Annotated in this window: 50 protein-coding genes and 2 pseudogenes (2 of these 52 running past the window's edge); 24 read left to right on the top strand and 28 right to left on the bottom strand. The window is 74.1% G+C overall.

The genetic code is table 11. The features are described 5' to 3' along the window. From O2W53_RS01050 to O2W53_RS01030, 5 genes are all read right to left on the bottom strand, one after another. Window positions 1-331 carry the 5' portion of an acyltransferase gene (locus tag O2W53_RS01050; RefSeq protein WP_269161190.1) on the bottom strand. Its footprint begins 221 nt before the window's first position, so only the first 331 of its 552 coding nucleotides appear in the window; its start codon is at window positions 329-331; the stop codon falls past the left edge of the window. Further along, window positions 332-1,585 carry a polysaccharide pyruvyl transferase family protein gene (locus O2W53_RS01045; protein WP_269161189.1) on the bottom strand — a complete coding sequence of 418 codons (1,254 nt, stop codon included), beginning with the start codon at window positions 1,583-1,585 and terminating at the stop codon, window positions 332-334. It abuts the gene before it with no gap. Continuing rightward, the gene (locus tag O2W53_RS01040) at window positions 1,582-3,195 is read right to left on the bottom strand and encodes a lipopolysaccharide biosynthesis protein (RefSeq protein WP_269161188.1); all 1,614 of its coding nucleotides are present in this window, start codon (window positions 3,193-3,195) and stop codon (window positions 1,582-1,584) included. Before O2W53_RS01040 ends, O2W53_RS01045 begins: the two co-directional genes overlap by 4 nt. Then, complete coding sequence (locus O2W53_RS01035; protein ID WP_269161187.1) at window positions 3,192-4,241, bottom strand: glycosyltransferase; 1,050 nt, start codon at window positions 4,239-4,241, stop codon at window positions 3,192-3,194. The genes O2W53_RS01040 and O2W53_RS01035 overlap by 4 nt, the downstream gene beginning before the upstream one ends. Before the next feature lie 136 nt (window positions 4,242-4,377). Then, entirely contained in the window at window positions 4,378-5,298 is a 921-nt protein-coding gene (locus O2W53_RS01030; protein ID WP_269161186.1) for a hypothetical protein, read from the bottom strand. A gap of 308 nt (window positions 5,299-5,606) precedes the next feature. Between O2W53_RS01030 and O2W53_RS01025 the strand changes: the two genes are divergently transcribed. The 7 genes from O2W53_RS01025 (at window position 5,607) to O2W53_RS00995 (ending at window position 12,307) form a co-directional block, all read left to right on the top strand. Continuing rightward, window positions 5,607-6,758, top strand: a complete 1,152-nt coding sequence (locus tag O2W53_RS01025) for an Ig-like domain-containing protein (RefSeq protein WP_269161185.1) — start codon at window positions 5,607-5,609, stop codon at window positions 6,756-6,758. Beyond that, window positions 6,755-7,414 carry a CHAP domain-containing protein gene (locus O2W53_RS01020; RefSeq protein WP_269161184.1) on the top strand — a complete coding sequence of 220 codons (660 nt, stop codon included), beginning with the start codon at window positions 6,755-6,757 and terminating at the stop codon, window positions 7,412-7,414. Before O2W53_RS01025 ends, O2W53_RS01020 begins: the two co-directional genes overlap by 4 nt. Before the next feature lie 18 nt (window positions 7,415-7,432). Further along, window positions 7,433-8,404 carry a glycosyltransferase family 2 protein gene (locus tag O2W53_RS01015; protein WP_269161183.1) on the top strand — a complete coding sequence of 324 codons (972 nt, stop codon included), beginning with the start codon at window positions 7,433-7,435 and terminating at the stop codon, window positions 8,402-8,404. A gap of 154 nt (window positions 8,405-8,558) precedes the next feature. Further along, window positions 8,559-9,680, top strand: a complete 1,122-nt coding sequence (locus tag O2W53_RS01010; RefSeq protein WP_269161182.1) for a hypothetical protein — start codon at window positions 8,559-8,561, stop codon at window positions 9,678-9,680. A 5-nt stretch (window positions 9,681-9,685) separates the two neighbouring features. Further along, window positions 9,686-10,735 carry a glycosyltransferase family 4 protein gene (locus tag O2W53_RS01005; protein WP_269161181.1) on the top strand — a complete coding sequence of 350 codons (1,050 nt, stop codon included), beginning with the start codon at window positions 9,686-9,688 and terminating at the stop codon, window positions 10,733-10,735. A gap of 349 nt (window positions 10,736-11,084) precedes the next feature. After that, window positions 11,085-11,969, top strand: a complete 885-nt coding sequence (locus O2W53_RS01000; RefSeq protein ID WP_269161180.1) for a tyrosinase family protein — start codon at window positions 11,085-11,087, stop codon at window positions 11,967-11,969. A 14-nt stretch (window positions 11,970-11,983) separates the two neighbouring features. Next, a complete protein-coding gene (locus O2W53_RS00995; protein WP_269161179.1) occupies window positions 11,984-12,307 on the top strand; it encodes a hypothetical protein in 324 nt (107 codons plus the stop codon). A gap of 184 nt (window positions 12,308-12,491) precedes the next feature. Here the strand turns inward: O2W53_RS00995 and O2W53_RS00990 are convergent, their stop codons facing one another. Further along, window positions 12,492-14,030, bottom strand: a complete 1,539-nt coding sequence (locus O2W53_RS00990; RefSeq protein ID WP_269161178.1) for a sugar transferase — start codon at window positions 14,028-14,030, stop codon at window positions 12,492-12,494. A gap of 502 nt (window positions 14,031-14,532) precedes the next feature. Here O2W53_RS00990 and O2W53_RS00985 point away from each other — a divergent pair. Together O2W53_RS00985 and O2W53_RS00980 are read left to right on the top strand one after the other, a co-directional pair. Then, window positions 14,533-15,567, top strand: coding sequence for a hypothetical protein (locus O2W53_RS00985; RefSeq protein ID WP_269161177.1), 1,035 nt, complete (start codon window positions 14,533-14,535; stop codon window positions 15,565-15,567). 68 nt (window positions 15,568-15,635) lie between these two features. Then, complete coding sequence (locus O2W53_RS00980; RefSeq protein ID WP_269161176.1) at window positions 15,636-16,193, top strand: diguanylate cyclase domain-containing protein; 558 nt, start codon at window positions 15,636-15,638, stop codon at window positions 16,191-16,193. A gap of 1,902 nt (window positions 16,194-18,095) precedes the next feature. Here the strand turns inward: O2W53_RS00980 and nrfD are convergent. The 3 genes and pseudogenes from nrfD to fdh form a co-directional block, all read right to left on the bottom strand. Further along, the gene (gene nrfD / locus O2W53_RS00975; protein ID WP_269161175.1) at window positions 18,096-19,196 is read right to left on the bottom strand and encodes an NrfD/PsrC family molybdoenzyme membrane anchor subunit; all 1,101 of its coding nucleotides are present in this window, start codon (window positions 19,194-19,196) and stop codon (window positions 18,096-18,098) included. Then, entirely contained in the window at window positions 19,193-20,323 is a 1,131-nt protein-coding gene (locus tag O2W53_RS00970) for a 4Fe-4S dicluster domain-containing protein (RefSeq protein WP_269161174.1), read from the bottom strand. The genes nrfD and O2W53_RS00970 overlap by 4 nt, the downstream gene beginning before the upstream one ends. 31 nt (window positions 20,324-20,354) lie before the next feature. Beyond that, window positions 20,355-23,693: pseudogene (gene fdh, locus O2W53_RS00965) on the bottom strand (formate dehydrogenase). Between the two features lie 514 nt (window positions 23,694-24,207). Between fdh and O2W53_RS00960 the strand changes: the two are divergent. The 4 genes from O2W53_RS00960 to O2W53_RS00945 all read left to right on the top strand — a co-directional run bounded on the left by O2W53_RS00960 (window position 24,208) and on the right by O2W53_RS00945 (window position 31,503). Next, window positions 24,208-26,883 (top strand): putative bifunctional diguanylate cyclase/phosphodiesterase, encoded by a 2,676-nt coding sequence (locus O2W53_RS00960; RefSeq protein ID WP_269161173.1) that lies wholly within the window; start codon window positions 24,208-24,210, stop codon window positions 26,881-26,883. Beyond that, window positions 26,880-29,504: a diguanylate cyclase domain-containing protein gene (locus O2W53_RS00955; protein ID WP_269161172.1), complete on the top strand. Its 2,625-nt coding sequence runs from the start codon at window positions 26,880-26,882 to the stop codon at window positions 29,502-29,504. The genes O2W53_RS00960 and O2W53_RS00955 overlap by 4 nt, the downstream gene beginning before the upstream one ends. Window positions 29,505-29,538: 34 nt before the next feature. Beyond that, on the top strand, window positions 29,539-30,360 hold the full coding sequence (locus O2W53_RS00950; RefSeq protein ID WP_269161171.1) for an MBL fold metallo-hydrolase: 822 nt from the start codon (window positions 29,539-29,541) through the stop codon (window positions 30,358-30,360). 150 nt (window positions 30,361-30,510) lie between these two features. Then, window positions 30,511-31,503, top strand: coding sequence for a glucosyl-3-phosphoglycerate synthase (locus O2W53_RS00945; protein ID WP_269161170.1), 993 nt, complete (start codon window positions 30,511-30,513; stop codon window positions 31,501-31,503). Window positions 31,504-31,570: 67 nt separating this feature from the next. Here the strand turns inward: O2W53_RS00945 and O2W53_RS00940 are convergent, their stop codons facing one another. Together O2W53_RS00940 and O2W53_RS00935 are read right to left on the bottom strand one after the other, a co-directional pair. Next, the gene (locus tag O2W53_RS00940) at window positions 31,571-32,236 is read right to left on the bottom strand and encodes an HAD family hydrolase (protein WP_269161169.1); all 666 of its coding nucleotides are present in this window, start codon (window positions 32,234-32,236) and stop codon (window positions 31,571-31,573) included. 78 nt (window positions 32,237-32,314) lie between these two features. Then, entirely contained in the window at window positions 32,315-33,421 is a 1,107-nt protein-coding gene (locus O2W53_RS00935) for an NDMA-dependent alcohol dehydrogenase (RefSeq protein WP_269161168.1), read from the bottom strand. A gap of 132 nt (window positions 33,422-33,553) precedes the next feature. On the opposite strand from O2W53_RS00935, the gene O2W53_RS00930 reads away from it, so the two are divergent. After that, entirely contained in the window at window positions 33,554-34,075 is a 522-nt protein-coding gene (locus O2W53_RS00930) for a DUF5946 family protein (RefSeq protein WP_269161167.1), read from the top strand. 42 nt (window positions 34,076-34,117) lie between these two features. Further along, window positions 34,118-34,792, top strand: coding sequence for a TetR/AcrR family transcriptional regulator (locus tag O2W53_RS00925; protein ID WP_269161166.1), 675 nt, complete (start codon window positions 34,118-34,120; stop codon window positions 34,790-34,792). A 45-nt stretch (window positions 34,793-34,837) separates the two neighbouring features. On the opposite strand, the gene O2W53_RS00920 is transcribed toward O2W53_RS00925, so the two are convergent. The 3 genes from O2W53_RS00920 to O2W53_RS00910 form a co-directional block, all read right to left on the bottom strand. Then, entirely contained in the window at window positions 34,838-35,464 is a 627-nt protein-coding gene (locus O2W53_RS00920; protein WP_269161165.1) for a TetR-like C-terminal domain-containing protein, read from the bottom strand. 91 nt (window positions 35,465-35,555) lie between these two features. After that, entirely contained in the window at window positions 35,556-35,888 is a 333-nt protein-coding gene (locus O2W53_RS00915; RefSeq protein ID WP_269161164.1) for a hypothetical protein, read from the bottom strand. A 15-nt stretch (window positions 35,889-35,903) separates the two neighbouring features. After that, window positions 35,904-36,794 carry a 1,4-dihydroxy-2-naphthoyl-CoA synthase gene (locus O2W53_RS00910; RefSeq protein ID WP_269161163.1) on the bottom strand — a complete coding sequence of 297 codons (891 nt, stop codon included), beginning with the start codon at window positions 36,792-36,794 and terminating at the stop codon, window positions 35,904-35,906. 123 nt (window positions 36,795-36,917) lie between these two features. On the opposite strand from O2W53_RS00910, the gene O2W53_RS00905 reads away from it, so the two are divergent. Then, window positions 36,918-37,712, top strand: coding sequence for an endonuclease/exonuclease/phosphatase family protein (locus tag O2W53_RS00905; protein ID WP_269161162.1), 795 nt, complete (start codon window positions 36,918-36,920; stop codon window positions 37,710-37,712). Window positions 37,713-37,760: 48 nt separating this feature from the next. Here the strand turns inward: O2W53_RS00905 and O2W53_RS00900 are convergent, their stop codons facing one another. Both O2W53_RS00900 and O2W53_RS00895 read right to left on the bottom strand, forming a co-directional pair. Then, window positions 37,761-38,432 carry a Pr6Pr family membrane protein gene (locus O2W53_RS00900; RefSeq protein ID WP_269161161.1) on the bottom strand — a complete coding sequence of 224 codons (672 nt, stop codon included), beginning with the start codon at window positions 38,430-38,432 and terminating at the stop codon, window positions 37,761-37,763. Then, a complete protein-coding gene (locus tag O2W53_RS00895; RefSeq protein WP_269161160.1) occupies window positions 38,429-38,902 on the bottom strand; it encodes an NUDIX domain-containing protein in 474 nt (157 codons plus the stop codon). Before O2W53_RS00895 ends, O2W53_RS00900 begins: the two co-directional genes overlap by 4 nt. A gap of 82 nt (window positions 38,903-38,984) precedes the next feature. On the opposite strand from O2W53_RS00895, the gene O2W53_RS00890 reads away from it, so the two are divergent. Further along, on the top strand, window positions 38,985-39,332 hold the full coding sequence (locus O2W53_RS00890; protein ID WP_269161159.1) for a VOC family protein: 348 nt from the start codon (window positions 38,985-38,987) through the stop codon (window positions 39,330-39,332). Between the two features lie 29 nt (window positions 39,333-39,361). Then, window positions 39,362-39,658, top strand: a complete 297-nt coding sequence (locus tag O2W53_RS00885; protein ID WP_036335646.1) for a hypothetical protein — start codon at window positions 39,362-39,364, stop codon at window positions 39,656-39,658. A gap of 46 nt (window positions 39,659-39,704) precedes the next feature. Here O2W53_RS00885 and O2W53_RS00880 read toward each other — a convergent pair whose 3' ends face one another. From O2W53_RS00880 to O2W53_RS00845, 8 genes and pseudogenes are all read right to left on the bottom strand, one after another. After that, window positions 39,705-40,301 (bottom strand): hypothetical protein, encoded by a 597-nt coding sequence (locus tag O2W53_RS00880; protein ID WP_269161158.1) that lies wholly within the window; start codon window positions 40,299-40,301, stop codon window positions 39,705-39,707. Further along, the gene (locus O2W53_RS00875; RefSeq protein WP_269161157.1) at window positions 40,301-41,917 is read right to left on the bottom strand and encodes a PHP domain-containing protein; all 1,617 of its coding nucleotides are present in this window, start codon (window positions 41,915-41,917) and stop codon (window positions 40,301-40,303) included. The genes O2W53_RS00880 and O2W53_RS00875 overlap by 1 nt, the downstream gene beginning before the upstream one ends. A 197-nt stretch (window positions 41,918-42,114) precedes the next feature. Continuing rightward, entirely contained in the window at window positions 42,115-42,831 is a 717-nt protein-coding gene (locus O2W53_RS00870; RefSeq protein WP_269161156.1) for an IclR family transcriptional regulator, read from the bottom strand. A gap of 59 nt (window positions 42,832-42,890) precedes the next feature. Further along, window positions 42,891-43,934 (bottom strand): annotated as a pseudogene (locus O2W53_RS00865) (PDR/VanB family oxidoreductase); the annotation flags it as partial. Between the two features lie 41 nt (window positions 43,935-43,975). After that, window positions 43,976-44,299, bottom strand: a complete 324-nt coding sequence (locus tag O2W53_RS00860) for a hypothetical protein (protein WP_269161154.1) — start codon at window positions 44,297-44,299, stop codon at window positions 43,976-43,978. After that, window positions 44,296-45,396, bottom strand: coding sequence for an aromatic ring-hydroxylating dioxygenase subunit alpha (locus tag O2W53_RS00855; RefSeq protein WP_269161153.1), 1,101 nt, complete (start codon window positions 45,394-45,396; stop codon window positions 44,296-44,298). The genes O2W53_RS00860 and O2W53_RS00855 overlap by 4 nt, the downstream gene beginning before the upstream one ends. Window positions 45,397-45,510: 114 nt before the next feature. Then, window positions 45,511-46,488 (bottom strand): ABC transporter substrate-binding protein, encoded by a 978-nt coding sequence (locus O2W53_RS00850; protein ID WP_269161152.1) that lies wholly within the window; start codon window positions 46,486-46,488, stop codon window positions 45,511-45,513. 100 nt (window positions 46,489-46,588) lie between these two features. Further along, window positions 46,589-47,050: a MarR family winged helix-turn-helix transcriptional regulator gene (locus O2W53_RS00845; protein WP_269161151.1), complete on the bottom strand. Its 462-nt coding sequence runs from the start codon at window positions 47,048-47,050 to the stop codon at window positions 46,589-46,591. A 77-nt stretch (window positions 47,051-47,127) separates the two neighbouring features. Between O2W53_RS00845 and O2W53_RS00840 the strand changes: the two genes are divergently transcribed. From O2W53_RS00840 to O2W53_RS00815, 6 genes are all read left to right on the top strand, one after another. Continuing rightward, on the top strand, window positions 47,128-48,036 hold the full coding sequence (locus O2W53_RS00840; protein WP_269161150.1) for an SDR family NAD(P)-dependent oxidoreductase: 909 nt from the start codon (window positions 47,128-47,130) through the stop codon (window positions 48,034-48,036). Beyond that, window positions 48,033-48,905 carry an amidohydrolase family protein gene (locus O2W53_RS00835; protein WP_269161149.1) on the top strand — a complete coding sequence of 291 codons (873 nt, stop codon included), beginning with the start codon at window positions 48,033-48,035 and terminating at the stop codon, window positions 48,903-48,905. The genes O2W53_RS00840 and O2W53_RS00835 overlap by 4 nt, the downstream gene beginning before the upstream one ends. Next, window positions 48,902-50,446, top strand: coding sequence for an acyl-CoA synthetase (locus O2W53_RS00830; RefSeq protein ID WP_269161148.1), 1,545 nt, complete (start codon window positions 48,902-48,904; stop codon window positions 50,444-50,446). The genes O2W53_RS00835 and O2W53_RS00830 overlap by 4 nt, the downstream gene beginning before the upstream one ends. Next, on the top strand, window positions 50,443-50,901 hold the full coding sequence (locus O2W53_RS00825; protein ID WP_269161147.1) for a MaoC family dehydratase: 459 nt from the start codon (window positions 50,443-50,445) through the stop codon (window positions 50,899-50,901). The genes O2W53_RS00830 and O2W53_RS00825 overlap by 4 nt, the downstream gene beginning before the upstream one ends. An 88-nt stretch (window positions 50,902-50,989) precedes the next feature. After that, complete coding sequence (locus O2W53_RS00820; protein ID WP_269161146.1) at window positions 50,990-51,562, top strand: TIGR00730 family Rossman fold protein; 573 nt, start codon at window positions 50,990-50,992, stop codon at window positions 51,560-51,562. 10 nt (window positions 51,563-51,572) lie between these two features. Beyond that, window positions 51,573-52,688: an NAD(P)/FAD-dependent oxidoreductase gene (locus tag O2W53_RS00815; RefSeq protein WP_269161145.1), complete on the top strand. Its 1,116-nt coding sequence runs from the start codon at window positions 51,573-51,575 to the stop codon at window positions 52,686-52,688. Window positions 52,689-52,697: 9 nt separating this feature from the next. Here O2W53_RS00815 and O2W53_RS00810 read toward each other — a convergent pair whose 3' ends face one another. From O2W53_RS00810 to O2W53_RS00795, 4 genes are all read right to left on the bottom strand, one after another. Next, entirely contained in the window at window positions 52,698-53,456 is a 759-nt protein-coding gene (locus O2W53_RS00810; RefSeq protein ID WP_269161144.1) for a sulfite exporter TauE/SafE family protein, read from the bottom strand. Window positions 53,457-53,607: 151 nt separating this feature from the next. Then, on the bottom strand, window positions 53,608-54,570 hold the full coding sequence (locus O2W53_RS00805; protein WP_269161143.1) for a GGDEF domain-containing protein: 963 nt from the start codon (window positions 54,568-54,570) through the stop codon (window positions 53,608-53,610). A 277-nt stretch (window positions 54,571-54,847) separates the two neighbouring features. Further along, window positions 54,848-56,911 (bottom strand): bifunctional metallophosphatase/5'-nucleotidase, encoded by a 2,064-nt coding sequence (locus O2W53_RS00800; protein WP_269161142.1) that lies wholly within the window; start codon window positions 56,909-56,911, stop codon window positions 54,848-54,850. A gap of 178 nt (window positions 56,912-57,089) precedes the next feature. Beyond that, window positions 57,090-57,671, bottom strand: the 3' end of a protein-coding gene (locus O2W53_RS00795; RefSeq protein ID WP_269161141.1) for a glycoside hydrolase family 3 protein. 906 nt of this gene lie beyond the right edge of the window; only the last 582 of its 1,488 coding nucleotides appear in the window; its start codon lies off the right edge, out of view; the stop codon is at window positions 57,090-57,092.

Below are 57,671 nucleotides of genomic sequence, written 5' to 3'. Positions count from 1 at the left end.
TGATGGGTGCGCTGACCGGCGCCCCGGCGCGCTGCTCACGCGGCCCCACCTCGTGGGAGGTGGGCAGCAGGCTGACCCCGGGGCCGAGGTGGACCCGGTCGCCGATGACGATGCGGGCGTTGGCACCGATCGTCGCGTTGACGTTGACGAACGCACCCCGACCGATCTCCAGGTGGTCGACGCCGCCCACGAAGCGGATCCACGGGTAGACCCGGGCACTGCCGTGCACCCGGACACCCAGCGCCCGGAGCAGCCGCGCCCGGGTGCGGGGAGCCCAGACCGGGCTGCCGGCCACCGCGCTGGCCAGCGCGCCACGCATCCTGCCGGCCATCTAGGCCTGCCCGGTGTGGACGGAGGCCAGCAGGTCGGCCGTGTTCCGCTGCGCCATCGCCACGACGCCCGGGAGCGCCTGCCGGATGGCCTGGCGGGCTGCCGAGTCCGCGGCGAGGACCTGGTCGACCACGTCGACCACGACCGCCGAGAAGCCGGGGACCGCGTCGATGCGCAGCTCCGGCGTCCCGAACAGCTGCATGAGGCCCTCGACCTTGCCCTGGGACGCCAGGGTGAGCGCCGGGACGCCGTGCAGCAGCGACATCACCGCCAGGTGCATGCGACCGGTCACCGTGATGCTGGCCCGGGCTGTCAGCCCGCGGACCTGCGCCGGGGACAGGATCGAGGGCACGCTGCTCACGTCGGGGAGCTCGCCCACCCGCGCCAGCAGCGCGGCACAGGCCTCCATGTCACCGCTCTGCTCCCGGTCGACGTGCGGGATGACCAACACGTGCAGGCCACGGCTCCGCAGGCCCTCCACGATCCGGACGTACTCCTCGGTCTGGTCCAGCCGGCCGGCGAGCAGCCCGCTGACGTTGACCAGCGCGACCGGCCGGGTGACGTGCTGCAGCAGCTCGTCGGCCGCCGACGCGTCCACGCTCCGGGCGGCGAAGACGACGTCCGCGACCTCTTCGACCGGTGCGATCCCGTCCTTGCGGGCGCGCTCGGCGGAGATGGGGTCGCGCAGCAGGAGGCGCACCCCGTCCCGGGCCGCGGCAGCCAGCGACCGCCGGGCCGCGACCCGGGCACGGTCGCTCCAGCTGAACCCGATGACCCGGGTCTCGACCCCGGCGAGCGCGGCCGCCCGGGCGAGGTTCGACCGGCGCACCGACGCCGGCAACGAGTACCGGCCGTCCATCACGTCCGCGCCCAGGACGGACAGCTGGGCCGCACCCGCGAGAGCCCGGCCGAACGACGCCACCGATGCCCGGTGCTCGGCGCCGGTCCCGTAGACCAGGTGCGGGATCTCCAGCACCTCCACGCGCTGCCGGAACTCCTCGGGCAGCTCCACCGACGCGCGGTCGGGCACGACCAGGGTCACCCGGCCGGCGGTGTTCTCCAGCACCGCCTCGAGCATCGCCTGGTCCCCGACGTTGCCGCCGCCGGGCGCGGCGAGGAGCAGGTGCCTGCTCCGGTCGCGCGGCTCGGCGCGCGCGCGGGACCGGACGATCCGGCGGTCGACGCGGCTGGGCAGCCCCGATGCCACCACCGCCCGTCGCCGGATCCGGTGCGCGCGCTCGATGGCCTTGGTCATGCGTCCATACCCGCCTTCGGGGTCGTGATCGGGTCAGTGGCAGCCGCACCGGTGAGGCTGAGGGTGGTCGGGTCGGCGTCCCGGTCGGTGGGTGCGCCGTCGTCGTCCGCCGGCCGGGTGGCCGGACGACCGGAGCCGCGCCGGAGGGACCTGCGCATCCCCGCGATGCCGCGCAGGTCGCGCCGGAACGTCGGCCAGACGAGTGCGGTGAGGCCGGTCGCGCCGAGGACGGCGACGACCCCGACGACCAGGCGCAGCGCATGCGCGTCGTCCGGGAGCGCCACCGTGGCCAGGTAGGAGAGCGCCGACGCCGTGCCGAAGACCAGCCCGGTGCGGAGCCCGTTGCCGAACATTCGCCCGGCGGGGGCGTCGGAGACGCGCGCGATCCACAGCAGCGCCACCGGCCAGGACAGGGCCACCCCGATCGCGTAGCCCACCGCCACGCCCTGCAGCCCCCAGGCGGAGCCGACCACGATGACGACGGCCATCACGGGCCTGGTCACCAACGCGTAGACGAACTGAGAGCGCGTCAGCCCCTTGGCCAGGAAGACCCACGAGATGGCGTAGGTGGCGGCCTGGAAGAACCCGGCGACGAGCAGCACCCGGAAGATCGGCACCGCCTCCGTCCACTGGGACCCGAGCATCACGAACACCACGGACTCGGCCTGCGCGAACAGCACGGCGAACAGACCGCCGATCAGGGTGAGCAGCGCGACCTGACCGAAGCTGATGAACTCGGCGAACCGCTTCCGGTCGTCCTGCAGCCGGGAGAGGACCGGCAGGGCCACCCGGGTCGCCGGTGCCTGGACCTGCAGCAGCGGCATCATGACCAGCTGGAAGGCGCGGTTGTAGAGCCCGACGGGCGCCGCACCGAAGCGCGCACCCAGCACGAGGGTGTCCATGTTCCGGCCCAGGTAGTTGAGCAGGTGCGAGCCGAGCAGCGGCATGCCGTACCCGATGAAGGGCCGGACGGACGCGCTCCGGTCCACCCAGCCCGGCAGCCACCGGTTGGTGGCGACCAGGAACACCTGCGCGACCAGCCCCTGGGTGAGCTGCTGGGCGACCAGCGCCCAGTAGCCGGCCCCGAGGACGGCGAGCACGATGCCGACGACCACCCCGGCGACCTGCCCGCCGATCTCGGAGAGAGCCAGCTTGCCGAACCGCAGGTGCCGGGTGTGCATCGCCCGGTACTGGGTGGAGACCCCGTTCAGCAGGAAGGTGGCCGACATGACGACGGCGACGAGCGTGAGCCGGTCGTCGTCGAAGGCCAGCGCGATCAGCGGCGATGCGGCGCAGACGAGCACGGCCAGGACCGCGCCCATGCCGGTGTTGAGCCAGAACAGGTTGTCCCGCTGCCCGTCGGAGAGCGTCTTGGCCTGGACGGCGGCCGAGGAGAGCCCGAAGTCCCGGAACAGCTCACCGAAACCGACGATGAGGGCCACGATCGCGATGAGCCCGTAGTCCTCGGGGTCGAGCAGCCGTGCGAGGACGGCGATGCCCACGAGCTGGACGAGCACCCGGATCCCCTGGCCGCCCAGCGTGACGGCAGCACCCCGGGTGGCTCGTGTGCCGAGCCCCGGGCCCTCCCCCGCTCGTGACTCGGCGTTCACCCTCGCCCGCTGAGCACTCGGGCCCGGCGGTAGGCGTCGCGGTGGTGGAGCCCGATCCGCTCCCAGTCGCGGTCGTCGAGCCGCGGTTCGCCGTCCAGGCCGGTGGCCGTGGAGGTGATCGCCGCCTCGAGGACCTGCGGGGTCAGCTCACCGGCGTACTGCAGGATCCAGTCGGGACCCACCTCCTCGGACAACGCCGCGTTGGTCGGCGACTCCGGCACGAGGACCGGCCGACCGAGGGACAGCGCCGCGAAGAGGGACCCGGAGTTGTGCATGCTCCCGCGGTAGGGCAGGACCACCAGCTGCGATCGGCGGATCTCGTCGACCAGCTCCTGGTCGCTCACGAGCCGGAGCAGGGTGTCGATGCGCGGGTCGCCCGCGCACGCCTCCTGCACCAACTCGGCCTGGCCGGGGTGCGGGTTCCCCACGATCCGCAACCGGAGGTCGGCCCGGTCGATGCCCCGGAAGGCGTCGATGAGGACGTCGACGCCCTTGTAGGGCCGGATGATGCCGAAGTAGAGGACCCGGCCGGGCTCCGCCTCGGGCTGCGGGTACTGGGCGAAGGGCTGCCGGTAGTGGCCGTGCGGGATCGTCACCGTCTCGCGGCCGGCGGTGACCGGACTGGCCGGGTTGAGCCGGATCACCAGGTCGACGTGCCGGTAGAACCGGTCCAGCGACCGGTGGTCGGCTCGACTGCCCTGCTCGTGCGGGCTGAGGTTGTGCGCCGTCCACACCAGCGGGACCCGCCGCAGCCGCAGCCGCAGGAGCAACAGGTCCAGCAGCCGGCGCTTGACGAACCGCAGCCACGGCCGCCGGCTGTCGCGGATGAGCAGCTCGGGCCAGTGCACGTGCAGCACGTCGTACCGGCCGAACAGCCCCGTCTGCCAGTCGAAGAAGCGGATGTCGACGTCCGGGGCGGCGCCCTGGACCATCTGGTCGGCGTACTGCGTGGTGCCGTCCGGCTCGCGCAGGGAGTGCAGCACCACCAGGCGCCGTTCGGGGTTGGTCCCAGCGGCCGCCGGACGCAGGGGCCGGCGGCCGGTCACGGCCGGCAGAGCCCGTCGCCAGACACTCCAGCGTGCGGCCCGACGCACATCGCTCCTCGCGCGGTCATGGGTGTCGCCGCCCATCGGACAGCGGACGGGGGTTCGGTGGAACGGACATGGGGCAGTGGGCTCCCGCTCACAGCCAGGAGGAGAAGGTGGCGGCCATGTCGGAGTTCGTCCACCCCGGCACGGTGTGCCCCTGGTCGTGGTACTGGACCCGCACGTCGGCCGCGACCGGCTTCGCGAGACCTGCCAGCGCGAGGCCGTGCCGCTCCGGCGGCACGACCGGGTCCACGAGGGAGACCACGGTCTTCACCCGCTTGCCCGCCCACGCGCTCTGCGGCAGCCGGGCGGGGTTCGTCGCCGCGACGAGCGCCGGGTCGTTCCCGTAGACCGGACCGATCCGCCCAGGGTCCCGGGCGTAGAGGTCCTCCATGTCGTAGGTCGCATTGGCCAGGTAGATCCCGCGCATCCCGCGGACCATGTTCTTCGCGTAGGCGTAGGTCATCAGCGAGCCACCGCCGGAGTTCGCGCGGGCGAAGGCGACGCCGATGTTGAACACGCCGCTCATGTACTTGTCCCAGTTCACCTGGTGGGTGAGCGCTGCCTGCGTGGTCCAGGTGCTCCCGCCGAAGTTGGGGCAGACGCAGACCGCGCCACGGTCGACCAGCAGCTGGGAGCCGTACGCGTACGCGCCGTCGAGCGCGGTGTGGGTGCTGCCGTTCGAGTGGTACATCCAGGCCACCGAGCCGGGCTTCGGCGCCTTCGGCGGGGTCGCCCACGGCACGTAGAGCCGGGCCCGGTCCTTGCCCCAGACGACGTCGATGACCTCGAACTTCTTCTTCCCGACCCGGGTGGTCCGGGTGTCGGCGCGGGAGACCTCGCCCGGCAGCTTCGGGATGGGGGTGTAGACCGGGGCCGCCTGCGCGGGCCGAGCCGCGACGGCCACGCCGGCGAGCCCGGCCGCGGCACCCAGCAGGACGGTGCGTCGGCTGGCCAGGGGCGCGCGGACGGCGGACAGGTCGGACGCGGGGACGTCCGGGCGGACTCGGGACACGGGCTACGCCCTCCATGAGAACCGGGACGGGTGGTCGGCACCGAGCCGCAGGACCGCAACAGGTGTACCGGAAAACTAGCCTCCACCGAACGCAGAAGCCAGGGAAGACCTGTGGCCGATCCCGTCCGGGCGTCACCCGATCGGGGGTCGAACGCCGCGGCACCGCACGCTCCGTCGACCGTGTCCCCGCCCACCCGTGGCCGACAGAGGCAGGCGTGGCCGGGTCGGCACGTACCCTGGACAAGAGGCGACTTCCCTGGCCCAGGGCCCGCCGTGATGCCGTCGCACGCACCGTCTGGAGGAGGAGCATGGCCTCGATCGCCGTCCTGGCCCCTGCTCCGGGGGCCCGGGTGCGGGGCACGGTCGAGGTGCGGGTCGAGGTGCGCGGCGGCAGCAGGGTGGCCAGTGTCACGGTCGCCATCGGCGATCCGGAGTTCGGGACCCGGCCGGCCGAACGGGTCGGCGACCGGACGTACGCCGTCCGCTGGGACACCACGCGCAAACTGGTCGACCGCAAGGTCCCTGCACCGGCCGATGCACTGTTCTGGATCACCGCCTCGGCGGTCGTCGACGGCATCCGCGTCGAGGCGCCGCACATCGCCGTCGTCACCGCCAACGACCGGGACGCCGTGCGTGCGGAGTCCGCCGGCGGATGGCGGGAGGAGCTCGCCTGGGCCGCGGACTACAGCGGGTCGACCGAGCAGTGGCTGGCCAGCAACACCGCGGTCGTCGGGGCCGAGTACGCCTCCGTCGAACCCGACCCGGTGCTCGGGCCGGCGCGGCGGGCCGTCCGGGTCTCCGTGCCCGACAGCGCGCGGGGCGACCGCGACCAGCCGACGTCGTCCACCGTGCGGTTCCAGTCCTCGAGCAGGTCCAACATCCGCGAGGGGGACGAGTTCTGCGTCGGCTTCGCGTTCCTGCCCCCCGACGACTTCCCCTCCGTCCACCCCCGGGACGGCGTCCTCCGCCCCGGCGGCGAGGCGTCCGGGTACATCGCGGTCTTCCAGTTCTACGGGCCGCCGTACGAGCAGGGCTCCCCGTTCGTGCTGCACACCGAGCGCCGCACGCCCGACGACCCGATCGACGAGTTCAGCGTGCGGGGCAACGAGCTGAACCCCGGCGACCCGGTCCCCTTCCTCTCGTTGCCCTACCGCCGCGGGCAGTGGACCGACGTGGTGTTCCGGATCCGGGCGTCGTCGTCCATCGCGTCCGGCTGGGTGGAGTGCCACGTCAACCAGGGTGAGTCGACGGCGGTCCGTCCGATGCAGCTCGCCGACGGCCGGCTCCAGGTCCCCCGGGTGCTCCTCCGGCCGGACTCCGAGGCCCACCGGACCGACATGCAGCTCTACCGGGTGGCCGGCCGCTTCGACCGGGTGACCCTCTGGCACACCGGCCACAGGATCGCCCGCACGGTCGAGGAAGCAGACCCGGGCTCCTACCGGAACGGGGCGTTGGCGTGATCGACCCGCACGGCCCGTCCCTGCGCGGCGACCAGCCGACCGACCCCGACGGCCCGGACGCCCCGGCCCCCGGTCGGCGGCCGGTCAGCCGTCGCTCGTTCCTGCTCGCAGGCGGCGCCGTCCTCGCCGGTGGTGCGGCCGTCGTGGCGGGGCTGTCCCGGTCGGGGCAGCCCGAGGTCCCGCCGGTCGCGACGCCGCCCCCGGAGACGCCGGCGCCGTCCGAGCTGGTGCCCGGCTCCCTGGACGCGGTGCTGGCCGAGGCCGGACGGACCGCCGGGCGCCGGCTGCTCGGCAGTCCGTGGCGGGCCTGGTTCGGTGAGACGTCGGAGCCGTGGAGCGCCATCTACGTCACCTGGTTGCTGCGCGAGAACGGGGTGCAGCGGACGGCCGACCCGGTGACCCTCTACGCGGGGCTGCAGCGCGACGGCCGGGTGGGCTCGGACCCGGAGCCCGGGGCGCTGGTCTTCTACTCCCGGGGCGAGGTCAACCGGCCGCACCACGTGGGGCTGGTGACCTCGGTGACCCGCGGTGTGCCGCAGACGGTCGAGGGCGACCACCCCTTCTCGCTGCCCTACCCCGAGCGCTTCGTGCGCCGGTACGCCCGCCCCTGGGAGGAGCAGGCGCTGCTCAGCTACGGCTACCCTGCCTACGCCTGACCGCCGCCTGGAGGAAACGTGCTGATCAGCGTCGTGCTGCCCGTCTACAACGACGCCGCCCACCTCGCCGACGCGATCGACCGGGTGCTGGGCCAGGAGGGGGTCGACGTCGAGCTGGTGCTCGTCGACGACGGCTCCACCGACGGCTCGCGGGCGATCGCCCAGGCCGCGGCCGACCGGGACGACCGGATCCGGTTCGTCCCCCTGCCGGAGAACGGCGGGGTCGCGCGGGCCCGGGAGCGCGGGGTGCAGGAGGCGACCGCGGACTGGATCTGGTTCGTGGACTCCGACGACGGCTGGCTGCCCGACGCCGCCGCCCAGCTCCTGGCTGCCGCCGCGGCGTTCCCGGGCACGGACGTGGTCGTGGCCGGCGCCACCGCCACCTTCGAGTCCGGCAAGGCGCCCACCAGCAACGAGCCGCCGGCCGGCCCGCCCGTCCCGGGCCACGAGGCGTTCAGCCTCTTCCTGACCGGCCGGATCACCGGGCACCTGTGGAACAAGCTGTTCCGCCGGGAGCTGCTGGGCAGCATCGACTTCACCCCCGCCCGGGTGCAGTCCGACCTCGCCATGGTCGCCCAGGCGGTCGCCGGCGCCCGCTGGGTGGGCTTCCTGCCGGTGTCCGTCTACGAGTACCGCGTGCGCAGCGCCTCGATCATCACCACCCGGTCCCGGCGCGCGGAGTCCCTCGAGCTCATCGCCGCCGCGGTCGAGGGCGCCGCCCGGCGGGTGGACCCGACGGCCATCGGGACGGCCGAGTACCGCTACTTCGTGACCCGCTACCTCACCCTCTCCGGGCTCAAGGACGCCGTCCTCGGTTCCTACAGCCCCGCGGAGAGCGCCCAGCACGTGCGCCGGCTGCGCCGTCGGCTGGGGGTGCGGGAACTGGTGCTCCTGGCCCGGCGCCGGGACGCCAAGCGGCTGGCGCTGGCGCTCTCGGCGAAGGTGTCCCTCCCCGCCTACCGCCGGCTGCTGGCCGTCGCCGACCGGTGAGCAGCCCAGCCGGCGCGCACGGTGCGTTACCGTTCGACGGCTCCGTGGGCCACCGGACCTGCGCCCCCCAGGGTGCCGTCCAGGCCACCGCGGACCTGCGTGTCCTGAGGTGCCGACGACGCCACCGCCGCCACCGTCACCGAAAGGCACCCGCATGACGAAGGTCTTCGCGATCGGCCGCGGCCAGTACGAGAACGTGGGAGACATCATCCTGCGCCGGCAGCTCCTCGACTGGGTACGTCCGGTCGGCGAGCTGCACGTCTACGTGGGCGCCTCCCCTGCCGGCTACGACGAGGGCCTCGGGCTCCGGCCAGGCGACCGCGTCTACCGGTCGCTGCGGGCCTGGTACCGGGTCGCCCTGACCTCGGCGGTGCGGGGCCGGGCCGCCTACGTCTTCAAGCCCGGGGAGATCCAGCTGACCCTCGTGGGCATGAAGGAGCACCTCTCCCTGCTGCCTCTCCTGCTGGCGCTGAAGCTGCGGGGCGGCGCCGCCGTCCGGGCCGGGGTGGGCACGCGCAACTACGCAGCCGTGCCCCGGGCCCTGATGCGCCCGTCGATCGCCCTGTCGGACCGGACCCTGTGGCGCGACGACGCGACCGGCCGCTACATGGGCACCGGCGCGGTCATGCCGGACCTCGCCTTCGGCGAGGGGGCCGACGACGCCGCGGTCGCGCGGTTCGCCTCCCCCGCCCCCGAGCGGAACGCGCTCGTGGTGTCGATGCGCGGCGAGGACCCGGCCCGCCCCTACCCGAGTCAGGCCTGGCTGGACGGCGTCCGGGCGTACGCCGCGGCGCACGACCTGGAGATCTGGGCGGTCACCCAGGTGTGGACCGACGAGGAGCGCACCCGGCGACTGGCGGCGGACCTGGGCGGCCAGACGCTCGGCTGGGACGGCCCCACCGGCCACGACGAGCAGGAGCGCCGGCTGCGGGAGCTGTACGCCCGCACCGCGATCGTGCTGTCGGACCGGCTGCACGTGGTCATCGCCGCGTTCACCGAGGGCGCGGTGCCGGTTGGCTCACCGGTCGGGGACTCCGACAAGGTGGACCGGCACTTCACCACCATCGGCGTCCCGGGGGTGACCGTCTCGGCCGCCACCGACTCCGCCGACGAGCTGGTGGCCCGGCTGGAGGCCCTGGCCGGACGGCGGGCCGAGCTGTTCGGCGCCCTCCTGGAGGCGCGCCGGCGGCTGCGCGGGCACCGCGAGGACATCCAGCAGGTGCTGTCCGGGCGATCCCCGGCGGCTCCGGCCACCACCGAGCCGGTCGCGGGCTGACCGCGGTGACGACCCGGCCGACCGTGCACCACCTGGGCCGCGTGGGGGACATCCCCGGCGGGATGACGCAGGTCATGAACGGCTACCTGGCGTGGCCCTTCCCGCGGGTGGACGTCGCGGTGATCACCTCCCGGGGAGACCCGCACGACCTGCGGGCCGCCCTGGTGAAGGGCACCGGTGCGCTGGCCCGGGTGCTGCGGCTGCCCCGGCGGTCCTCGGTCGTGGTGGCGCACCTGTCCGAGCGCGGGTCCTTCGTCCGCGAGGGCGCGCTGATGCGGGTGGCGCACCGCCGCGGGATCGCCACGGTGGCGCACCTGCACGGCAGCTCGTTCGCCGCCTTCGCCGCCGCGCACCCGCGGCTGACCGGATGGGCCCTGCGCGGCGCCGACCGGGTGATCAGCCTGTCGGCCGAGTCCTCGGAGGTGGCGGCCCGCTTCGTGCCGGCCGAGCGGGTGGTGCTGATCCCGAACGCGATCCCCTCCAGCACGCCCGTGGCGAAGGAGGACCTGGTGGTCTTCGGCGGCGTCGTGTCGCACCGCAAGGGGATCGACGTGCTGCAGGAGGCGTGGGCCCGGATCGACGCCCCGGGCTGGGAGCTCGTCGTGGCCGGCCCCGTCCAGGACGCCGCGCTCGTGCGTGCGGACGTCGAGGGGCTCACGATGGCCGGTTCGCTGGCGCACGAGGAGCTCATGGCGCTGCTGGACCGGTCCCGGATCGCGGTGCTCCCGTCCCGGGACGAGGCGATGCCGATGTTCATCCTCGAGGCGATGGCCCGCGGCAACTGCGTGGTCTCCACCGACGTGGGGGGCATCGCCGCGGTCCTGGGGGACGAGCACGGCATCGTCGTCCCGCCCGGGGACGTGGAGGCCTTCCGGGCCGCCCTGCAGTCGGTCCTCAGCGACCCGGAGCGCCGGTCCCGGCTGGCCGAGTCGGCCCTGCAGGCCTTCGAGGAGCGCTTCAGCGCCGACGCGGTGTTCCCCCGGGTCGAGGACCTGTGGCTCGCCGCGCTCGCCGACCGCCGCCGCCCCACCTCCGGCGCCCCGCGGGCCGACTGAGCCTGCCGGTCACCAGACGGTCACCGTACGGATCGGGCTCGCTCCGAATTGCACGGAATGAGTCATCGAACGCACGCGGTGAGTCACATTGGGGAATGCTGTCGGTGACCCCGTGATCACGGGAAGAAGTGGCGAATCGCTCAGTCCATATCCGCGAGAGATGTGGCTATGGTGTCGACGAGATTACGAGTGATCGACCTTCGAGTTCGCGCCTCCCAGCTGCGGATTCCCGTCGGTTCGATTGCCTCTGTCGAACGTCACCAACTGTTCTCGAAGGGTCGGACATGCTGGAACGAGGCCCTGCGGCACCGGTCGCCTCCCCGTCGCGCCGGGAAGGGGTGAGCTCCCGATGACCGGGACGAGACGGAACATCCTGAGCCTGTCCCCGACCGAGGTGCAGCGGCTGACCTCGGCCTTCAACGTGCTCAAGGCGAACGGCACCTACGACCAGTTCATCCGGAACCACGTCGCCGCGATGAACGTCGCGACCCCCCCGGGCTCCACGCGCAACGCCGCCCATCGCGCGCCGGCCTTCCTCCCCTGGCACCGGGCGACCCTGCTCGACATCGAGAACGCCCTGCAGGCCGTCGACCCGTCGATCGAGGGCATGCCCTACTGGCGGTGGCAGAACGACACGGCCCTCAACGGTGGCGACCCGCGACGCTCGCCGCTGTGGAGCCCGGGGGGCATCGGCGGCGACGGCGACCCGGCCCGGGGCAACCGGGTGCTCAACGGGCCGTTCGCGCACTGGGTGGCGCTCATCGTCAACAACAGCACCGGAGCGCTGGTCCCGCGCTCGCAGCCCGGCCTGATCCGACTCCTGGGCCGCGACCCCCGCGGGTCGAGCAGCCTGCCAACCCCGGCACAGGTCACCGACGCCATCGACCGCTACACCACCTACGACAGGTCCCCCTGGGACGCCAGCGTGGCGACCTTCCGCAACCGGATGGAGGGCTGGTCCGGAGGCCCCCGTATGCACAACCTGGTGCACCGGTGGGTGGGCGGCGACATGCTCGCCGGCACCTCGCCGAACGATCCGGTCTTCTGGCTGACCCACGCCAACGTGGACCGGCTCTGGTGGGTCTGGCAGGGCATGCGGGGCGTGAACAACTACCAGCCCACCTCCGGCGGTCCCACCGGGCACAACCTCAACGACTCGATGCAGGGCCTGGTCGTCCCGCGGACCCCGGCTGACGTCCTCGACATCAACCGGCTCGACTACATCTACGTCTAGGAGGACCGACGCACATGGATCGCAGACGTTTCGTGATGGGGGCCTCCGTGGCCGTCGTCGGCACCGCGGTGGCCGTGACCGGCACCCCTCCGTTCGACGACGTGCCGAGTGCGGCCGCAGCCGGGGAGGAGCGCTTCACGGCCCGGGGGCGTGCGGTGGCCATCCAGCGGATCGGCAACAGCGCGCACGCCGTGATCAACGGCCGGCACGGGGTGCACCTCGAGCGGATGCTCGACGGGTACGCGACCCACCTGCTCCCGTTCGGCACGTACAAGTCGCCGCGGAAGCTCATCGAGGCCGTCATCCAGGCCGAGGACGCCGGGCTGCTGATCATCTGACGCGTCCGACACGGACGGCAGGACGGAGGCGGGGCGCTGGCAGACCAGCGCCCCGCCTCCGCCGTGTCGGGCTGTCACCGGGCGTCAGCGGTGCACGGCCCACCGAGACCGGCGCCGGAACGACGTCGGGGTGGGCCCGGGGCTGCATGCGCAGCCCAGGCCCACCCCGGTCGGCGGCGGTCGGTCAGTAGGCGCCGGAGCCGCGGAAGACCGCACCCACGGTCTTCCACAGGATCATGAAGTCGAAGGCCAGCGACCAGTTCTCCACGTACCGGACGTCGATGCGCACCGAGTCGTCCCAGGAGAGGTCGGAGCGGCCGCTGACCTGCCACAGCCCGGTGATCCCGGGCTTGACCAGGAAGCGCCGGTGCATGTCGAAGCCGTAGCGCTCGACCTCGGTGGGCAGCGGCGGGCGCGGCCCGACCAGCGACATCTCACCGCGCAGCACGTTGAGCAGCTGCGGCAGCTCGTCGAGGGAGTAGCGGCGCAGCACCCGGCCGACCGGGGTGACCCGCGGGTCGCCCTTCATCTTGAACAGGACGCCGTTGCCGTCGCTCTGCTCGGCCAGGTCGGGCACCATCCGGTCGGCGCCGGCGACCATGGTGCGGAACTTCAGCATCCCGAAGGTCTGCCCGTCCCGGCCGACGCGCTCCTGCCGGTAGAACACCCCGCCGCGGCTGGTGAGCCCGACCGCCAGGGCCAGGGCGGCGAGCACCGGCAGGATGACCAGGATCCCCACCGTCGCGGCCGTGCGGTCGAAGGACTCCTTCGTGAGCCGGCGGACGCCGCGCAGCTCGGGCCGCTCCATGTGCAGCAGCGGCAGCCCGCACACCGGGCGGATGCGCACGCGGGGGCCGGCGATCTCGGTGACCGCGGGAGCCAGCAGCAGCTCGGCGCGGGTCTTCTCCAGGTCCCAGCCCAGCCGGCGCAGCGCCGGACCGTCCAGCTCCGGGGAGGGCAGCACCGCGACGGTGTCGACCTCGTAGGCGTGGACGACGTCGACCACCTCGTCGAGGGTGCCCAGCACCGGCAGCCCGTCGAAGGCCTCCGGGGACTCCCCCTTCGGGCCGGCCGGGAGGCAGCAGCCGATCACCCGGTAGCCGTGGTAGGCCTCGCGGTCGATCTGCGCGTGCAGTGCGGTGACCCCGCCGCGGTGACCGACGAGGATCGCCGTCTGCAGGAAGCGCCCCTCGGCGCGACGGCGGTGCACCCACTGCCGCTGCAGGTAACGCTGCAGCAGTGAGAGCCCGGTGGCCAGCGGCAGGGCGACCACGATGAAGCCACGGGCGAGTTCGAGCTTGAAGGCCCAGGAGACGGTGCCGACCGTGGCGAGCAGCAGGACGGCGGCGGAGAAGACCCGACGGAACTCCTCCGGGCCCACCCACAGGAAGCGCTCCTCGTAGCTGCGACTGACGAGCATGATGGTCACCCACGCCACGGGGAGGACCGTCGCCATCCAGACCGACGCCTGCTGTCCTGCGGACATCCCCTCGGGGCCGAACCGGGTCAGGTAGCCGACGGTGGCGGCGACCCCGGCCGCTGCCGCGTCCCCGATCGCGATGTGGCGGACGTACTGGGCGCGCCAGGCCCGGCGGGCCACGGTGCCCTCACCGCGCAGCCAGGAGCGTGCGAACGTGCGGCGCCGCGGCTCCTGCGCCCGGTGCTTGGACGCCGTGCTCCGTCGAGGACGGACGGCGCTGTTCCGCTCGTCGATCATGCTCATGCAGTGAACCCCCGGGAGGCTGGCGCCACGGGAAACGCAACCTCGTAGCCATGTCTTGGACGGACCGACGACTGCTCTGTCCGACCGGCCAGGGTGAAGGTAACGAAGTCGTAGCAATAGCGGCACCCCGAGAGAATGGAACTTCGACCGCTCTCGGTGCACGGCTCATTACTCGGGCACTTACTGTCAGTCGACCATTACTCACTGCAAGGACACACGCGGCATGTGTGAATACCTGGCGTATCGACCAGCGGTGAATTGAGTCACTGCGGGCGGACCGTCGCGCACGTCGGGCGCGGGCTCCCCGAGCCGCCGGCGTCGACTCGGCCCCGCCCAGCGTGTCGATACGGACACGCCGTAGTCGTCTAGGCACAGCGTGCCACGACAACTACCTTGCTGCCGTCGGCTCGTGCCGACGCGCGAGGGGGGAACGCAGGACGTGCAGACCGATCGACCAGACCCGGAGACCTCCGGCCGGCACCGCCAGGTGCAGGTGCCACCAGTGCCCCCCGAGACCGGCCGGCACCGGGTCGTCACCGACCCGCCGCTCCGGGCGGCCGAACCCGCGCTGCCGACCCCGGCGCCGCCGACCCCGGTGCGCCGCCGGCACGCGGCGGATGAGGCGCCGAGCTCCCACCCCGACGCCCGCCGCCGACGCAGCCGGACACCCCAGCGGGTCATCGCCGGCGCCACCCTGTTGCTGATCACCGCGACACCGGTGCTCGCCCGGTCCACCACCGCCCTCGGCATGCACGACGCGGTCGCCGCTGAGATCGCCGCCCACCCCGACCAGGCCGACGACACACTGGCAGCGATCACCGCCGGCGGCGTCCTGGCCGGCGCGGCCTCGCCCAGCCCGGCTGTGGTGCCCCCCGCTCCCGACGACTCCGGCGCACGCTCAGTGGAGCCCGACGGCACGGCTCCCGCCCCGGCGGACGCCGCGGCCACCCGGTCCGACGCTGCCGCGCCCGGCACCGACAGCGCCGATCGACCGGCCCCTGGTCCGCCCACCGCCAGCAGTGCGTCCGCCGGCTCGCCCACCGGGACCGGGCAGCCGACGCCGCCTGGCACCCGCCCGGTGACACCCGTGCCGACCGACGCGGCGCCGACCGGTGTGACGCCGACCGGCACGGAGCGGACCGGCGCAGAGCGGACCGGCGCAGAGCAGACCGGCGCAGAGCAGACCGGGGCGAGGCAGACCAGCGCAGAGCAGACCGGGGCGAGGCAGACCAGCGCAGAGCAGACCGGGGCGAGGCAGACCGACGACAGCACGCCCGGGACGAGCGGCCTGCCGGCTCCGGAGACCACGGACGCCCCGTCGACCGACGAGCCGCTCGTCCAGTCCTTCCTGACCCAGGACCCACCGCCACCGAGCCCGACCCCGCCGTCCACCGGCGCGCCGGGGGCGACGGTCGCGCCGGAGCCCTCGGAGCCGGCACCGACCACGGCGGCCCCGTCGCCTTCGGCAACAGCAGAGGCGTCCGCCGGCACCGTCGCTGCGCTCATCGAGCGGGTGGGCACCCTCGTCGGTCCCTGAGCCGGGGCCGCGGCGGACCACCCGCCCCGGCCACGGGCGGCGGCCGCTCCCTCCGACGGGGCACCCCGGTGGTCGCGGGCCTCAACCGGGCCGTCCGGGACGCCGACACCTCGGTCATGCCGATCGCCGCCACACCGGTCGCCGACGAGGTCCGGTCACTGCCGGGCCTCCACGCCGCCGCCGTCTCCCTGCTGCCCACCCGGGCCACGTTGCTCGACCGGATCGCCGAGGAGACGGCCGCCGCGGACGTCTCCCCCGCTGCGCTGGTGCTCGTCGGACTGCTCCGCCGGGACACCGGCTGGCCCCTGCCGGGCGACCACCTCGACCAGGTCGCTGCGGCGCTGTCGGCCAACGTCCGTGGCGACGACTGGCTGGCCCGCTCCGGGCCCACCGAGTTCGCCGTGCTGCTGGGCGCGGCGGCACACCACGCCGAGACCGCGGCCGACCGGCTCCTCGAGGTCGTCGCCGGCACCGGCGTCCCCGGCCTCACCGCCTGCGCCGGCATCGCCGGGCTCTCCCCGGACACCTCACCCAGCGAGGTGCACCGCCGGGCCACCCTGTGCCTCACCGCGGCGCGCAGCATCGGCGGCGGCCGGGTCATCCGCTACCGCGGCACCCGCCGCTGACGACACGTGTCCACCGCAGCGGCGCGGTGGACAGGTGGCCGATCGGCGACCACCCCAGACCTGCCCCGTGCCGCCGAGTCCCGGCGGCACGGGGCAGCTCCACGTGTCGGTCGACCGGGCCCGGACGGTGCTGGCGCCCACCCGTCGCCGGGGCCCTCCGTCACGCCCCCTAGGCTTCCGCTGCGCTCGTCTCCCGGACCTCGGTGGCGCCCCTTCGGATCGGAGGGGTCACCGTCCCGCTGGGGCACCGCCGAGGACCCTGTCGGCAGGTCGCTCCAACGGACCGATGGCCTGGTGAGACCCGCGATTGACGGGAACGTCCGACCGGGCGAACCTTGGCGTGGGGACGCTGCCAGCGTGGGCAGAGCGGCCGAGACGAGGGAACTCCGTGGCGTGGTGGTGGCTGCTGGTCGCATGGCCCGTGGTGGGTCTGCTGGCTGCTGCCGTCTTCCACGTCGTCGTCACCCACGTGCCACCGGACCGCTGCCATGAGCTGACCCCCGTACAGCGCGCCCACCTCCCCGGTGTGCACCCCCTGAGGCTGCGCCGCCGACCCGCCTCCCGCCCCACGGCCGGCCGCCCCGGTGGCCCATCCCTCACCCGGTACCGCCCCACGAGCGCGACCGGCGCGCCGATGCCCCTCGGCCAGACCCGCGGGCCGGTCCACCGCCTCTCCCCGCAGACGCAGCTCGTCCCGGGGCGCCGGCGGCGCGCATCGGGCCGAGCTCCTCTCCCCCAGGTGCCGGGTGCCGTGGCGCAGGCGGGCTGCGCGCCCCGGCGGACCGCCGGCCACGGGCCCCTCGCCGCAACTGCCCGGGGCGCCGTCACCGTCTTCGTCTCGGTGCCGTCCCACCAGCCGTCCCGATCGGTCAGGCCACTCCGGGCCGGCGTCGTGCCCAGTGCCACCGCACACCGCAGGCGGCCGTCGTGGACGCGCGGGGGGGCAGATCGGCCAGGGCGGCGGGGCCCGGGTGCGCAGCGCCTCCTCGCGCTCACGGCGCTCGCGGCCGTCGCACTCGCGCCGGTCCTGGCCCGCTCCAGCACCAGCCTGGGCTTCACCGACCCCCTCGTAGCCGACCTCGTCGCACATCCCGACCAGGTGCCGGCCACCTTCGAGGCCCTGAACCGTGGCGCTGCGATGTCCGGGCTGGCCCCCATCTCGGTTCCCGAGTGGGAGACGGTGCTGTCCGGGGCGGTGCCGACCGACACCGGCGACCGGTCCACCAGGCGGGCACCCGACCCCACCACGGCCGCCACCGAGTCGAGCCGGACCAACGCCCCGCCTGCGACCTCGACCGACGATGCTCCCGGCGACGGGCCGACGGTGCCGCCAGGGGCCGTCCCCGACGACCCACCGCCGGCGAGCGACGCCCCGACCGGCGGGGTCACCCGCACCACCGTGCCGACGCCGACACCGACGCCGTCGGACCCGGCCGACCCCACCGCGCCGCGGCCCACCCCGACCCCCAGCCCGACGGATCCCGAGCCGACGCCGACGCCGACTCCTACTCCGACCCCGACTCCGACTCCGACTCCGACCGACCCGGTGCCCACGCCGATCCCGACCGACCCGGAGCCGACCCCCACGCCCAGCCCGACCGACCCGGCCGAGCCGACGGAGCCGGCGCCCACGGAGCCGGCGCCGACCGAGCCAGCGCCCACAGAGCCGGTGCCGACGGAGCCGGGCGAGCCGGACGACGCGGCGGCCGCGGCCGGCGACGTCGCATCCCCCCGGCCCCCAGCGGCTCCCACCGCGCCCTAGGAGCCCGGCCCGGTCCGGCACGGGACTGGCGCGACAGCCCACCGGCTACGACGGCCACCTGGGGGTGCACAGTTCCCCGGACGCCGAACTGCCCCGCACCACCAGCGGTGGGACGGGGCAGTTCGGTCGGAGCTGGTCGCTCAGCGGGTGACGGAGCGGGCCTCGTCCTCGCGCTTCTTCTCCTCGCGGGCAGCCATCCGGGCCCGCTGCGGGACCACCGTGTACTTCGGGTCCCGGGCGCTGGCCATGCCGGCCTCGAAGACGCCGAAGCGGGTGAGCAGCGAGCCGGCCGCCAGGAGCGCACCGGAGACCGCGGCACCGACCCGGGTGCGGCCGGCCACCACGGTGAGCCCCGCACCGCTGGCGGTGCAGGCCTTCGCGGCCTTCATCATCGTGCCGGCCTTGCCCAGCTGGTACGGCTCGCCGACGATGCCGTGGTCGTGCTCGACCTTGTGCATCGCGGCCAGCTCGACCGCCGCTCCGGCGACAGCCATCTTCCGGGCCGGCCCCGCCTCGGCGACCGGGGTGAACGCCATGCAGATCCCGCCGCCGGCGGCCATCCCGGAGCCGGCGAAGACGAAGGGCAGCTCCTTGTACGGCTCGTGCCACGACGGCACGGCGGTGTTGGCCAGCAGCACCGCCGTGTAGGTGGTCATCGGGCCACCGAAGACGGCGGACGTGGTGCCCACGACCTTCCGGAGCCCGGGGAACCAGCCGGCGATCCGCCGCAGCCCGAACTTCTGCAGACCGGGGAAGGCCTCCAGCAGCTGGAGGCCGGCGGTGGCCGCGGTCAGGGCGCTGAACGGCGCCAGGATGTAGGAGCCCACCGACAGCGGCGAGGTCGGCTTGATCACCCGGAGCATGTGCAGGAACCGAGCCGGCCGGCCCAGGTCGTGGATCAGCCAGACGACCGAGGCCAGCGCCCCGCCGCCGGCCGTGTAGTGCGCCGCCCGGGTCAGCGCCGGGCGACCGGTCACGTCGGCGATCGCACCGAGCACCGCCGACGAGCCCGCGGCGCCACCCAGGAACAGGTAGAGCGGCACGTCCGGGGTCTTCCACACCGGCGGCTTGATGATCGGCCGGCCGTAGTACGAGGTGAACTCGGCCTCGTCGACGGTCGGGTCGCCGTCCCGGCCACCGCCGCGGCGGCCGCCCTTGCGCCGCTTCTTCTCCCGCGCCTGCGCCGGGGGGCCGTCAGCCCGCCGCCAGCCGGCGCCCGGCGTCACCAGTCCCTCGGTCATCGGCGCAGCCCCTTACGTGAGCCCAGGACGGCGGAGAGCGCGAACCCGACCACCATGGCCGCGCCGCCGACGGCGTGCTTCCACATCGACGGCAGGTCCCGGGTGGTGACGATCGGGTCCGGCGGGAGCCCGTAGACCTCCGGCTCGTCGAGCAGCAGGAAGAACGCGCCCGCACCGCCGACGCCGTCCTCCTCGTCCCGCCCGTAGAGCCGCGCGGTCTCCACGCCCTGCTCCTTGAGCGTCGCCAGCCGGGCATCGGCCCGGGCCTGGAGCTCGTCCAGGTCGCCGAACTGGATCGACTGGGTGGGGCAGGCCGTGGCGCAGGCCGGCTGCAGCCCGTCGGTGAGCCGGTCGTAGCACATCGTGCACTTGAAGACCCGGCCGTCGTCCTTGCGCTGGTCGATCACGCCGTAGGGGCAGGCCGGCACGCAGTAGCCGCAGCCGTTGCAGATGTCGCCCTGCACGACCACGGTGCCGAACTCGGTGCGGAACAGCGCCCCGGTCGGGCAGACGTCCAGGCACCCGGCGTGCGTGCAGTGCTTGCAGACGTCGGAGGACATCAGCCAGCGGATCTCCCGGTCGCCGGACTGACCGGTCTGCGGGTCGAACTCGCTGAGCGCCTCGGCGTTGAGCACGCTGGACTGGGCCATGCCCACCCCGTCGGCGTTGCCGCGGGCCGAGACGGCGTGCGGGTCACCCGAGCCACTCCCACAGCCCCCGCCGCTGCTGCCGCAGCCGGCCGCGGGTGCGCCGGCACCCGCGCCACCGGCGCCCGGCAGCCCGACCCCCGGCATGGGGAGGTCGACGGCGCGGCTCTGCTCGACGAACGCCACGTGCCGCCAGGAGTTGGCCCCGAGCATGCCGGTGTTGTCGTAGGACTGAGCCGTCAGGCCCATGACGTCGCGGTTGCCGTCCGCGTCGTCCATCGGGAGCGTGTTCCACTCCTTGCAGGCGACCTCGCAGGCCTTGCAGCCGATGCAGACCGAGGTGTCGGTGAAGAAGCCCACCCGCGCGGGGTGGTCCTCCTCGTAACCGGCCTCCCCGCTCACATCGGGCAGCGGGCCGTAGAGCCGGTTGGCCGGGTCGTTGCCGGTGAGCGCCGGGCTCGCCGAGCTGACGGTCGTCACGAGCGCTCCTCTTCCATCGGGTCGAGCCGCATCAGCTCGTCCCCTCCTCGATCGGTGCCCGGCCGCCGCTGGGGACCAGGCCCGACTGCACGCCCGCCCGGATCCGGTGGTCCTCCACGAACTGCACCAGCTCCTTGCCGCGCGGACGCCGCCCGGGCTGGATGTCGCAGGTGGCGACCTTGGTCTCCTGGATGTGCACGTTGGGGTCCATCACCACGCCGAACAGGTCGTTGGCGGAGTCGCCGGTGGACAACCCCTGCTCGCCCCAGTGGTACGGGATCCCGATCTGCTCGACGACCTGGCCGCCCTTGAGCCGCATCGGCCGCATCCGCTCGGTGACCAGCACCTTGGCCTCGATCGCCGTCCGGGCGCTGATCAGCGTGGCCCACCCGCCGCTCTCGAGCCCGCGCAGCTCGGCCAGCTGCGGGCTGACCTCGACGAAGAACTCCGGCTGCAGCTCCGACAGGTAGGGCAGCGTGCGGCTCATCGCCCCGGCGGTGTGGTGCTCGGTCAGCCGGTAGGTGATCATCGCGAAGGGGTAGACCTCGCTGCGCGGCGGGTTGCCCCGGTTCCACGCCCCCTGGATCTCCTCCCGGCCCGGGTTGGCCTGCTGGCCGTACAGCGCGTTCTCCACCGGCGACTCGGCCGGCTCGTAGTGCGCCGGCATCGGGCCGTCGGCCAGCCCGGCCGGCACGTAGAGCCACGCCTTGCCGTCGGCCTGCATGACGAACGGGTCGGCACCGCCGATCCCGGCCTGCGCCACCGCACCCTCCGGCGGGACGTAGTCCGGTCGCTTGGTCGCCTCGAAGTCGGGGACGTCATGACCGACCCAGCGGCCGGCTCCGTCCTCCCCTGCCTCCTCGTCCCACCAGACGAAGGCCTTCCGCTCGCTCCACGGCTTGCCGCTCGGGTCGGCCGAGGCGCGGTTGTAGAGCACCCGGCGGTTCGACGGCCAGGCCCAGCCCCACTCGGCGGCGACCCAGTCCTGCTCGCGGCCGGGCTTGCGCCGGGCGGCCTGGTTGACCCCGTCGGCGTAGACACCGGTGTAGATCCAGCAACCGCCGGTGGTCGAGCCGTCGTCCTTCATGTCCAGGTACGTCGAGAGCATCTCGCCGTCCGGACCCGAGCCGTTGATCTCCCGCAGGACGGCGTCGGCGCTGGGCTCGTCGTGCTCACCGTGCGTCGGGTAGTCCCAGGTGAGGTCCAGCAGCGGACGGTCCCGCGGGTCGGTCGACCCGGCCAGCTTCTCCCGCAGCCTGCGGCCCAGGTGGAAGTAGAACCACAGGTCGCTGCGGCAGTCGACCGGCGGCTCGACCGCCTTGTGCCGCCACTGCAGCAGCCGCTGCGTCTGGGTGAAGGTGCCCTCCTTCTCCACGTGCGTGGCCGCGGGCATGAAGAAGACCTCGGTGGCGATGTCCTCGGTGACCAGCTCCCCGGTCTCGATCTCCGGGGCGGTCTTCCAGAACGTCGCCGACTCGATCATCTGCAGGTCGCGGACGACCAGCCACTCCAGGTTGGCCAGCCCGAAGCGCTGCATGCGCCCGTTGGCGCTGCCCACCGCGGGGTTCTCGCCCACCAGGAAGTAGCCGGGCACGTTGCCCTGGATCATGTCGGCGACAGTGGTGTACGTGCCGTGGTCGCCGGTGATCTTGGGCAGGTAGTTGAACGCGAAGTCGTTCTCCGCCGTCGCCGCGTCGCCCCACCAGGACTTCAGCATGCTCGTGGTGTACGCGCGCATGTTCCCCCAGAAGCCCACCCGGTCGTCGCTGGAGGCACAGAAGCTGTCCAGGTCGGTGTGCTGCTGGGCGTGGGGCATCGGGATGTAGCCGGGCAGGATGTTGAACAGCGTCGGGATGTCGGTGGAGCCCTGGATGCTGGCGTGCCCGCGCAGCGCCAGGATCCCGCCTCCCGGACGGCCCATGTTGCCCAGCAGCGCCTGCAGGATGCCCGCGGTCCGGATGTACTGCACGCCCACCGTGTGGTGCGTCCAGCCCACCGAGTAGACCCACGCCGTCGTCCGCTCGCGGTTGCTGTTCGCGGTGACCCACTCGGCGACCTTGAGGAAGACCTCGGGCTCGATGCCGCAGATGTCGGCGACCATCTCCGGGGTGTAGCGGGCGTAGTGCCGCTTGAGCACCTGGAAGACGCAGCGGGGGTGCTGCAGCGTCTCGTCCCGCATCGGCTTGCCGTGGATGTCGGCCGAGCCCTGTGCACCCTGCTGCTGGTCGGCCTCCTTGACGCCCTCGGTCTCGTCGTCGGTGCCGTCGTCCGCTGCGTCGTCGGGCCGGTCGCCCTCGTCGGAACGGAAGGCCGACCCGCCGGGCTGGCTCGGCGAGCGCTGGCCGGCCGAGGCCGGCACGTTGACGCCCTCGTACTGCCAGGTGGTCTCGTCGTACTGCCCGGTCTCGGGGTCGAAGCCGGAGAACAGGCCGTCGAGGTCCTCGGTGTCCTGGAAGTCCTCACGCAGGATCGCCGCCGCGTTCGTGTAGGCGACGACGTACTCGCGGAAGTCCAGGTCGTTGTCCAGGACGTACTTGACCAGCCCACCGAGGAACGCGATGTCGGTGCCCGCGCGCAGCGGCACGTGCAGGTCGGCCAGCGCGCTGGTGCGGGTGAACCGCGGGTCGATGTGGATGACCTTCGCGCCCCGCGCCTTGGCCTCCATGACCCACTGGAAGCCGACCGGGTGGCACTCGGCCATGTTCGAACCCTCGATCACGATGCAATCGGAGTTCACCAGGTCCTGCTGGAAGTTCGTGGCGCCGCCACGACCGAACGAGGTCCCCAGACCGGGGACCGTCGCGGAGTGCTATATGCGGGCCTGGTTCTCGATCTGTACAGCGCCCATGGCGCTGTACAGCTTCTTCATCAGGTAGTTCTCCTCGTTGTCGAGGGTCGCCCCGCCGAGGCTCGCGATGCCCAGCGTGCGGTTCACCGGGTGCCCGTCGACCTCGTCCTGCCAGCCCTTGCGGCGGGCGTCCAGCACCCGGTCGGCGATCATGTCCATCGCCGTGTCCAGGTCGAGGTCCTCCCACTCCGTCCCGTGCGGACGGCGGTACTTGACCGTGGTGACCCGGCTCGGGCTCGTGACCAGCTGCTTGCTGGCGCTGCCCTTGGGGCAGAGCCGGCCGCGGCTGATCGGCGAGTCCGGGTCGCCCTCGATCTGCACGACCTGCTCGTCCTTGACGAACACCCGCTGGCCGCAGCCCACCGCGCAGTACGGACAGACCGACTGCACCACCCTGTCGGCGGTGGCCGTGCGGCTGACCACCTGCTCTGTCGCCTTGCTGCGCGCGGCCTTGCCACGCCCCAGCGGGTCAGGACCCGTCAGCTGCCGGAACACCGGCCATGCATCCAGCCACGTCTTCACCCCGACGAGCTTGCCACCCGGAGGCGCCGTTCGCGCGCCCAGCCCTCCGGCGGGTCTCACCCGTTCGTACCCGCCGGGCCCGCCTCCGGGAGGACGACGCAGCACGAGGGGCTGGTGCAGCTGAGTAGCGTCGTCGGGGACACGAGGAGGCGCCCCATCGCAACCGACCACGCACGCCGCTCCGAAACCCACCTCGACTGCCCGTGTGCCGGCGACACCGCCGTCCACGCCCGGCACGCCGGCGAGGCCCCGTCCGTCGGCGAGGCCCAGCCCGGCACCGAGGGCATGGTGGAGTGCCCCGAGTGCGGTGAGCCCAGCAGCCACGTGCGGATCGCCACCTGGGGTCACTGCCGGGTCTGCCGCACCGCCGACTCCCGGGCGACCCAGCCCCTGCGCTGGTGAACCGGCCCGACTGAGCGGGCGTCCTCCCCCTCACCCCTCCGCCCCCGCCCCTTCGGGTGAGTGGCGTCGGCCACTGGTGCAGTCCGGCCGCGCGCGGTCCGACAACTGATCCGTGACCTCCGGAGCCCTCGCCGCACCCATGCGGGCCATGGCCGCTCCGACGCGGAGCGGCCCGGCCGCCGTCCGCACGCTCAGCCGGCCACTCCTGCTCGCCGTCCTGGCGGCCTGCGCCACCCTGTCCGCCGGGCTGCTGCCCGGACGGACCGCCGTCACCGTCGCGGTGACGGTCAACTTCCTCGCCGTCCTCGGTGCGCTCGTCCTCCTCACCCGCACCGGGCGCCGGAGCGCCCACCCGGCCGGCTGGCGCTGGTACACGGCCTCGGTCGCCGTGGGCGCCGGCGGTGCCATGGCCGCCGCGTCGGTGCTGCCGTGGGGGCAGACCGCCCTGGGCAGCGTCCCCGGTCAGCTGCTGGTGGTCGTGGCGATCCTGCGGATGCTCGACCGCGCGTCGCTCCGGGCCGCCCGGGCGCAGGTCGCCACGATGTTCGCGCTCTTCGTGATCGCCGACCTGCTGACCGTGCACACGCTCTACCACCTGACCATCGCCCGGGACGGCGTGCTGCCCCTGTCGGAGACGGTCGCGCTCTTCGCCCTGCTGGCCAGCATCGCCCTCGGCACCGGCTTCTCGCTGGTCCTCATCGCGGTCTGCCCCGCCGCCCAGCGTCCGGTCGGCTGGCTGCTGTTCGCCTCCCAGGTCGCCACCGCACTGGCCGGCGCCTGCTCCTCCCTCGCATCGGGGCCGGGCCTCGTCCAGTACCTGGCCTGCGGGCTGAGCGTCCTCGGGTTGGGCCTGCTCGTGGTCGCCTGCCACGCCGACCGACCGCAGCCCACCGCCGACCGCAGGGGTGCAGACGGTTCCACCCTCGGCGCCATGCTGCCGCACGCCACCGCACTGGCCGGCGGCTCGCTGCTGCTGCTCAGCGTCCCGGTCACCGGGACCCTCACCATCTTCGGGACGACGCTCGGCGTGCTCGGGCTGGGCGCCCTGCTGGCCCACCAGGTGGTGTCCTGGCGCACCCAGCAGCGGCTGACCACCGAACTGCAGCGCAGCGAGGCCTACTTCCGCACGCTGGTGCGCGGCAGCGCCGACCCGGTGCTGATCCTCGACGACCAGCTGCAGGTGCAGTGGGTCTCCCCCGCCATCACCGCGCTGCTCGGCCTGGACCCCCAGCGCATCGTCGGTTCCTCGATCGCCGCCGCCGTCCACCCCGACGACGCCCCGGGCCTGGTCGCCGCCCTGAACTCCACCTCCGGGGACGCCTCGGAGACCAAGACCCGGACGGCGCGGGTGCGGCACCTCGACGGCCGGTGGCGACTGATCCAGTCCCAGGTCCGCGACCTCCGCGGCGACCCCGACGTGGGAGCCCTGGTGCTCTACTGCCGGGACGTCAGCGCCAGTGCACCGCAGCCGGCCGAGCCCGTGGTCACCTTCAGCACGAGCGACCCGGCGACCGGCCTGCCCAACCGCTCGGCCCTGACCCAGCGGCTCGCCGCCACCCTCCGCGCCCCGTCGGCCGGCAGCGCCTCGCTCATCGTGCTGGGCGTCGACGGGCTGCCCGCCGGCGACGACGTCGCGGTGCTGCGCGAGCTGACCACCCGGTTCGCCCGTGCCCTGCGCGGCGACGACTGGCTGGCCCGCTCCGGGGTGAGCGAGTTCGCCGTCCTCGTCTCCGGCACGGTGGCCGACGCCGAGGTGATCGCCGGCCGGCTGGTCGCCGCCGTCGAGCCGGTCGCCACCGGCAACGGCACCCTGCGGCTGACCGCCGCGGCCGGCGTCACGCCCGTGGACGCCGACGCGGACGCCGGGGAGGCGCTGCGCGGGGGCGACCTGGCGCTGCGCAGCGCCCGCGCCGCCGGTCCCGGCCGGGTCCGCCGGCACTCCGACGCCCTCCGGATCACCCAGCAGCGTGAGGAGACGCTGCGCACCGACCTGGACCGGGCCCTCGCCGAGGGTCAGCTGCGGCTGGTCTACCAGCCGGTCGTCGACCTGGCGCTGCACCGCACCGTCTCGGTCGAGGCGCTGCTGCGCTGGCGGCACCCCGTGTACGGGGAGGTGTCGCCGGCGGAGTTCGTGCCGCTGGCCGAGGAGTCGGCGCTGATCACCGAACTGGGTCGGTGGGTGCTCGCCGAGGCCACCGCCACGGTCGCCGCACTCCCGCACCAGGACCTGGCGGTGGCGGTCAACGTCTCGGCGCGGCACGTCCGCAGCGGCGAGCTGGTCTCCGACGTGCTCCAGGCCCTGGGGTCCAGTGGGCTGTCCGCCTCCCGGCTGGTCCTGGAGATCACCGAGTCGGTGCTGCTGGACGACGAGCACGTGACCGACGACCTGGCCGCCCTGCGGCGGCTGGGCGTCCGGATCGCCGTCGACGACTTCGGCACCGGCTGGTCCTCGCTGGCCTACCTCGTCGGCCTGCCGATCGACGTGCTGAAGATGGACCGGCAGTTCCTCGCCGACGTCGAGACCGACCCGCAGCGCCGAGCACTGTGCAGCTCCGTCCTGCACCTGGGCACCAGCCTGGGCCTGGTCGTGGTCGTGGAGGGCGTCGAGACGGCGACCGAGCTGCAGCTGCTGCGCGACATGGGCCACCGGTTCATCCAGGGCTACCTGCTGGCCCGGCCGCTGGACCGGGCCGCGCTGACCGCCCAGCTCCCGGGGCTGGGCGGGGCGCCGGTGCCCACCTCGGCCTCGGGGCTGCCCCGGGCCGCGGACGACGGACTGCCGAGGTGAACCAGGTCCGGCGGGCACCGCTGACCCTGGTGCTGCTCGGCGCGCTCGTCGCCCTGGGGATCACCGTGCCGGCCAGTCCGCACGGGGCCGTGCCGCAGTGGGACAACCTGGTGCTGGCCGTGCTCGGCGGGTGGGCGGCCTGGCGCTGCGCCCGGCTCACTCGTGGGATGGACGTCCGCGACCGGCTGCCCTGGCAGGTCCTGGGTGCCAGCTCCCTGCTCTTCGCCTGCGCCAGCCTGGTCACCGGGCTGGGCGTCGGTGCGCTCGGCCGGCTGGGCTTCGGTGACCTGCTCGTGCTCACCGCGGCCCTCGGGCCGACGGTCAGCGCCGCGCTGATCGGCGGCCGGGTCCGCCGCACCCGCTGGCCGATCCTGGTGATCGACGGGGTGCTGGTCACCGTCGCCCTGGTCATCGTCGCCGATGTGCTGGTGCTCGCCCCGGCACTGACCCCGGGCGCGATCGAACCCGACCTGCTGCCCCTGGTGCTCGCCTACGGCATCTACCCCGCGGTGGCCGTGGGCGTCGTCGGGGCCCTGTGCACGGTGTCGACCGCGGCCGTCCGGCGTCCGGCGACCGCGATGATCCTCATGACCGGGCTGCTGGGGCTGGCCTCGGCGCTGCTGGCCGTGCACATCGTGCAGCCGAGCACGCCCTGGGCCGCCGCGGCCGACGCGGCGATCGCCGGCGCACTGGTCGTCGGTGTCCACGCCGTCCAGCTGGCCAGCGCCGTCCCGGGCCGGTCCTCCGCCGCCGACTCCACCCCGACCGTGAACTCCGCCGGCCTGGTCATCGACGTCCTGGCCCTGATCGGGGTGCCGGTCACCCTGGTGACCGCCCTCCTGCTGGACCTCCGGGTCCCCGACGGCGCGCTCGCCTGCACCGCCGTCGTCGTCCTGCTGCTCCTGCTCCGGCTGTTCATGCGCATCCGGGACAGCGACCGCATCGAGGAGGACCTGCTCCGCAGCGAGGACGACTTCCGCGGCCTGGTCGAGGCCAGCTCGGACGGCGTGGCCATCGTGGACGCCGAGCTCCGGCTGGAGTTCACCTCCCCCGCGGCCCGGACCCTGCTCGGGATCGTCCAGGCCGACCTGCACCCGCTGCTGCTGGACCTGCTGCACGAGGAGGACCGCGCCCGCGTCCGCCGCGAGCTGACCGCCGCGGCCGGCGGGGGGACCCCCTCGGTGCACCTGCGGCTGCGCGACGCCGAGGGCGAGCCGCGCGAGCTGGAGGTCACCCACCACGAGCGGCCCGGCAGCGGACGCCGGGTGCTCCACCTGCGGGACGTGACCACCCGGCGACGCCGCGAGCGGGAGCTGGAGCGGATGGCGTTCACCGACCACCTCACCCGGCTGCCCAACCGCGCACTGCTGTTCCAGGAGATGGCCGCCGGGTCGGCGACCGCCGACCAGCGGTGCCTGCTGGTGCTGGACCTCGACGGCTTCAAGGCGGTCAACGACTCCGCCGGCCACGAGGCCGGCGACCTGCTGCTGGTCGAGGTCGCCCGCCGGCTGCAGGGCCTGCTGCGCGCCGACGACCTGGTCGCCCGCCTCGGCGGCGACGAGTTCGCCGTGCTGCTGACCGGGTCCGAGGACGCCGCCGTCGAGGCCGCCCAGCGGGTGCTCGACGCGCTCGCCCGGCCCTGCCGGATCGGCAACCGCACCTTCACCGTCGGCGCCAGTGTGGGCCTCTGCCGGGTGCACCCCGGGGGCGGCCAGCTCGCCTTCCGCCAGGCCGACGCCGCCCTCGGCGCCGCCAAGCGGGCCGGCAAGGGCTGCTGGCGGATGCACACCGACGACCGGGTGGCGCAGGCCGCGGCCAGCAGCTCCGTCGCCACCGCCCTGGCCGACGGGGAGGTCCAGCTCCGCTTCGACACCATCGCCAACGGCGACACCGGCATCCTCGCTGCGCTGCACGCCCAGCCCGTGTGGGTGCACCCCGAGCTCGGCGCGCTGCCCGCCGCGGAGCTGTGGGCCGCCGCCGAACGGCAGGGCTGCACCGCGCCCCTGCAGCAGTGGCTGATCACCCGCGCCTGCGCCGACGTGGCCGCCCTCGACGACCAGCTGCTGGTCGCCGTCGACCTGCCCGCGGGGCTGGTGCACGCCGACGAGCTGCCCGGCGAGGTGGCCATCGCGCTGACCGGGGCCGGCCTGGCGCCTCCCCGGCTCACCCTCTTCGTCACCGAGGAGGTGCTGCAGACCTCCTCCGCGGCACTCACCCCCGCGCTGCACGCCGTGCACCGGACCGGCGTCCGGCTCGGCCTGGACGACTACGGCATGGGCTCCACCCTGTGGTCGCAGCTCGCCCGGCTGCCCCTGGAGGTGGTGATGGTCGACGTCCGCAACCTGTCGTCCGGCGACAACCACGACCGGACCCTGGAGCTGCTGGGCGCGATCGGCCGCAGCGCCCGCGACTTCGAGGTGTCCACCGTCGCCAAGGAGATCACCTCCCCGGAGCTGCTCCACGAGCTGCGCGTGCAGGGCGTGGTCGCCGTCTCCGGCCCGGTGCTGCCGACCGGCCTGACCGCCGCCGAGGTGGCCGCCCTGCTGCGCCGCCCCGAGGGTGCGGTGGTCGCGCCCCTGTCCACCCCCGCGCCGCCGCCGCGAGCGCGCGCCGGGGTGTGATGACCGGGCGGGTGGTGGGCGCGACACTGGCCCGGTGACCGCGCCGTCCCTGCGCTTCCTCGGCCACTCGACCGTCCGGGTGGAGCTGGCCGGCCGGACGGTGCTCACCGACCCGCTGCTCACCCACCGGCTGGGCCCGCTGCGGCGGGTGGTCCCCCGCCTGGCCCCCGAGGCCTGGGCCGGCGTCGACCTGGTGGTCGTCTCGCACCTGCACAACGACCACCTGCACCTGCCCTCGCTGCGTCGACTGGGCCGCAGCACGCCGATCGTGGTGCCCCGCGGCGCCGGCCGGTGGCTCACCCGGCACGGTTTCACCGCCGTCGAGGAGCTCGGTCCGGGCGCGAGCCTCACCGACGGCGGCCTCACCGTCACCGCCACCCCCGCCGACCACGCCGCCCACCGCTGGGGGCCGCTGCTCACGCACGGCCCGCACGCCCCGGCGGTCGGGCACCTGCTCGCCGGGGACGGCGTCACCGTCTACGCCGCCGGCGACACCGACCTCTTCCCCGGGATGGCCGACCTCGGTGACGACGGCGTGGACGTCGCCCTGCTGCCGGTGTGGGGGTGGGGCCCCACGCTCGGGCCCGGGCACCTGGACCCGACCGGTGCCGCCCGGGCCGTGGCGCTGCTCCGCCCCCAGGTCGCCGTCCCGGTGCACTGGGGCACCTTCGCCGTCGCCGGGCTGACCTCGGTGCCCAGCCCCTGGCGGGCCCGGATGCGGGCGCTGCTCGTCGAGCCACCCCGCCGGTTCGCGGCCGCGGTCGCCGCCGCGGGCTCGGCCACCGCCGTGGCGCTGACCGCCCCCGGCGCCCGCGTGGCACTGAACGCCGTGGAGCCCGGCCGGGAGAGCACCTGACCGACCTCCGGTGCCCCGACGCGGCCGTCTCACGGGATTTGCCGGGTGGCCACACAGCAGTCACCCTGGTTCGCAGGGGGAACGTGAAGTTCATGTGAACGCCGCCCCGCCGACGTGCCGGAGGTGGCTGGATTGCTCGACAGTGGGCTGATGCGACCTGACGCCCGGGCCTGGTTCGAGCACCGCACCACGTCGGCCACCTCCCTGGCCGAGATCGACGCCGATGCGCTGCTGCTGGCCAAACGCCGTGGCGGCCACCGGGTCAGCGTCGTCCTGCCCGCGCGGAACGAGGAGACCACCGTCGGGGTCCTGGTCCGCGACCTGGTCGAGCGCTGGGTCGAGGGTGTGCCGCTGATCGACGAGCTCGTCGTCATCGACTCCCACTCCACCGACGCGACCGCCGAGGTGGCCCGGGCAGCCGGCGCCGAGGTCGTCGCGGTCGGCGACGTGCTGCCGAGGCAGGGCGACCGCCCGGGCAAGGGCGAGGCGCTGTGGAAGTCCCTGGCGGCCACGACCGGCGACCTCGTCGTCTTCATCGACTCCGACCTGCTGGGTGACGTCAGCCACTACGTGCCGGGCCTGCTCACCCCGCTGCTCACCGACCCTCGCGTCGAGTACGTGAAGGGCTGCTACACCCGCCCGCTCACCGTCGACGGCGAGCACCGCCCGGCCGGCGGGGGCCGGGTCACCGAGCTCACCGCCCGTCCGCTGCTGAACGCGCTGTGGCCGGAGCTGGCCGGGTTCGTGCAGCCGCTGGGCGGGGAGTACGCCGGCCGCCGCTCGGCCCTGGAGCAGGTGCCGTTCGTCTCCGGCTACGGCGTGGAGGTGGGCCTGCTGGTCGACCTGCTGCAGGTCTGCGGCCTCAACGGGCTGGCCCAGGTCGACCTCGGCACCCGCACGCACTCCCACCAGACCGACGAGGCGCTGGGCACGATGGCCGGCCAGATCGTCTCGACCGTGCTGTCCCGCGCCGAGCGCGGCCGGTCGGACCGGCGCCGCCTGGAGCCCGGCGGGCTGCTCACCCAGTTCGCCCACGACGGGCGCGGCTTCGTACCGACCAGCCACACCGTCGCGGTCGACGAGCGGCCGCCGATGTGCGCGGTCGACGAGTACACCTCGCTCCGCGCCGGCGTCGTCAGCTGACGCAGGGCCCCGCTGCCCCCCACCGCTCGCACGCTCGCGGCGGGCCCCTGCAGCGGGGCCGGAAGAGCTAGGCGAGCGGGGTGTCGTCCAGTGCGGCCGCGAGGTCGCCGGGGGTGTCGTAGATCCCGACGGCACCGGCATCCTGCAACTCGTCGTCCCCGAAGCCACCGGAGCGGACGACGATCGCCGGCATCCCGGCGTTCTTCGCGGCCTCCACGTCCCACACCGAGTCACCGACCAGCACGGCGGCGGAGTCCGCCGACACCCCGAGCTTCTCCAGCGCGACCCCGAGCAGGTCCGGTGCGGGCTTGGACGCCTCGACGTCCTCGCTGGAGGTGACGGCGTCGGCGAGGTCCCGCACGTCGAGCAGGTCGATGAACGCGTCCACGTGCTTGGGCTTGCCCGAGCTGGCCAGCACCAGCCGGTGCCCGCGCTCCTTGACCGCCAGCAACAGGTCGCGGGCACCGGGCAGCGGCACGATCTCCGGAAGCATCAGGTCGAACTCCTCGACCCAGCGGTCCCGCGCCCGGTCCCCGATCCGGGCCTCGACGTCGTCGCCGCCGAGCGCCCCCACCAGCTGGTCACCGCCCATGCCGATGAGCCGGTGGATGCGCCAGATCGGGAAGGTCTCCCCGCAGGAGCGCAGCGCCCGGTACCAGGCCAGGGCGTGCTGGTAGTTGGTGTCGACCAGGGTGCCGTCGACGTCCAGGACGGCGATCGTGGGTTCAGCCATGCCCGATGCCCTGCCCAGTCACCCGGACGATCACCCCCTGAGCCACCAAAATGGCCATTTTGGTGGCTCAAGGGTGGGTCAGTGCTGGTGCTGGAGGACGCCGCGGATGACGGTTCCGTCGCGCTGGTCCTGGTAGCCCTGGTTGACCTCGTCGAGCGAGTAGCGCTTGGTGATCAGCGAGTCGACCTCCAGCGCGCCGTCCTCGTAGAGCCGCAGCAGCCGCGGGATGTCCCGGTAGGCGTTGCACATCCCGTACAGCGCCCCCTGCACCCGCTGCTCGTAGACGGTGGTGATGTTGCCGGGCAGCGCGACGGTCGTCGCCATCGTGTGGTCGGCCAGGCCGGTGAGCACCAGCGTGCCGCCCTTGCCCAGGCAGCGGTAGGCACCGCCGGTGATCTCCGGGCTGGTGGTGCCGGTGGCCAGGATGACGACGTCGGCCCCGGTGCCGCGGGACAGCTGCTTCGCCAGGCCCGCCGCCTCCTCCGTGCTGGCGACCGCGTGGGTGGCGCCCAGGGTCTGGGCGAACTCGCGACGGAAGGCCACCGGGTCGACGGCGACGACGGCACCTGCACCGGCCATCGCCGCGCCCTGCACGGCGTTGCAGCCGACCCCGCCGGTGCCGACGACGACCACGACGTCGCCCTGGCGCACCGGCCCGGCGTTCACCGCGGACCCCCAGCCGGTCGGGACGCTGCACGCCATCAGTGCAGCGACGTCCAGGGGCAGGTGCGGCTCGATCTTGACGCAGGAGAACTGGGACAGCACCGAGTGCTGGGCGAAGGCACCGACCATGCAGAAGCCGCCGAGCTCCTCGCCGTCCAGCCGGAACGGCCAGGTCCCGTCCGGCAGCTGCCCGGTGCCGATCGTCGCGCCGAGGTCGCAGAGGTTGGACCGGCCGGTGGCGCACCAGCGGCAGTGGCCGCACGCCGGCAGGAAGGAGGTGACCACGTGGTCGCCGGGCTGCACGCCGGTGACGCCGGCCCCGACGGCCTGGACCACGCCGGCGCCCTCGTGCCCGCCGACGATGGGGTAGCGCTGGCTCTCGAACCGCAGGTGCTCGTCGGAGTGGCACAGCCCCGCGTAGGCCATCTCCACCAGCACCTGCCCCGGGCCGGGGTCGACCAGCTCGAGCTCCGCGACCTCCCAGTCGCCGGGACCCCGCAGCACCGCACCGTGCGTCTTCATCCACCGTCTCCTGTCTCGAGCGTGACCTGACCCACGCTAGGGGGTCCGGCGTCACCCCCCGCCGTCGGGTGGCACTCAGTGCCACCCCGCCCGGGCGGCGGTGCCCGCCCCCGTGCGGCACGATCGACCGCCATGACCGGCGCCGACATCCCGAGCCCGCCGCAGGCACCGGAGACCTCGGTCTGTCCCGGCTGCGGTGCGGTGCTCGCCGTCGTCCCCGGCCTGGTCGGCACGCACGTCGGCGCCTCGGCCAGCTGCGCCGGGCTGTTCGCCGTGACGGTGCGCGGCCTGCGCGAGGAGGCCGGGCAGGACGTGCGGGCCGCATCGCTGCTCCGGGTGTCCACCGACGCCTACGACGCCCAGCACCTGGTGCCCGGCGCACCGGCCGCCGCACCGGTCCGGCTCTGCCTGGAGCTGGAGCGGAGCGTCGACTCCGCGCGCTCGGCCGCACTCGGCAGCCGGGTGGACGACGCCGCTCCCCGCGACCTGACCGCACCGGAGCGCTGGACGACGACCGTCGCGGACCTGGCCGCCGACCTGGACGTCGTGGACCTGCCGGCCCTGGTGCGCGCCTGGGCGGACGCGGTCTGGACGGACTGGACACCGGCGCACGACCGGCTGCGCGCCGCCGCGGACGCGGCCCTGACCGGCTGACACGGCATCGCGAGCGGTCGGTTGCGCTCTACATTGTCGACCGTGGACGCGGCGACGGGGGGACGCCGGGAACGCCGCAAGGCGCAGACCCGGGCGGAGATACGCGCGGCGGCGCAGCGCCTGTTCGCCGAGCGCAGCTTCGACGCGGTGACCATCGCCGACATCGCCGCGACCGCCGACGTCGCAGTGCAGACCGTCTTCAACCACTTCGACAGCAAGGAAGCGCTGTTCTTCGACGGCCGGACGCCCTGGGTCGAGGGGGTCGCCGCCGCCGTCACGGCTCGGCCGCACGGCACCGGACCGCTGGCCGCCCTGCGCAGCTACCTGGAGAGCGACCTCCACCAGTTGTTGGAGCAGGAGTCGCAGCCGGAGCACCGCAGCTACCTGGAGGCCCTGGCGCATTCGACCAGCCTGCAGGAACGGGAACGGACGCTGGTCGAGGAGGCCGGCGTGCGGGTGGCCGCTGCGCTGGCGACGGCGCTCGCGGCGGCGGAGCAGCCGGACGGCGCCTCGGTCGACCTGCTCAGCCGGCTGGCGGCCGACCTGTTCCTGGTGGCCGGGCGCGTGCTGGTGCTCGCGAACCGCCGGCAGGTGCTCGGCACGGGACGCGGCGCCGCAGCGCGCGGCCCCGGGCACGCGACCACCGCCGCCACCCTCGCCATGCTCGAGGACGGGGTGCGCCGGCTCGCCCGCCAGCTGGACGTGCGGATCGACTGAAGGAGGACGCCGCTGCCCCCGGCCAGAGGAGGACGGGGTCCTCCCTCAGCCGGGCGGCAGCTGCGCCGGCTCGACGATCGGCAGCAGCACGTCGGTGACCAGCTGCTCGACCTGTGCGGTGCTCATCGACGCCGGGGCGAAGGCCGTGTAGCGCTGCCACCACAGCGCCTGCACCGCCGACCCCAGCAGCGCGACCCGCTGGTGCGGCAGTTCACGCCCGCGGGCGGCCTCCCGCGCCGCGAGCTCGCGCACGGCACCGGCCAGCGGGCGCACCAGCGCCTCCTCGAGGCCGGCGCGCAGCTCGTCGTCGTGCCGGGCTGCCCCGACCAGGCTCGCGGCGGCTCGCTCGGCCCGGTCCAGCGGCCGGGTCCAGCGGGCCAGCAGCTCACAGAGGTCGCTGCGCAGCGACCCGGAGTCGGCGGGCAGCTCGACCAGCGGCGCGGTGTTCAGCGCGTGCCGCGCCAGTGCGGCCATCGTGGGCCAGCGCCGGTAGATGCCGGCCTTGCCGGCCCGGGCCCGCGCGGCCACCCGGTCGCTGTTGAGCCTCCCCCAGCCCTCATCAGCGAGGATCTCCACCGCCACGGCCACCAGTTGCTCGGACAGCTCCGAGGACAGTGGGCGCCCCGGAGGACGGGCACCGGCAGGTCGCGGAGGCAGATCGGTCGCGGTCACCGTGCAATCGTGCCCAAGAGAGTGGAGTGACCACAACAACCGAGCGATTCCACTTCGAGATCACATCCCGCCGGGCACGCCGGGAGCGCCCTCAGGCCGACGCGGCCGGCTCCACGTGCACCTGCAGGCTGGCTCCGTCGTCCGCCGTCCAGCCCTTCTGGACGGCCTGCTCCACCATCCCGTCGAACCGCTGCGCCCAGTCGTCGGCGGTCGCCTGCGGTTCGGCGGCGGCGCGCAGGGCCGCCACGTCCAGCAGGCCGGTGTCCCCCTCGGTCAGCCGGCCCAGGCCCGCCTGGCGCAACGCCCGGTCGACGTCCTCGTCGGTCAGCGCCCCCACGGCCAGGTGCAGCCGGGCCAGGTCGTCGACGTCGGCCACCCGCACCTCGGGCACCTCGTCGGCACCCCCGATCACCTCGACGATCATCCGTGTCCTCCTCCTTCAGGCGTGCCATGGGAAGCGGGAGAAGTCGGCCGGGCGCTTCTCCAGGAACGAGTCCCGGCCCTCCACCGCCTCCTCGGCCATGTAGGCCAGCCGGGTGGTCTCCCCGGCGAACAGCTGCTGACCGACCAGCCCGTCGTCGATCAGGTTGAACGAGTACTTGAGCATCCGCTGAGCGGTCGGGCTCTTGGCCACGATCCGGCGCCCCCAGTCCAGCGCGGTGGCCTCCAGCTCGGCGTGCGGCACGACCCGGTTGACCATGCCCATCCGGTGCGCCTCCTCGGCGGAGTACTCCTCCCCGAGGAAGAAGACCTCCCGGGCGAACTTCTGCCCGACCTGGCGGGCCAGGTACGCCGAGCCGAACCCGCCGTCGAAGCTGCCGACGTCGGCGTCGGTCTGCTTGAACCGGGCGTGCTCGGCGCTGGCCAGGGTCAGGTCGGCGACCACGTGCAGGCTGTGCCCGCCACCGGCCGCCCAGCCCGGGACGACGCAGACGACGACCTTCGGCATGAACCGGATCAGCCGCTGCACCTCCAGGATGTGCAGCCGGCCGTTCGCCCCGTCGCCGGCCTCGTAGCCGTACTTGCCGCGCACCCGCTGGTCGCCGCCGGAGCAGAACGCCCAGCCGCCGTCCTTGGCGCTGGGGCCGTTGCCGGTGAGCAGCACGCAGCCGACGTCGGTGGCCAGCCGGGCGTGCTCGAAGACGGCGAGCAACTGGTCGACCGTCTGCGGGCGGAAGGCGTTGCGGACCTCGGGCCGGTCGAGGGCGATCCGGACGACCCCGGCGTCGACGGCGCGGTGGTAGGTGACGTCGGTCAGCTGCTCGAAGCCCTCGACCGGCCGCCAGGCGGTGGGGTCGAAGATCTCGGAGACGTCGGCGCGGGCACTCACGGTGCCGAACCTAGCCGCAGCAGGATGCCCCCGCTCCGCCGAGCAGGTGCCTCCTCGGCGCCTCGTGCCTCTTCACCACCGGTGAGCAGAGCACGAGTGGCCCCGGACTGGTCTGATGGAGGTGTGGAACTCCGGATCGGGACGTTGAACCTCGCCTCCGGCCGGGACGGTGGCGGTCGCTCGCTCGACGCCGCGACCCTGCGGGCCGCGCTGGCGGAGGTGGACGTCGACGTCCTCGCCGTCCAGGAGGTGGACGTGGGCCAGCCCCGGTCGCACGGTGTCGACCAGGCGGTCGAGGTGGCCGCCGCGCTCGGTGCGCCCGAGTGGCGGTTCGCCGCAGCCGTCGCCGGCACCCCCGACCCGTTCCGCAGCTGGACGCCGGTCGACCCGCCGGTGCTCCGCGGGTCCTGGGAGACGCCGACCGGCCCGCACTACGGGATCGCGCTGTTCAGTCGGCTGCCGGTCCACCGCTGGTCGGTGCTCCCGCTGGGCGCCGGGCGGGCCCGGCTGCCGCTGCGGGCGCCCGACCCGCGCACCGGGCAGACCCGCCGGTGGTGGTTCCCGGACGAGCCGCGGCTGGCGATCGCCGCCGAGCTGGAGCACTGCACCGTGGTCTGCACCCACCTCTCCTTCGCGCCGCACACCGCGGTCCGCCAGCTGACCCGGCTGCGCCGGTGGTGCGCCGAGTTGCCCGGCCCGGTGGTGCTGGCCGGCGACCTCAACCTGGTGGGACCGGTGCCCGCGCGGGTGTTCGGCGCCACGCGGTTGGTCAGCGCGCCGAGCTATCCGGCCCCGGCGCCGCGGGTGCAGTTCGACCACCTGCTCGGCCCGGCCGGGCTGGACCCGCAGCGCCCCGAGGTGCGACAGCTCTCGCTCGGCGACCACCGGCTGGTCACCGTGTCGGTGTCCCCGGGCTGAGCCTCGCGCGCCCCCGGGTGGTCCCCCGGGGCCGCCCTCCGCCCACGGTCAGCTCTCCGCGGCGGCCTCCTCGCGCTCGCGTCGGCGGCCGTCGGTCGCCGGCAGCCACCGGTCGGCCGCCCAGTAGACCAGCAGGAACGCCAAGGCCAGGAGCACGACGAAGGCGGTGTTCCGCAGCGCGATCGCGAGGCCGAGGTCGCGGGCGTCGAGGAAGAAGTAGGGATACCAGCGGCTCTGCGCGCCGTGCCACATCGTCCAGCCGATCCAGGCCACCGGGAAGAGCATCGCCCAGGCGACCGTGCCGCCGGTGATCCGCGGCCGCGGCCCGAAGACCAGCCAGCCGACCACCATCGCCAGCGGTGACAGGTAGTGCAGCACGAGGTTGGTCCACACGGTCACGCCCGTGGGGTCGACGGTCGGCGACAGCAGGACCGAGAAGACCAGCCCGGTGACCGTGATGGCCAGCAGCGCGTCGAGCATCAGCACCCGCCAGAGGCGGCCGGAGCGCACCGGGTCGAGCGCCAGGGTCGTCGCAGCGGCCAGCACCAGCACGTTGCTCCCGACCGTGAACAGGCTGAGCCACCGGACCACCTCCGTCACCGTGGTGGTCCGGCCGCCCGCCGCCTCGAGCACGGTGCGCGTCAAGGACGTCGCCAGGCACGCCGCGACGACGAGTGCCAGCACCGCCCAGTAGCCGCGCGCGATCTGCCGTCCGCTCATGTGGCGTCGGAGCCGGTCACCGCGCGCGCGAGCACCGGCAGGGTCGCGGCGAGCCCGGGGTGGAGCACGGGCAGCGCGTCGAGGGCGAACCAGCCGACGCCGGCGCTCTCCTCGTTCAGCGCCAGGTCGTCGGGCTCGAGCGCACCGGCGGGCGTGGCCAGCACGGTGGTGTAGCTCCAGCCGCCGTGGTCGTCGACCCACTCCGCGCCCAGGACGACGTCCGCGGGGAGCAGCCCGAGCTCCTCCCCCGCCTCGCGCAGCGCGCCGTCGGCTGCGGACTCCTGCGGGTGCAGCGCGCCGCCCGGGGTGCCCCAGGTGCCGCCGTGGTGCGACCACTCCACCCGCAGCTGGAGCAACACCTCGACACCGTCGGCACCGGGCCGGTGCAGCAGCAGACCGGCCGCGCCGGCCAGGCCCCAGTGTCGGTGGCCCAGGGCGCAGGTCGTCCAGCCATCGGTCGGAGAGCGCACGCCGACAGTCTGCCGTGGGTTGACCGGCCGCCGCGCGGGGCACCGGTCGGGCACGACCGATCGAGGACGAGGGAGTGCTGACGTGGCGAGTGGCGTGGCGAGTGTGTGGGTGCCGGTGACGGACATGGCCCGGGCCCGGGCGTTCTACCGGGACACCCTGGGGCTGTCCGAGGGGAAGACCACCGAGGAGTGGAGCGAGTTCGACGCCAACGGCCTGATGATCGGGCTCAACGCGCGGGAGAGCGCCCAGCCCACCACCGGCGGCGCGGTGATCACCTTCCAGCCCGACGGCGACCTGGACGCCGAGGTGGCCGCACTGCAGGACAAGGGCGTGGAGTTCGGCGGGATCGCCGACCACCCGTGGGGCCGGCTCGCACCGTTCAAGGACTCCGAGGGCAACGACCTGCAGTTCTACGCGCCACCGTCCTGAGCTGCCGTCCCGACGGGCAGGATGACGGCATGGAGACCGTGCAGCTGCGCCGATACGTGCTCGAACCGGGCCGGATGGCCGACTTCCTGGCCTGGTTCCCCACCTTGCTGCCGGTGCGCGAGCAGTACGGGTTCCGGGTGCTGTTCGCCCTGGCCGACGAGGAGCACCAGACGTTCACCTGGGCCGTCGCGCACGACGGTGACCAGGACGAGTTCCGCCGGGTGGAGGAGACATACCACGACTCCCCCGAGCGGGCCCGGGTGTTCGAGACCTTCCCGGCGTGCGTCGCCGACAAGGAGATCGGCTTCGCCGTCTCCGCCGTCTGAACGTCCGCGGGGGCAGGGACGGACCGTCCCTGCCCCCGCGGGTCGCTCAGTGCCCGCCGCCCTCGCAGCACTGGTGCGGGTCCTCGATCTCGAACGGCTGGAGCACGCCCCCGGCGGCCCGCTCGACCAGCAGCGTGAGCCGCCCGCCGGCGAACCGCGGCCGCAGGAACCCGTTCGGCCCGGTGTCCACGACGTCGGTGCCGGCCGGCTCCACGCCGATCCCGACGACCTGGTCGATCGCCGTGGTGGCGATCAGGTCGGCCACGGACACCCGCCCGGTGACCGACGCCGAGCCGGGGAAGCGGACCGCCCGGCCGGCGTCCCCGGCACCGGCCTCGACCAGCGCCGTCCGGGCCGGGCCGGCGACGTCCGCGTCGTGGGTGCCGCCGGCCACCACCGGGCCGGCCAGCGCCCGGGCCAGGGCCGACCGGGTCGCCGCCGGGTCGGCGGGTTCCGCGGTCAGCCGGATCGAGACGCCGACCCGGGGCGCCGGGGCGGAGCCGTCCACGTGGGTGCAGACCAGCTCCGCCTCGGCTCCCGAGCCGGACAGCGCCTCGTCGACCGCCGCCAGCAGGTGGGCGTCGGCGATCTGGTCGTCCACCGGCGCCCCGCCCACCCAGACCGCCGTCAGCGAGGCGGTCATCAGATGGCGTCGACGAAGACCGGGTTGGCGTAGAACCAGAGGTCCTCCCACGGGTTCGCGTCCCCGACGACGTCCATCGGCGGGTTGCCGTTGGCGTCCAGCTGGTTGCCGTCGCTGCCACGCAGGCGGACGTAGAACGAGCGCTCCACGTTGGTGAACGTGTGCTCGAACCGCCACTGGGCCCGGCCGCGGCCCACCTCGAAGGTCTTCACGACGCTGGTCTCCGGCGCGGTGAACCGGTCCCGGTCGCCGGCCTCGCCGGTGACCGGCCCACTGATCACGTCGACCTTGGCCAGCTTCGGCACGTCCCCGTTGGCGTTGGCGCCGCCGGCCACCTTGACCGTGATGGTCACCGTGACGTCACCACCGCGGCGCACCCAGGTGCGGCCACCGAGCGAGGCGCCCTGCGGGTCGCCGTCGTTCGCCGAGCGGACCCGCACGTCCAGGGCCTCGATGATCCGGCCGTGCACGGCGACGACCTTGCCGGCCTGCAGGCCCTGCATGATCCCGACGTAGGAACGGCTGTCGGACCCCACCAGGGTGCTGCTGTACTGGCCGGGCCAGAAGTCGCCGTACTGGGTGATCGGCCGGCCGGTGTCGACCGCGTCGCCCTTGGTCCCGTTGGCGTTGAAGTCCAGCGGGCCCTGGATGCGGGTGTCCCGGAAGACCCGGTGCGAGTCCGAGGTGGCGGTGACCCACCAGGGCTTGCCCTCGGCCAGCAGCGAGTCCCAGAGCCCGCCGACGGTGGAGGTCATCCAGTCGAAGCCGCCGAAGGTGCGGTAGGACTCCGGCGGGTACGCCAGGAAGCGGGTGGGGTTGGTGCCGGCGTTGTCGTAGTAGCCGCGGCCGCTGCCGGGGCCACCCTGCGAGGTCGGGATGCCGGCGGCCTGGTGACCGGGCGCGCCCTCCATGCCCACGGCGACCTGCGGGGCCGCGTCGCGCCAGTTGCGGATCTCGTGCGGGCTGTCGATGCCCTGCCGGCTGGGGTGGTTGGCGAACATCAGCGCGATCTCGGTGCGCCGGTTGCGCACCTGGTTGTCCAGGTACTTCAGCGCCTCGATGGCGTAGGGCTCGACGTTGCCGGTGATGCCGTTGGCCGCCAGCGCGCTGCCGTCGTAGCCGGCCTCGAACGCCTTGAGGATGTCCACGGTCGCGTTGCCCGGGGGCAGCATGACGGTGGCGTGCTCGGCGCCGGGGATGTTCCACTCCAGGCCCTGGTAGACCATCGTGCCCGCGTACTGCCGGCGGACCTTCTCGATCTCCGGGGTGATCTTGTCGATCGAGAGCTTCTGGTGGGCGACGCCACCGTGGTCGGTGATGACCATCCAGTCCAGGCCGTACTGACGGCCCTTGATGACCTGGGTCGACACGTCGTACTGCGCGTCCGGCGAGTACTTGGTGTGGATGTGGTGGTCGCCCGCGTAGTACCGGGTGCGGCCGGTCCACGCGTTGGTGGTCGTCCCTGCGCCGGCGGCGGCAGCGACTCCCTGGCCGACGCCGGAGACGGCGCCGCCCAGCCCGGCGGCGGCACCGACGGCGGCGGCGGTGGCCAGGAAGGCCCGCCGCGAGACCGACAACGGGTCGTCGGCCTGCGGGTCGGCCCAGGTGCCCTCCACGCCGGAGACCTCACCGTGGGAGTGGCCATGATCGTGGTGGTGGGGGTGGGGGTGGTCGTGGTCGTGGCTCATCGAGGCGCTCCCGCATCGTCCGCAGTGCATCTGTCGGCGGGAACTCTGCGTTGCCGGCACGGACCAACGGGTGACACCGAGGAGATCATCGGGCGAACAGCCGACGTCCGGGAGCGCGCCATACCTCACGCCTGGTCGGGGCCTCCGGAGAGGGTCCGGCTGATCGCCCGGGCGGCGGCCCGCACACCGGGCGCCATCGGCCGGACGGCGGCGGCCGAGCTGCCCCGCACCACGATCGACAACGCCGCGACCACCTCGCCGCGGGCGGAGATCGGGGCGGCCACCGAGACCGCGTCGTCGGTGACCTGCCGGTCGCTGACCGCCACCCCGGCACGGCGGACCTCGGCCAGCACCCGGCGCAGCTGCACCGGGTCGGTGATCGTCTGCGCGGTGTACCGGCGCAGCGGCGCGGCCAGCACCTGCTCCTGCACCGCGGTCGGTGCGTGCGCGAGCAGCACCAGCCCGACCCCGGTGGGCGGCAGCGCGAACCGGCCGCCGACCTCGGTGTAGACCGCCACCGCGTCCCGGGAGGCGAAGCGCTCGACGAACACCACCTCGACGCCGTCCCGCACCGCCAGCTGGACGTTCTCGTGGGTCACCTCGTAGAGGTCCTCCATGAACGGCAGCGCCGCCTCCCGCAGGCCCAGGCCGCGCGGGGCCAGCGCGCCCAGCTCCCACAGCCGCAGCCCGACCCGGTACCGGCCGTCGGGGTCCCGCTCGAGCCCGCCCCAGCTGCACAGCTCGGCGATCAGCCGGTGCGCGGTGGACAGCGGGACGTCGGTGACCCGGGCGATCTCGGAGAGGGTCAGCGCGCGCCGGTCCCGGGTGAACGCGTCGAGCACGGCCAGCAGCTTGCTGCCCGCCGTCCGCCGCGCCGCCGACCCCGCAGGGCCGGGCGGGCTCAGAGCTCCAGGACGAGCTTCGGACACGCGGCTCGGGAGACGCAGATGAACATCGTGTCGTTCGCCGCCTGCTCCTCCGGGGTCAGCAGCGAGTCGCGGTGGTCGACGGTCCCCTCCAGCACTCCGGTCTCGCACGTGCCGCACGTCCCCTCCTGGCACGAGGACAGGACCGGGATGCCCGCCTCCTCGACCACCTGCAGGATCGACTTGTCCGGCGGGACGGTCAGCGTCGCACCCGACAGCGTCAGCTCGACGTCGAAGTCCCCACTGAGCACCCGCTCGCCCTGCTCCTTGGGAGCGAATCGTTCCACGTGCAGCGCCCCGGGCGGCCAGTCGGCGCAGCGCTGTTCCACTGCGGCCAGCAGCGGCTCGGGCCCGCAGCAGTACACCCTCGTGTCCGGCTGCGGGGTGCCCAGGATGCGGTCGAGGTCGATCAGCCCCACCTCGTCCTGCGGGTGCAGCGTGATCCGCAGGCCGTGCCCGGTCTTCTCCTCCAGGGCATCCAGCGCCTCGAGGAAGGCCATCGACGTGCGGGTGCGCCCGCCGTAGTGGAACTCCCAGGTGGCGCCGGCCTCCTCGGCGGCGGCCGCCATCGGCAGGATCGGGGTGATGCCGATGCCGCCGGCGATGAAGACGTACCGCGCGGCGGGCACCAGCTCGAAGTGGTTCCGCGGCCCACGGACGTCGATCTCCGCGCCCTCCTGCACCTGGTCGTGCACGAGGGCCGACCCACCACGGCCCTCCGGCTCGCGGAGCACGCCGATCTGCCAGACCGCCCGGTCGTGCGGGTCGCCGCAGAGCGAGTACTGCCGGGTCAACCCGCCGGGCAGCAGCAGGTCGATGTGCGCGCCGGGCGACCAGGCCGGCAGGTCGGCCCCGGTCGGGTCGCGCAGCTCGAGGACGACGACGCCCTCGGCGCCCGTCGTCCTCCGGGCCACCTGCAGCCGCAGGTCGACCTCGTCATGCGTGCTGTGCACTGCTCTCCTCGTCATCGGTCCTGCCGCAGCAGCCCGCGCCGTCCCCCGGCCCCGCTGCAGGGGCCCGCCGCGAGCTCGCGAGGGGTGGGGGGCAGCGGGGTCCTTCTTCAGGCGGGAACGGGGACCCGGCGGATGATCACCAGGGGGTCGGTCACCAGGTGGGCGGGTGGGGTGGGCAGCGGGCCCGACGCCGGGGGCTCGACCGGTCCACCGGCCGGGTGGTCGGGGTGGGCCAGCAGCCACTCCCACATCTCCACCGGATCCGACGCCTCGGCCTCGGCGCCGCAGTGGCACAGGCCGCGCAGCCGGTCGGAGCCGGGCAGCCAGTTGACCCGCAGCACCCGCTCGCCCTCGAGCACCTGGCGCGGCGCGGGCAGCGTCAGCCCGGGCTCGGGGTGCGCGCCGTCCCGCGGCGCGGGGACGCCGGTCACCGGGTGGCCGCCGCCGGGCTGCGCACGGCCTGGGGCGCGCGGACGGCGGGCTGCTCCTCGCCGGCGCCCTCGGCCGCCAGCCGGGCGATGATCCGCCGGGCGGCCAGGCCACCGGTGTCGATGTTGATGGAGAGCTCCTGGTAGCCGTCCGACTCGCCGGTCAGCACCTTCTCCAGCACGTCGAGGGCGACGACGTCCTGCAGGACGACGGTGCGGTTGCTCTCCCGCAGGAAGTCCGAGACCCCCTCGTCGTCGAGGGCGAAGTCGCGGGCGACGGCCCAGAAGTCGTGCGTGGTCGACTCCGTCTCCGGGGTGATCGCGTAGACGACCTCGACGTGGAAGGCGTCCGGGTCGGTGCCGTCGTCGTTCGGCAGCACCCCGACCGGGGCGATCCGGCTGTGCAGCTTGTACAGGCAGGGCGGGGTGAACTCGATGTCCTGCCAGCGGGTGATCCGGCCGGTGATGCCGGTGCTCTTCGCGTAGAACGGCGGGCACTCCGCGTCGGCCATGTGCCGGCTGACGTAGACGACCCCGGCGGCGTCGTCGACCTCGGTGGTGATCGGGGTGTTCGCCACCTCCGGCGTCCCGATGTACCCGCCGTGCAGGTAGGTCTCGTGCGAGAGGTCCATCAGGTTGTCCACGAGCAGGCTGGCCCGCGCGGCGAGCGGCTCCATGCCGCTGACCGTCGTCCAGCCCTCCTGGGCCAGCCACGGCGCCCGCGGGATCGTGGTGCTCTCGGCCTTCTCCGCGTCGCCGATGAACACCCAGACGAAGCTGTCCTGCTCCACCACCGGGTAGCTCTTCAGCCGGGCGGTGCGCGGCACCCGGGTCTGGCCGGGCACCGCCACGCAGCCGCCGTCGACGCCGTAGGTGAAGCCGTGGTAGCCGCAGACGACGGTGTCGCCGACCAGGTGGCTGGGCTCCTGGGAGAGCGGGAACCGGCGGTGCACGCAGCGGTCGCTCATCGCGGTGACCTCGCCGGCCTCGGTCCGCCAGAAGAGGACCGACTCCCCGCAGATCGTGCGGCTGAACAGCTCGCGGCCGACCTCGCGGCCGTAGGCGGCCACGTACCACTGGTTGCGGACGATCGACGTCATGGGTGTTCCTCCCGCTGGTGTCCTCTTCGACGTCTCCACGGTGACGCCCATCACGCCGTCCCGACCATGGGGCTTCCGCGTGGCGGAAGCCCCGTTCGGCAGCTCCGAGCGGCCTCAGTCCTCGGGGAGGAGCCCGTCCAGGTCCGCCGGCTCCTCGATCAGCCCGTCCTCCTCCATCAGCCGGCCCAGCTCCTCGAGCTGCGCGCGGCGCAGGTCGGTGCCGAACTCCTCCAACCGCACGCTCTGCGCCACCTCCGCCGGCAACTGCGGCAACACCTGGGGGATCTGGGCCTTGACCGCGTCGGGGTTCTCCTCGGCGTAGGCGAGGGTCTCCTCCAGCGCCGCGGTCATGTCCGCGACCAGCTCCGGATCGGACTCGGCGAGCTGCCCGGAGGTGAAGAACAGCTGGGTGGGGTGTCCCGTGACCGACTCCAGGCTCGGGTGGGTGACCACGGTGTTCCCCTCGGCCTGCAGGCTGCCCAGGAAGGGCTCGGGCACCCACACCGCGTCGACGTTGCCGGCCGCCAGTGCGGCGGGCATGTCCGGGAAGCCGAGCTCGAGGAAGGACACGGCGTCCGGGTCGCCCCCGTCCTGACGGACGGCCTCGCGGATGGTCAGTCCGCCCATGCCGTTGAGCGTGTTCACGGCCACCTGCTTGCCCTCCAGGTCCGCGGCCGAGTCGATCCCGGAGTCCGGCGCGGCGACGACGGCGTTGACGTCGGCCTCCCCGGACGACAGCGCGGAGGTCCAGTGGGCGACCACCTGCACGTCCAGCCCGCGCGCCCGGGCCTGCAGCAGGGAGACCGGGTTGCTGGTGGCGAACTCCAGGTCACCGGAGAGGACGGCCGGCAGCAACGCCGCCCCACCCTGACCGGTCTCCACGGCCACCTGCAGACCGTGGTCTTCGAAGAACCCCTGCTCGATGCCGGCGTACAGGGCAGCGGTCGGCATGATCGGCAGCATCCCGACGGAGACCTCCCGCAGCTCCCCGGACGAGCCCGCCGCGGCATCCGGCGTCTGTTCGGACTCCCCTCCGCAGGCGGAGAGCGCCAGCAGGACCGAGACCAGGACAGGGACCGACTTCCGGACCATCGCGCTCTCCCCAATGAGATACATGACGACGTCAACGATTGACGTTGGTCATGATGCACGTCACACCCGTCGACGGCCAGCCCCTCCGTCGCGACCGCGGTCAGCCGCGGCCGGCCGCCGGTCCGCCGCCGAACACCAAGCGGGTCAGCAGCTCCTGCAGCAGTTGGCGCTCCCCGGCGGAGAAGTCGGTGAGCTCGCCCGCCAGGGCGAGCTCGACGTCCCGGGCCGCCGCCGTCCGGACGGCCTGCCCGGCTGCGGTGCCGAGGACCAGCTTGTTCCGGCGGTCGGCCGGAGACGGCCGCCGCTCCACCAGCCCGGCCGCGGTCAGCTCGTCGACGAGCAGGACGATCTGGCTGGGGTCGAGCCCGAGCACGTCGGCCAGCTCCCGCTGGGAGATCCCCTCGGCCGCGTCGCACGCCAGCACCAGCACCGACCAGGGGCGGACCCGCAGCCCGTGCCCGGCGAGCACGGCGTTGCTCGCCCGCACCAGCCGGCCACTGGCCCGGGAGAGCAGGAAACCGACGTCGTCGGTCAGTCCGGGTCGATCCAGCTCGATGTCCATGAGACCTCCATTCGTTGACATCATCCAACATCGCGCCCTAGCGTCCGCGCTGGCCCGTCCCGATCGAAGGAGCTCTCGTGGACCTGACCGGCAAGGTCGCCGTCGTCACCGGATCCGGACGGGGCCTCGGCCTCGCCTACGCCACCGAACTCGCCCGCTGCGGGGCCGCCGTCGTCGTCAACGACGTCGACCCCGACGTCGCCGAGGCCGCCGTGCAGTCGATCACCGACGCCGGGGGCACCGCCGTCGCCGAGGTCGCCGCGGTCGGCAGCAGCGAGGCCGCCCAGGCGCTGGTCGACCGGGCGGTGGGCGAGTTCGGCCGGCTCGACGTCCTGGTCAACAACGCCGGCATCCTGCGCGACACCACGTTGTGGAAGATGACCGACGAGCAGTTCGACGCCGTGCTCACCACCCACCTGCGCGGCACCTTCACCTGCACCCGCGCCGCCGCGGTCCGGATGCGCGAGCAGGGCGAGGGCGGCCGGGTCATCTGCATCGGCTCCCCCACCGGCCAGGTCGGCAACTTCGGCCAGACCAACTACGCCGCCGCCAAGGCCGGGATCGTCGGGATGGTGCGCACCTGGGCGATGGAGCTGGCCCGGGCCGAGATCACCGTCAACGCCGTCGTCCCGGTCGCCGCCACCGCCATGACCGAGACGGTGCCCTTCCTCAAGCCCTACGTCGACGCGCTCGCCGCCGGAGAGCCGCTACCGGCCTTCGCCCGGCAGGAGCTGGGCTTCGGCTCACCGGCGGACGCCGCCGGACTGGTCGCCTTCCTCGCCTCCGACGCCGCCGCCGGGATCACCGGGCAGGCCGTGGGCATCGGTGGCGACCGGCTGGCGCTGTGGAGCCACCCGACCGAGGTGGTCGTGGAGTTCGCCGACGGCACCGGCTGGTCACCCGACGCCATCGCCGAGGCGTGGCCGGAGAAGTTCGCGTCGTCCCAGCAGACGGTGGGCCAGCAGCTGCCGGAGCCACCGAAGTGACCGGGCTCGACCTCGACTCCCTGGTCGCGATCGACGTGCACGTCCACGTGCACGCCGACCAGCACGGGCACCTCGCGCTGGACGACGAGCTCAACGCCGCCGCCAGCCAGTACTTCAAGGGCGACCCGTACGACCCGACCGTCCCCGACATCGCCGCCGACTACCGGGACAAGAAGATGGCCGCGGTCGTCTTCACCGTCGACGCCGAGGCGGCCACCGGGCAGATGACGCTGTCCAACGAGGAGATCGCCGACCTCGCCGCGCAGCACCCCGACGTGCTCATCCCGTTCGGGTCGATCGACCCGGCACGCGGGGTGGCCGGCATCCGGGCCGCCCGCCGGCTGGTGCAGGAGCACGGGGTGCGGGGGTTCAAGTTCCACCCCAGCCTGCAGGACTTCCTGCCCAACGACCGCGCGGTGTACCCGCTGTACGAGGAGCTGCAGAGCCTCGGCGTCCCGGCGCTGTTCCACACCGGGCAGACCGGGATCGGCGCCGGGCTGCCCGGCGGGCGCGGGATCAAGCTGCGCTACTCCGACCCGATGCTGCTCGACGACGTCGCCGCCGACTTCCCGGGCCTGACGATCATCATGGCCCACCCGTCGGTGCCCTGGCAGGACGCCGCGATCTCGGTGGCCACCCACAAGGCCAACGTCTACATCGACCTGTCCGGCTGGTCGCCGAAGTACTTCCCGCCGCAGCTGGTGCGGGCGGCCAACTCGATGCTCAAGCGCAAGGTGCTCTTCGGGTCGGACTACCCGCTGCTGCGGCCCGAGCGCTGGATCCGCGACTTCGCGGCCCTGGAGATCAAGGACGAGGTCCGGCCGCTGATCATGAAGGAGAACGCGATCGTGGCCCTGGGGCTGCGGTGAGGAACGCCGGACTGGGCTCCTGGCCCGAGCGCCGGCTGCGGAGCTCCCCGCACCGGCCGGCGCTCTGGTTCGAGGGGACGACGACGACGCACGGCGAGTTCGCGCTGCGGGTGCGGCGGGCCGCCACCGCGCTGGCCGGGCTCGGGGTGCAGCGCGGTGACCGGGTCGCGTGGTTCGGCGCGAACCACCCCGCCGGGCTGGAGGCGCTCTACGCGTGCGGCCAGCTCGGCGCGATCTGGGTGCCGGTCAACGCCCGGCTCACCCCGCCCGAGGCGCAGTACGTGCTCGAGCACTCCGGCGCCTCGCTGGTCGTGCACGGCCGGGAGCAGGGGGCGACGGCGGACACCCTGCGGGAGGCGCTGCCCGCCGTCCGGCACTGGGTGGCCGCCGAGCCGCCGCCGGCCGGCGGCGCCGACTCGCTGGACTGGGCGGTGCTGCTGGCCGAGGCCGAGCCGGTGCAGCGCGACGAGCCGGTCACCCTCGACGACGTCTGCCTGATCATGTACACCTCCGGCACCACCGGCCGGCCCAAGGGCGCGGTGCTGACCCACGGGAACATGACCTGGTCGTGCATGAGCCAGGTGCTCGGGTTCGACTTCACCCCCGACGAGCGGACCCTCGCCCTCGCCCCGCTGTTCCACATCGGCGGGCTGAACGGGACGCTCAACCCGACCCTGCTGCGCGGCGGCTGCGTGGTGCTGGTGCGCGGGTTCGACCCACCGGCGACGCTCGCGGTCATCGCCGAGCAGCGGGTGACGTCGTTCTTCGCCGTCCCCACCATGCTCGACGCGCTCAGCCGCCAGCCGGGCTTCGGCACCCTCGACCTGTCGGCGCTGCGCACCATCGGCGCCGCCGGGGCACCGCTCCCCCTGCCGCTGCTGCGTACCTGGCTGGAGCGCGGGGTGACCGTGCAGCAGGCCTACGGCATGACCGAGACGGCCCCGGCCGGGACGGCGCTGGACAGCGCGGACGCGGTGACCAAGGTCGGGTCGGCCGGGAAGTCGCAGTTCTTCACCGACGTCCGGGTCGTCCGGCCGGACGGGACCGAGTGCCCGCCGGGCGAGGTCGGCGAGATCGTGCTGTCCGGGCCGAACGTCATGGCCGGCTACTGGAACGCCCCCGAGGCCACCGCCGCCGCGATCGTCGACGGCTGGTACCACTCCGGGGACGCCGGCTCCACCGACGAGGACGGCTACCTCTACATCCGCGACCGGTACAAGGACATGATCATCTCCGGCGGCGAGAACGTGTACCCGGCCGAGGTCGAGTCGGTGATGCTGGAGCTGCCCGAGGTGCAGGAGGTCGCGGTCATCGGCAAGCCCGACGCGCACTGGGGCGAGGTCGGCCTGGCCGTCGTCGTCCCCGCCCCCGGGGCCCCCCGCGACGCCGACGCGCTGTGCGCCGCGCTGCGAGAACGGCTCGCCGGGTTCAAGGTGCCCAAGGAGGTCCGCTACGTGGACGAGCTGCCCAAGACCGCGACGGGCAAGATCCGCAAGCCGGACCTGCGACGGACGTACGTGCCAACCGAGGAGGACGCATGACCCGCACCACCACCACCATCGCCGAGCTGCCCTCGCTGAAGGGCCAGGAGCTCGGCACCAGCGACTGGTACGAGGTGACCCAGGAGGCGGTGAACCTCTTTGCCGACGCCACCAACGACCACCAGTGGATCCACGTCGACGTCGAGCGGGCGAAGGCGGAGAGCCCCTTCGGCGGCCCGATCGCCCACGGCTACCTGACGTTGTCGCTGCTCGTGCCGCTGGTCTCGCAGACCTACACGGTCACCGACGCCAAGATGGGCGTGAACTACGGCCTGAACAAGGTCCGCTTCCCCGCGCCCGTGCCGGTCGGGTCGAAGGTCCGGGCCCGGGTGACGCTCAAGGACGTCGAGGAGATCGCCGGCGGGCTGCAGAACACCGTCACCGTCACCATCGAGCGCGAGGGCGGCGACAAGCCGGTCTGCATCGCCGAGTGGGTCACCCGCACCTACGCCTGAGGAAGGCCCCTCCTGCCTCCCGCCCCTCGCGAGCTCGCGGTGGGCCCCTGCAGGAGGGCCGGGACGGCGATGCGCATACCGTCCGAGCGTGCGCATCGCCGTCTTCACCGGGTCCCACGTCGGGCCGCCGTCCCACCAGCTGGCCGCCGCCACCTTCGCCACCGAGCTGGCCCGGGCCGGCGTCGGCATCGTGTACGGCGGGGGGAACGTGGGGCTGATGGGCGTCGTCGCCGACGCGGCGCTGGCCGCCGGCGGCGAGGTGGTCGGGGTGATCCCGCAGCACCTGGTGGACGACGAGGTCGCGCACCCCGGCCTGCCCCGGCTGGAGGTCGTGCAGACGATGCACGAGCGCAAGGCGGTGATGGCCGACCTGTCCGACGCGTTCGTCGCGCTGCCCGGTGCCGCCGGCACCCTCGAGGAGCTGTTCGAGGCCTGGACCTGGGGCATGCTCGGGCTGCACGCCAAGCCCACCGCGTTGCTCGACGTCGACGGGTTCTGGCAGCCGCTGCTGGACCAGTTGCGCCGGATGGTCGACGACGGCTACCTGGCCGCCAACCGGCTCGACGCCCTCGGCGTGGTGCACGACGCCGCGGAGCTGCTGGCCTTCGTCGCGGGCTACGAGCACCCGGCGCGCAAGTGGACCCCGCCACCGGCCGCCTAGCCTGCTGCCCATGGAGCACGCGGACGTCGTCGTCGTCGGGGGCGGGCCGGCCGGCGCGGCGTGCGCGGCCGCCGTCCGCCGGGCCCGGCCGGACGCCGACGTGCTGGTGCTCGACCGCGCCGACTTCCCCCGGGACAAGGTCTGCGGGGACGGGATCGCCCCCGAGGCGCTGGACGTGCTCGCCGGGCTGGGGATCGACGTCCCGGCGCTGACCGCGGGGTTCCCCGCCGTCCCGCGGCTCCGCCTGCAGAGCCCGAGCGGGACGACGGTGGAGCGGGCGCTGCACCGGCCCTCGCTCGTCGTGCCCCGTGCGGTGCTCGACGAGCGACTGCTCGCCCAGGTGCTGGCCACCGGCGTCCGGTTCCGGCGGCACACCGTCCGCCAGGTCACCGCGCACCCCACCCACGTCGAGGTCGACGGCGTCGTCCGCGCCGGGGTGCTGGTGGGCGCCGACGGCGCCGAGTCGGTGGTGCGCCGCGCGCTCGGGCTGTCCCCCAACCCACCGGACCGGCTGGCCATCGCGATCCGCGGCTACGCGCCGGTGCTCCCCGGCCTGGACGGCGTGCAGGTGGTGACCACCACCGACCAGCGCTGGCCGGCCTACGCCTGGTCCTTCCCGATCGGCGACGGGCGGGCCAACGTCGGCTACGGCGAGCTCGTCTCCGGGGGCGTGACCCGCACCGAGCTGATCGCCGGGCTGCACCGGATGCTGCCGGGCGTGCAGCCCGAGGGGCTGCGCGCGCACCGGCTGCCGCTGTCGACCGGCCGGCCCCGGCTGCCCGGGGGCCGGGTGCTGCTGGCCGGGGACGCGCAGTCGCTGATCAACCCGCTGACCGGGGAGGGGATCTTCTACGCCGTCCTCTCCGGCGCCCTGGCGGGCGCGGCGGCCGGCCACGGTCCGCGCGCCGGCGAGGTGCACCGGCGGCTGCTGCGCCGCCGGCTCGGCGGGCACCTCCGCGCCTCCGCGATGACCTCCCAGCTGAGCCGGTGGCCGGTGCTGATGGACGCCGCCGTGCGGGCGGCGCAGGCCGACCAGCGGGTCTTCGACGACGTCGTCGCCCTCGGGCTGGCCGACGGGCGACTCACCGCCCGGACCCTGGCGGCCACCGCACGCCGGCTGCGCTGACCCGCCCCGTCACAGACTGCCGACCGACGTGGCCACGGTCGCCAGCCCCGTGACCATGACCAGACCGAGCGTCAGCAGCCGGAACGGGGCCAGTGGCAGCCGGGAGCCGTAGGCCACGCCCAGGAGGTTGCCCAGCACCGCGCCCGGGAGCCAGCACGCCAGCAGCAGCCCCACCCGGTCCACCGACAGCCCACCGGTCAGCCCGATCAGGGTCAGCGCCATCCCGTTGCAGGCGAGCAGGTACACCGCCATGTCGGCGATGAACGCCCGGGGCGCCACGTTCCGGTGGGAGAGCAGGAGCACCGGCGGGGGGCCGTTCATCGAGGTCGTGATGCCGAGGAACCCACCCAGCACCCCGGCGACCCCCGGTGCGAGGCGGGACGGCGCCCCCGGGACAGCGGCTGCGACAGCCGGCCGCCGGAGCAGGAGGAACCCCGCGGCGACGACCGCCACGACCCCGGCCGTCACCTTGAGCGCGTCGGCGTCCACCCGGTCGAGGGCCAGGTGGCCGAGCAGCAGTCCGGGGACGCAGCCCGCCACCAGGTACGTGGACCGTTGCCGGTCGACCGAGTGCCGGAGCCGGAGGACGGCTCCGAACCGGGTCACCACACCGACCGTGAGGTTGATGACGACGACGTCGGCCAGCGGGATGCCGGCCAGCAGCAGGAGCGGCGCGCACACCAGGGAGTAGCCGAAGCCCGTCCCGCCGGCCAGGACGCTGGCGAGGAAGACGACGACGCCGCCGGCCACCAGGAGCGTCCCGTCCACCGTCCCCCCTCCCCCGCACCGACCGCACTACCGGCAGATCATGCACGTGAGGCGGAGTCGGAAATCCAGATCCAGGACGGGCGACCCAGGGCGTTCTGCAGAGCACCTGCCGGACCCGAACGAGATCAGCCGGTCGTGCTGATGTCGCCCTTCAGCTGACGGCCGCCACCTCGACCCGGCCGCGGCCGGCGCGCTTGGCCGCGTACAGCGCCGCGTCGGCGGCCGCGTAGAGCTCCTCCAGCCCGGTGGCGTGCGTCGGGGCGTGGGCCACGCCCAGGCTCACCGAGATCGCCAGCAGGCTCCCGTCGGGCAGCGTCAGGGGCGCGGCCCGGACCGCGTCGAGCACCTCGGTGGCCCGGGCTGCGGCCACGTCCGCCGGGCAGTCCGGCAGCAGGACGGCGAGCTCATCACCGCCCATCCGGCTGAGCACGGCGTCCCCGGCGCGGACCGCCGAGCGCAGCACCGCAGCGATGTGCACCAGGGCGTCGTCGCCGACCGGGTGGCCGTGCTCGTCGTTGATCGTCTTGAACGAGTCGACGTCCACGAGGACCAGGGAGGTGCCCCGCGGCGCGACCGGGGCGGCCAGCGCGGTGCCCAGCGCCGCGTCGAACACCCGCCGGTTGACCAGCCCGGTGAGCGAGTCGGTGGCGGCCAGCTGCTGCAGCTGGGCCACCAGCCGGGCCTGGGTGTCCCCGGCGCGCACCAGCATCGCCGCCATGACCACGAGCACGGTGCCGAAGAAGCTCAGGTCGCTGACCGCGTGGCCGGCCGGCTGCAGCTGGAACAGCACCACGGCGTTCCCGGCGAGCGCGACGGCGGTCACCAGGACCACCGCGGTGCGTCGGAGGTGCACGCCGGCCCAGAGCACCGGGAAGGCGAGGAAGGCCTGGCCACCGGCGGAGGAGTCGCGGGTGATCCAGTTCATCCCGCAGCACAGCACGACGCCGACGAGCGCGGTCAGCACGTACCCGCCGCGGGCGTCGACCCGGGCGGAGTCGGCGAGCCGGTAGGCCACGGCCAGGACCGCGAGCAGGGCGGCACACACCCAGGAGGCGACGACGCCCCCCGTCGTCACCGCGTTGGGCCCGAACAGCGAGAAGACCAACAACGTCACCGCACAGACCAGCAGCACCGGGACCGCGGTCCGCGCTGCCGTCCGAGGGTCTCGCGCCCTCAGCCGCTCGTTGATCTGCACCCTCCGGTGATCGGCAGCCAGGGGGGTCGACTACCTCCCGCCGCCCCCCGGCCGCCCCATACGGGTGAGTCCCGCCCGCCGCAGGCCACCGACGGCGACGGGCCCCCCACCGGAGTGGGGGGCCCGTCGTCGTCCCGTCGTGCTGGTCAGTGCCTCGGCTCGGGCCGGTCGTGCGCCCGAGCCGAGGCACCGGGGGTCACCGCAGCCAGGTGCCCAACAGCTGCCGCAGCCACGAGGCCAGCTCCTGCGCCCGGGTGCCGCGGTCGACCGGCCGCGCCCGGTCGGTCACCTGCACCTCGACCGTCGCGGTCGAGCCGGAGGTGACGCCGGTGGCCGTGACCTCGACCGTGCCGGTGTCCACGGAGCCCGGCACCCGTACCCGGACCGTCGCGGCGCCCTCGGCGTCGGTCGTGACCCGGCCCAGCCGCCGGCCGTCCACCGTGACCTCGACCCGCTCGGCGGGGCCGAAGCCGCTCACCGAGAAGGTCACCAGGTCGCCGGGGGCGAAGGTCGACGGCGAGACCGCCACCTCGGCCGCCGGCTGCTGCGGCTCCTGCGGCTGCTCGGAGGCGTCCCCGACGGTGACCCGCCCGGTGAACTCCTCCGGGCTGAGCGGCGAGTTCTCCTCCAGGTAGGCCTGGAAGGAGTCGAAGTCGATCAGACCGGTCTGCTCCGTGGTGCCCTCGGCGAAGGTGGTGAAGTTGTCGCCGCCGGAGGCCAGGAAGCTGTTGGTCGCCACCCGATAGGTGCCGTCGGTGTCGATCGGCTCCCCCGAGATCCGGATGCTGTCGACGATGATCCGCTCACCGGGGGCCGCCTCCGGGTCGTAGGACCAGGTGAGCTCCTCCGAGGTGCCCAGGGCCAGGAACGGCCGCGAGCTGCCCTCGGGCTGCCACTGCTGCTCCAGCACCTGCACCAACTGGGCCCCGGTCAGCGAGACGACGACCAGGTCGTTGGCGAACGGGGTGACCTCGTTGGCCTCGGCCAGCGTGATCTCACCGTCCTCCCCGTAGAGCAGGTCGGCCCGCAGGCCACCAGGGTTGACCAGGCCGAGGTCGGCCGGCTCGATGGCGCTGTCCGCGGCGCCGTACACGTAGCTGTCCGCCACCAGGCCGCCGAGGGCCGAGTACGAACCGCGGTCCTCGGCCTGCTCGCCGTCCGGGCCGGTGGTGAAGGCCCGGGTGATGTCGGCGGTGACCGACCCGACGACCACGCTGCCGAGCTCGTCGGCAGCCGCCTGGGCGACCGCGACGGTCTCGGCGACCTCGGCGACGCGCGGGTAGGCGACGACCAGCTCCTCCTCGGGCACCTCGGTCAGCGCCAGGTTCTCCGCCGTCGCGGCGGTGACCTCGTCGGCCGACTCGTCGTAGCTGAGCACGATCCGGCCGAGGTCCGCGGCGTAGGAACCCGTCTGGATCACCGGCCGGGTCTCGTCGGTGCCCGGGACCGGCGCCTGCCAGGCGTAGGTCTGGTGCGTGTGCCCGGTGAAGATCGCGTCCACGTCGGCGTCCACGCCGTTGACGATCGCGGCGAACGCGGTGTCGGCGGCGAGCTGCTCCTCCAGCGTGCTGGTGGCCTCGCCCTCCGGCGCACCCTCGTGGGCGACCAGGACGATGACCTCCGCCTCGTCACCGACGCCGTCGGTGAGCTCGTCGGTCACCCGGTTCGCGGCCTCCACCGGGTCGCCGAACCTGATGCCCTCGATGCCGGACGGGGAGACCAGCGAGCTCGTCTCCTGGGTGACGACGCCGATGACCCCGACTTTGACGCCGGCGGCCTCCAGCAGCGCGTACTCCGGCAGCACCGGGTCACCGTCGGTGCCGTAGACGTTGGCGCCCAGGTAGTCGAAGTCGGCCAGGCCGCTCTCGCCGTCGACCCCGACCCGGCCGGTCAGGTCGGCGAAGCCGCGGTCGAACTCGTGGTTGCCCACGGCCGAGGCGTCCAGCCCCATCTCGTTCAGCACCTCGATCGTCGGTGCGTCCTGCTGGCTGGAGGAGACGAACGGCGAGGCGCCGATGTTGTCGCCGGCCGACAGCAGCACGGTCGCGTCGACGTCGTCCCGGGCCCGCTGCTCCTCGATCGTGCCCGCCAGGGCGACCGCGTCGTCCAGCCGGCCGTGGAAGTCGTTGATCCCGAGCAGCTGCAGCTCGGTGGTGCCGTCGTCGCTGACGGGCGACTCCACCGCCAGGGCAGGGGACGCGCCGAGCAGGGCACCCCCCACGGTGACGGCGGTGACGACAGCGACCCTGCGGGCCGTCATCGAGTGGGCAAAGGGCACGTGTGGCCTCCGGTTGCGACGGATCGGTACGACGCCGAGGACTGTCACTCACTCGGGTGAACGTGAGATGTCGACATGAAAGCAGTCAGTCGTCGATACGAACAGGTCCCGTTCACCTCCGCCGGGCCCGGGCCGCACGGACCCGGCCGTCCGGCCTGGCTCAGTCGCCGCGGAGCAGGTCGGCGACCGCCCGGGTGACCACCCGGGCGGCGCCGTGGGCCGCGACCGCCGGCCCCGTCGCCCGCTCGGCGTCGACCGACATGCCCAGCGCGACCAGGACCGCGTCGGGCCGAGCCCGGAGGAGCTGGTCGAGCCACGCGGTCTGCCAGGGGCTGCGGTAGGCGTCCCGGACGGCGACCACCAACGGCCGGCCGGCCGCCGCGGCGGCCACCTCCTCCGCGGTGACCCCGCCCTCGGTCACCGTCTGCACCGCGGCCAGCAGGCCGTCCTCGGCCAGCGGCTGGGCCAGGCTCCAGGCGGCGTCCCCGACCGCCAGGTTGGTCTCGGCGCGCAGCTCGGCCACGACCGCCGGCCCGGTCAGCGGCGCGACGCCACGCGGCTGGAGGGCGGCCCGGGCAGCGGCCCGCCCGGTGTCCGGGTCGGTCGCCGGGGGCTCGGGGCGCTCGACGTCGGCCAGCCGCTGCCGCAGCGCGGTCACCCGGGCCGCGGCGTCGCGCAGCCGGGCCTCGGGCAACGTGCCGTCGGCAAGGGCCGCCCGCACCGCCGCCCGGATTGCCGCGCA

The sequence above is a fragment of the Modestobacter sp. VKM Ac-2978 genome, assembly GCF_026968025.1.
Taxonomy (GTDB): Bacteria; Actinomycetota; Actinomycetes; order Mycobacteriales; family Geodermatophilaceae; genus Modestobacter.
This window is presented reverse-complemented; position numbering and strand designations above follow the sequence as displayed.

What these genes read in the sequence shown, in the direction of transcription:
- O2W53_RS00855 (WP_269161153.1), bottom strand. Translation starts at nt 45,396, where the DNA reads ATGACGTCGATCGTCCGCAACCAGTGGTACGTGGCCGCCTACGGCCGC.
- O2W53_RS01025 (WP_269161185.1), top strand. Translation starts at nt 5,607, where the DNA reads ATGGCCTCGATCGCCGTCCTGGCCCCTGCTCCGGGGGCCCGGGTGCGG.
- O2W53_RS00940 (WP_269161169.1), bottom strand. Translation starts at nt 32,236, where the DNA reads ATGGCTGAACCCACGATCGCCGTCCTGGACGTCGACGGCACCCTGGTC.
- O2W53_RS00825 (WP_269161147.1), top strand. Translation starts at nt 50,443, where the DNA reads ATGACCCGCACCACCACCACCATCGCCGAGCTGCCCTCGCTGAAGGGC.
- O2W53_RS00880 (WP_269161158.1), bottom strand. Translation starts at nt 40,301, where the DNA reads ATGACCGCCTCGCTGACGGCGGTCTGGGTGGGCGGGGCGCCGGTGGAC.
- O2W53_RS00930 (WP_269161167.1), top strand. Translation starts at nt 33,554, where the DNA reads ATGACCGGCGCCGACATCCCGAGCCCGCCGCAGGCACCGGAGACCTCG.
- O2W53_RS01045 (WP_269161189.1), bottom strand. Translation starts at nt 1,585, where the DNA reads ATGACCAAGGCCATCGAGCGCGCGCACCGGATCCGGCGACGGGCGGTG.
- O2W53_RS00850 (WP_269161152.1), bottom strand. Translation starts at nt 46,488, where the DNA reads ATGGTCCGGAAGTCGGTCCCTGTCCTGGTCTCGGTCCTGCTGGCGCTC.
- O2W53_RS01000 (WP_269161180.1), top strand. Translation starts at nt 11,085, where the DNA reads ATGACCGGGACGAGACGGAACATCCTGAGCCTGTCCCCGACCGAGGTG.
- O2W53_RS00990 (WP_269161178.1), bottom strand. Translation starts at nt 14,030, where the DNA reads ATGAGCATGATCGACGAGCGGAACAGCGCCGTCCGTCCTCGACGGAGC.
- O2W53_RS00885 (WP_036335646.1), top strand. Translation starts at nt 39,362, where the DNA reads ATGGAGACCGTGCAGCTGCGCCGATACGTGCTCGAACCGGGCCGGATG.
- nrfD (WP_269161175.1), bottom strand. Translation starts at nt 19,196, where the DNA reads ATGACCGAGGGACTGGTGACGCCGGGCGCCGGCTGGCGGCGGGCTGAC.
- O2W53_RS01010 (WP_269161182.1), top strand. Translation starts at nt 8,559, where the DNA reads ATGACGAAGGTCTTCGCGATCGGCCGCGGCCAGTACGAGAACGTGGGA.
- O2W53_RS00915 (WP_269161164.1), bottom strand. Translation starts at nt 35,888, where the DNA reads ATGATCGTCGAGGTGATCGGGGGTGCCGACGAGGTGCCCGAGGTGCGG.
- O2W53_RS00945 (WP_269161170.1), top strand. Translation starts at nt 30,511, where the DNA reads ATGCGACCTGACGCCCGGGCCTGGTTCGAGCACCGCACCACGTCGGCC.
- O2W53_RS00900 (WP_269161161.1), bottom strand. Translation starts at nt 38,432, where the DNA reads ATGAGCGGACGGCAGATCGCGCGCGGCTACTGGGCGGTGCTGGCACTC.
- O2W53_RS00800 (WP_269161142.1), bottom strand. Translation starts at nt 56,911, where the DNA reads ATGACGGCCCGCAGGGTCGCTGTCGTCACCGCCGTCACCGTGGGGGGT.
- O2W53_RS00935 (WP_269161168.1), bottom strand. Translation starts at nt 33,421, where the DNA reads ATGAAGACGCACGGTGCGGTGCTGCGGGGTCCCGGCGACTGGGAGGTC.
- O2W53_RS00845 (WP_269161151.1), bottom strand. Translation starts at nt 47,050, where the DNA reads ATGGACATCGAGCTGGATCGACCCGGACTGACCGACGACGTCGGTTTC.
- O2W53_RS00995 (WP_269161179.1), top strand. Translation starts at nt 11,984, where the DNA reads ATGGATCGCAGACGTTTCGTGATGGGGGCCTCCGTGGCCGTCGTCGGC.
- O2W53_RS00815 (WP_269161145.1), top strand. Translation starts at nt 51,573, where the DNA reads ATGGAGCACGCGGACGTCGTCGTCGTCGGGGGCGGGCCGGCCGGCGCG.